A 57,671-nucleotide genomic window follows, 5' to 3' on the forward strand; every position below is an offset into this window, starting at 1 on the left:
GAATAAAGAAATAATTAATGAATTAAAGGATGTAAAGAGAGAAATAAAGATTCAAGGTCTTAGTTTTATAATATTCGTAAAAGAAGTCTATTCAATAAGAGAAACTCAATATCTTATTATTTTTCGAGATATAACTACATATAGAAGAGTTGAAAGCAAAATTAAATGTAGTCAAAAGGATTTGAACAATTCCAATAAAGAGCTCAAAAAGGCAATTAGTACATTGAAAGAGACATCTAAGATCGGTGCGAGAAATTATGTAGCAAGAGAATTGCATGATATCATAGGGCATTCTCTTGTAGTAGCTATAAAGCTTCTTGAAGTAGCAAAACTCTATTATAAAAAAGATAAAAATCAAAGTATAGTGGCATTGTATGATGCATCATCATCAATAGGGGCTGGTATAGAGAATATGAATACTATATCCCTAAAAGAAAGAATGGATGGTATCTATACAGGTGAACTACTTAAAAAAGATCTGAGGAAACTTTTTGAACGAATAAAAAATGCGGAGATAAAGACTAATCTACACTTCAAAGGTGTATATTATAAGATTGATGAAAAGGTTTTTGACATTATCAAAAAAGTGTGTACAGAGCTGATAACCAATTCATTGAAGCATAGTGGAGGAACGGAAATTTTTATTTCCGTTAATATAAAAAGAGAAAGTATAAATATTCTTGTCATTGATAACGGAAATGGCTGTGATAATCTAACTAAAGGTAATGGACTTAATGGAATTGAAGAACGTCTCAAACTTATTGATGGAGATGTGGATTTTATAAGTTCGAAGCATGAAGGATTTATGAGTAAGATAAGTATTAATACTTGAATGTTCAACCAATATTCAAGGTTATAAGAAAAAGTAAGTGACTTGCGTTTTGATACAGTGACGTAGGTCATTTTTTATGTACTAATATATGACTTTAGATAATCTGCTTATGACCCTTGCTGTATTGTAAGTAACGCATGTTTTTAATATTATAAAAGTAACAAATCGTAAGGAGGAATTTAACATGACAAAAGCACAAGAGCGTGACTTGAAATTGTCAATTTATTCAGGAGGGATGAGCAATGAATAAAACAAATAAATGGATAAGTGTTTTGGCATATATAGTGTTTTTTATACCTATCCTAGTGGATAGTAACAATGAGGAATATAAATTCCATACTAATCAAGGATTATCTCTATTTCTTCTTGCTGTAGCTATTAGTATGGTAGGTACTTTTGTTCCTGTTATCGGCTGGTTCATCATACTTCCACTAGGTGAAATTTTCTGCTTGGTACTTGCTATCATGGGAATTATTAATGCTTATAATGAGAAGATGAAAGAGCTTCCTATTATAGGTAAAATCAAGATTATTAAATAAAATAGATCCATTGAAAATTAAAATAGGGTAATGATAGTTTCAACCTCTCTAACAATATTATTGGTAGATAATATTGTTAGAGAGGTTGTTTTTTTGTTTTGCAGAGTATCTTGTATAAATGAATTGTAGTTATCAGGAAAGATTCAGAGTGAAATTTAGATACTAAAATTATTTAGTGTATAAAAAACAATAAAAAAAATGGTATAATATGAAATAGATTATAAATAAAAGTATATTTTCATACATAATACGAGTATATTAAGAACAATCAAAGAAATGAGGAAGTTGGATAATGAGAGACATCATATTACAGAAGTTAGAAGAAATAGAACGAGAACATGAAGTGAAAATCCTATATGCCGTTGAATCAGGAAGTAGGGGGTGGGGCTTTGAATCCAAGGATAGTGATTACGATGTAAGATTTATATACATCCACAAACCAGAATGGTATATGTCCATTAAGGAAAAAAGAGATGTCATAGAATTGCCTATAAACGATTTGCTTGATATAAATGGATGGGATTTAAGAAAAACATTGGTGTTATTTAAAAAATCAAATCCTACATTACTGGAATGGCTAAATTCTCCAATAATATATGGGGATAGAACTGATCTAGTTAGTAAACTAAAAGAACTACTCAAAGATTATTTTTCTTCAAAATCATGTATTTATCACTATTTGCATATGGCAGAAGGTAACTATAGGGAGTATTTAAAAGGTGAAGAAATAAAAATTAAAAAATACTTCTATGTACTTAGACCAATTATGGCATGTATGTGGACAGAAAAGTACGGAACTCAACCTCCAATGTTATTTGAAGAGCTTATGAATAATCTGGATTTGGATGAACAATTAATCGATGAAATTGACAAATTACTTGTCATTAAACGAAGTGGTAACGAAATAGACAAGCAAAAGAGAATAAACATCATCAATGTTTTTTTAGATGATAAAATAACTTATTACAAAGAATATGTAAGTAAATTAAACAATAAAAGTAATGATAATATAGAAAAGTTGGATAAACTATTTATAAATACAATATCAGAAGTTTGGGGAGCATAGTTATGCATATTAGATATGCATAAGAAGTCTCTTGTTAAATGTTATTTAGCTTTATGTTGAAAAAGAAGGATAAGTATGATAGATTTAATTTGTATTAAATGAAAAGAATAGAGAATTCAAGGGTGTCTTTTATAATAAAATACTTGATTTAAATAACTTAGGAGGGTTACAAATGGATAATAATGACAGATTAATTAGATTGAGATATGCGCTAGATATTAAAAATTCAGAAATGATAAAGATATTTAAGCTTGGAGGGATAGAAGTAACAAGAGAAAAAGTTCAGAAGATGCTTACCAAATCAAAGAATTCTTACAATGATGAAGTTGACGATGATGAGGTAGAAGAAAAAGAAGAGAATATCAAGTGTAATAATAATACGTTAGAATCATTTTTAAATGGTTTCATCATATTTAAAAGAGGAAGACAAGAGCCAAAATCAGGGCAATCTGAAAGAGCAGCACTAACAATAAAGGATAGTGCAAGTGTTAATAATGTCTTAATTAAAAAAGTGAAAATAGCACTTTCATTAACAAGCGACGATGTTCTTGATATATTTAATGAAGCAGGAGTGGTTGTAACAAAAGGTGAACTAAGTGCGATACTTCGAAAAGAAGGTCATAAGAATTATAAAGAGTGCGGGGATAAATACGCTAGGAATTTTTTGAAAGGGTTAGCTATAAGATATAGAAGGTAGGCCTAGGAAAGTAGATATGTTTAAAATAAACAACTTGCCATAGAAACTGTCAAATAATAACATGATATATGTGATGTAAACACTAAAAAAAATTTAAATATATTAAAACATATAATTTATTAATATTTTTTTTATTAATAAATTATTTTTATTTCAAAAATTACACATTATATTGTATATATATGATATGCTTAATAAAGGTTCAATGCTATTATTCCTTTATTTTCAACGATAGGGGATCACTTTCTACAGTGGGCATACTATTAAATTCTATAATAATTGAAATATATTATTTTGTTCTGTTAGTATTTTACTTTATAAATTCACTCGATAATTTAAACTTAATTGAAATAAATTTTGGCTATCAAACATTAAATAAGATATATTCAAAATTCCTATTGATACTGAATATTTTATTGTTTTGCTGATAAACCTAAATGTATTATGATATGCCTAGGAAGTGATAATTACACTCTTAGAATTATTATTTTAATACAAAATTTAAAATTTTAACAAATTAAATTGGATAAAAAATATATTAATAAATATTATAAAAAACAGATTAGGAGAAAACATATGAATATAACAATTGTTGGTGCAGGTAATGGTGGTACTGCTCTTGCGGCAGATTTAAGTTTAAAAGACCATAAAATAACATTACTTAAAACATCAAATAAAGGGCATAATGAACATTTCAAAAATTTGATTAATAATTTTGGTAAGGTAGTTTATGAAGATTCTGATGGTAAACATATTACTAAAATTCACAAAGTGACAACATCATTTGAGGAGGCTTTAGTACCTGAATCAGAATTAATTATTTTGTTTATACAAACCAATTATCATGAAAATGTTATAAAAAAAATGATACCCTATTTAAAAGATAATCAAGTGATATTAATTGAACCTGGTTATTTAAGTACATCATATTTTATGAAGCATTGCGGGGATTTGAATCTAATTATAGTAGAAGCAGAAAGTTCACCATTAGATTGTAGAATAGTTGAAGCTGGAAAAATAAAAGTTTTGTTTAAGAATATTCGTAATCCCGTTGGAATATATCCGAATAGTTGTAAAACTAAAGCAATGAATATTTTAAATCAATTGGACTACAACTTTATTCCTTTAAAATCAGTAGTGGAGGCAGCACTTCATAATCCTAACCTTATAGTTCATACTATAGGTGCAATTATGAGTATACCTCGTATTGAACATTCAAAAAGTGACTATTGGATGTATCGTGAAGTGTTTACACCAAGTATTTGGAATCTTGTTGAGAAATTAGATTGTGAAAAAATGGAAGTTTTAAAATCATTAGGTATTGAGCCTTTGTCTTATGTAGAAGCATGTAAATTTAGAAACTCGGAAAATCTAGATTTAGATGCCAAAGAAGTATTTTTTGAGTATGCCCAAAATAGTTCAACATCAGGACCTACAGTAAGTAATTCAAGGTATATTACTGAGGATGTTCCAGAAGGACTTGTGTTATTAGAATCTTTAGGAGAATTGCTTAATGTTAGTACACCTATTTGTTCTTCACTTATTAACATTGCTTCAGCTTGTATGAAAACAAACTATAGAGAAGTAGGAAGGAATGTTGATAGATTACAATTAGAAAAAATAATAGGTACACTTAGTAATGAAAATTAAGTAGATATATATTTACCCCCATATTGCAAAAAACCTGTTTAAGTCAACAGGTTTTATTTTTTATTATAAATCTTATGTTGATGTAATAAATGTCAATATTTTGTTTGTTGACATACTGCAATTAGTTTATTATAATATATCTAATAGACATATGCCTAATAGAAGGGAGAGGTTTATTTGGAATTTATAATTTTAGGGCTTCTTTTCTTGAAGCCAACTACAAGCTATGAAATACGACGTTTTATCAAAACAAATCTATCAATGATTTGTTCAGACAGTGCAGGAAGTGTTCAGACTGCACTTAAAAAGTTATTATTACAAGAAAATATTAAATTTCAAGAGTACGTTGAGAATGGAAAAAATAAAAAAGTTTATACCGTTACATCAAAGGGGAAAAGCTATTTCATGAATTGGGTGCAAAGTCCAATGCAACCCCAAAAGACAAAAAATATGGAATTGTCAAAATTATTTTTTCTTGGAATAGCACCTGAAAATTCACGTAAAGAGATGATTGATAAATACATTTTAGAATTAGTTACAATGAAAAGCACACTACTTTCATTAAAGAACGAGTTTGATAAAGTTAAGAATGATACCTTGGCAAAAACAAGTGAGCAAAATATAAAGGATATTTTAGAATATCAGACATACACTTTAGATTATGGTATAGCGGCAATAGAATTCGAGATGGATTGGTACAAAAAATTATTAAAAAGAATTGAGGGGTAGATTATGAAGATAGTAGTTATAAATGGTAGTCCAAAAGGCAAGTATAGTACAACACTTCAAACAATACTATTTTTACAAAAGAAGAACCCTAAACATGATTTTAATATACTGAATGTTGGCCAAAGGATAAAACAATATGAAAAAGATTTTACTGATGCAAAGCAAGCATTAGAAAATACAGAGCTAATTCTATTTGCTTACCCAGTATATACTTTTATCGCACCATATCAGATACACCGTTTTATGGAACTTATGAAAGAAAACAATATTGATTTCAAAAATAAAATAGCAACACAGTTTTCCACATCAAAACATTTTTACGATGTTACAGCACACAAGTACATTGAGGAAAACTGTAATGATCTGGGAGTTAAATATATCCGTGGACTTTCAGCTGATATGGATGATTTACTTTCCAAACAAGGACAGCAAGATGCAGAAAACTTTTTCAATCATCTTATGTATTGTGTGAATAACGATATATGCACTTATCCCACAAAACCATTGCCTAAAAAAGAACGTACTCCATATAAATCAGTACTTGAACAAGTACCTAAGAAAAAAGATACTGACGTAGTAATAGTGACAAATTGCGCCCAAGATGATGAGAATCTAAAAAATATGATAGCTGATTTTCGTGCCGATTTGCCCTATCCTTCGAGAGAAGTCAATGTACGTGAATTTAAGTTTTCTGGCGGATGTTTAGGTTGTTTTAGCTGTGCTGTCAGCGGAAAATGTATTTATAAAGATGGTTTTGATGATTTCTTAAGAAAAGAAATTCAATCAGCAGATGCTATTATATATGCTTTTACTATAAAGGATCACTATACTCATTCAAGTTTTAAATTATATGATGATCGCCAATTTTGCAATGGGCATAGAGCTGTTACAATGGGGATGCCAAGTGCATATCTAATTAGCGGTGACTATAAGAATGAAGGGAATGTGCAAACTATCATTGAAGCTCGTAGTGAGGTTGGCGGAAATTTTCTTGTAGGAGTTGCAACAGATGAGGGTGATACTACAACTGAGATAAAACAGCTTTCAAAAAATTTTGTATACGCTTTTGAGAACAAATTAACTCGTCCAAAAAACTTTTATGGTGTTGGCGGAACAAAAATTTTTCGTGACTTGATTTATTTGATGCGTGGAATGATGAAAGCAGACCATAAATTCTATAAGAAGCATAAAATTTATGATTTTCCTCAAAAACAGATTGGTACAATACTGAAAATGAAATTATTTGGAACATTGATGTCATTACCATCGGTTCAGAAGAAAACCAAGGGGAAAATGAATGAGATAATTATTTCTCCATACCAAAAAGTAATTGAAGCAGCAACGTCACAAGAAGAAAAGTAGGACCTTATTTTCTATTTTATTACATTCTAAAAACTAAATAGATTCATGTCGAATATTATCATAGTATAAATTTTTTGTAATGTAATAATATTCTAAGCCACTAATTCTAAGGTATAGACGTTAAAAGTCTGTATCTTAGAATTTTTTTAACTTATAGGTACTTCTTTTGTTCCTGTGAAATCTATTACTATAATTAGATCAAAACAAGAGATATAATATAATAATTAAATTGTAGAAGTAATAAAATGTATTATAATTATAAAGCTAAGTATTGATATTAATTTAAATATATAATAAATTTAGTGAAATACTAGTAATAATAAATTAAGTAAGATATTAATAACAATAAAGTTTGAAATACTATATTAATATATATAGTTTAATTAATATTTAAAAGCAGAAAAAACAGTTAATAAGACATATAATTGAAAAACAATAACAAAAACATTGAAAAATGTACAAAAAAGTGGTATTATTAAAATAAGATGAAAATTATAACAATACATTTCTAATTGCAATAATGTTTCTATATGTTACTTACAAATGGGAACAGTAGTTACTTATTTATTAAACTAACTTAAATACATAAATTGATGGTTTATATACAAACTATTCGAAAAAGTTATAAAAGTAATATTTCCCCTATTTTCTATATGAGTACAATTAAATGCCGAATCTCTAGCTTTGAAAAACATTTCAGTTTATTACATAGATGGAAATGATATCATTTGGACAAATATAAGCAGATGGTGAGGTACATAATTAAAAGAGTGGTATGCCAAGATTAAATGCAATCAAGTGTAAGTACATTACCAAAACAGCAAGGAGGGATACTATGGATTTCTTAATTTCTAAAGAACAAATGATGTTAAAGAACGAAATCATTGACTTTGCAAAAAATCATCTTAATGACAACAAGTACATAGAAACATTTTCAAGTAAAATGTGGAAAGAAGTTTCTGATTTCGGGTTATTAGGAATTACTGTATCAGAACAATATGGTGGTCTTGGAGAAAGCTATCTAACAGCAGCTTTAATGTTTGAAGCATTAGGGTATGCCTGTAAAAATAATGGATTTATTTTTGTAATCAATAATCATATCTGGGTTAGTCAAAACCTTATTTATCTCTATGGTAGTCAAAAGTTAAAAGAAAAATATTTGGATATGATGGTAGCAGGAGAAAAAATCGGTGCAATTGCTATTACAGAAGCAGAAGCTGGATCGGACGCTATGAGTATGGTTACTCATGCAGAAGATAAAGGGGATCATTATGTCCTGAATGGTACTAAGATGTTTATTTCTAATGGACCTATTGCAGATATCTTCATCGTTTTCGCAGTAACAAGTGAAGGAGCCTTTAAACGTTATACTGCTTTTATTGTAGAGAAAAGCTTTGAAGGATTTGGGGTATGCGAAGACATAAAGAAGATGGGGCTAGGAGCATGCCCCACATCAGAAATTGTACTTGATAATTGTATCGTGCCTAAGGAAAATGTTCTGGGTACATTCAATATGGGAGCTAACATAATGACGGCTGCACTTGAATGGGAGCGTTGCTATGAATTTGCCCCTCATGTAGGTGTCATGCAGAGAGTAATGGAAAAGTGTTTAGAGCATGTAAACAATCGAAAGCAATTTAATAGATTAATAGGTGAAAATCAAGCAATTTCTCATAAAATAGCTGATATGCAAATGAGTATAGAAATGTCGCGATTAATGTTATATAAAATAGCATGGCTAAAAGATCAAGGTAAAAGTGCTTTTATGGAATCTTCTATCTTTAAACTTTATGTCAGCGAAAATTACATTAAGACATGTCGAGATGCCCTTCAGATATTTGGAGCTTATGGGTATACAATAGATTATGAAATTGAACGAGAATTAAGGGATGCCCTTGCGTGCAGTATCTATTCGGGGACTAATGAAATGCAGAAAAACACCATCTATAACATGATTCGAAGTAGAGTGGTATAGGTTATAAATGGGGTTAATATGATTTTGCTTATGAAAGGAAATGATTTACTTGAGAATAGTAATGTGTATAAAACCTGTAAAAAAAGAACTTGTATATAAAGAAGATGATTATCGAGAAAATCTAGTAATAAATCCATATGATCTGTTTGCATTACAAAACATCATTGAGATGAAAAAAGAGGGTACAGAGATAATTTGTATAAGTATGGGTCCAGAGGCGGCTAAAGAAACATTAAGACGTTGTATTGCACTTGGAGTGGATGAGGTTATACATTTAAAAGATAAGCATTTTGCAGGTGCAGATACTATAGCAACTTCCTATGTACTAAAAAAAGCAATTAAAAAAATAGGTGATGTAGATCTTATATGCTGTGGACAAAAAACAGTAGATGGGGAAACAGGACAAGTTGTATATGCTCTTTCTGAACAACTTGATATACCTTGCATAGCTCAGGTAGAGACCATAACGAACCTGAACGCGGATAATGCGTCTATTGAAAGAGAGAATGGTGAATATTTTGAAAAGATACGGGTAGGATTACCTGCGGTCATTTCATATAGAAATTGCACAACAATATATAATAAAATTAACTTATTGAGGTTGAAGCGTGCAAAGAACCATAAAGTAGTTGTTTGGAATATGAGTGATCTACAGATTGACAGATCCAAGTGTGGATTAAAAGGGTCAAAGACCATCGTTCAAGATGTAAATAAAATCAATCCTATCATAAAAAAAGAACAGACCATATTGGATGGGGATGTTAAAGATACAGCGACTATCCTCAAAAATATAATTCTAGGAAAAAACAATGGAGTATGTACATATGGGAAATAAAAAGATATGGATTATAAGTGATGAAAATGTACAATATGCAACAGAACATGTTTTACAGATTCTACATAAAGGGATTGAATTAAAGAGAAATGACAAGGATGAGGTATCTGTTATCTGTGTGGGAGTGAGTCGGGAAGACCAATTTCAGAAATTATTTCAATATGGAGCAGATAGAGTTATCCTATGTGAACATGAAGAAAAATACAGCATTTCATTTTACGTGAAATGTATAGCAGCAATGCTACAAGACAAGCTACCTGATATCATATTATTTCCAGCCTCTATAGCGGGTAGGCAGACTGCTGCAATATTAGCGGTTCGATATGGTGCTGGACTAACTGCTTGCTGTACTGATGTGCAGTATGATGGCGAAATGGATAGATATGTATTCATTAGACCTGCCATGAGTGAATCTGTATTAGCAAAGATAACATGTATTAATGAGAAGCTTCAGATGTGTACAATCAAAGAAAATATATTTGAATCAGCCTTTGTGACAAGTGATACAAGATTCAATATGGAGTATTATTCGTATACAGAAAGTGAATCAGAAAGAGATATTGAGATCTTGGAACGTAAGGAATTAGATCTTAGGGAGCAAGTGGATATTAAATCTGCCAAGGTTATCTTTATCGTTGGAAGAGGAATGAAGCACTCTATGGACTTATGCAAAACAGTTGCGAGAGAATATGGTGCGGTCATTGTAGGAACTAAGGCAGCGGTAGAAGAAAAGATGATTCAAGAGAATAGGCAGATTGGTCAGTCAGGTATGAGTATCAGTCCTGATATTTGTGTTGCGTTTGGAGTATCGGGAGCAACTCAACATATGGTTGGTATCAAGGGTGCACAGCTTATTATTGCGGTTAATACTGATAAAAACGCCCCCATTTTTGAATACTCCGATTACGTTATAGTAGACAAAGGGGAGAATGTATTAACTGAACTTGCAAAATAAGAAATAGGAGAAGTACTAAGGGAGGTAGAATTGACTATGAAAGATGGATTTTATGTCTCTGCTTATATCAATATTTCTAAGTTAGGCAATCTGTATAATGCAGGGCATAGACATGATGAAAGTATTGCTTTGTGGGAAAAAAAAGGACGAAGCGTTTCTTTAATTCATTACTGGGAATTAGAAAGATTAACAGGTATTAAGCAACAGAGGTTACCATTTTTTGATGTTAAGCAGTGTAAAGATATCATTAACGAATTATTAAAGGAATATGATATTGCATTAGATGATGTTGTAGAGATATGGGGTGTGCCAGAGCTACAAGAGGATGATAGTTATTTATCAAAGTACTTGTTTCCTGAATACACACTGCACGGTATCGCTCATTTAGCAACCAATTTGTTTATGGATATGGATATGTTTCGGAGAGAAAATATTCTTTCATTCGCTGTAGACGGTGGTTCGGATTCTATTATTGATGCGTATGATAGAGAATCAATAAGTGAATTCGATCGACATTTTTATATAGGATGTTATTCAGAAGCAGGAAATAATAAGTTGAATTTATTCCCGGTTGTATCTCCAGCTGAATTATGGGGATGGGCTTTGATGCGCTATAACATAAGAGAAGGTACTCTAATGGCATTAGCTTCGGCAAGTGAAAGTGAAGCTTATTATAATGTAGAAGATTTATTACCCTTTGATGAATGTAAGATGGGGGAAAACAGTCGCAATAAAATATTTGAAATGATGAATGAGATTGATCACTATACCAAAGAGGATATAGGGATAAAATTCAATCATTTTGATGAAAGATTCAGCGAGAAGGAAAATCGTATCAGCATGATTATGAAAATCATACAACAAGTGTCATACAGAATTATGGAAAATAGCATTGAAGAAGCTATTGAAAAATTTGGATTACGTCCAGAAGATACTTATCTTGCTATGTCAGGTGGATTTGCTTTGAATTGTCCATGTAACACCTATTTAATGAATAAATACCATTTTAAAGGATTTATAGCACCACCTTGTGTAAGTGATTCCGGCATGGCTATGGGAATTGGATTATCTTCTTTTTATGTAAGAACATCAGGTGATTTCGATTTTAAATTGAATCATGCTTATTATGGTGATAGTTACAATGTAAAAGAGTTCCTGGAAACAGGAGAATTCAGTGATTTCATAGAAAGTGTTGAAGAATTTGATGCAGCTAGGGTAGTAAAAGATATGGAAGAAGACATTGTTGTATGGTTTGAAGGGAGTGCTGAGATTGGACCAAGAGCTCTAGGTGCAAGAAGTTTAATCGGTGATCCTAGATTAAAGGCAACAAAAGATCGATTGAATGAAGTGAAAAAAAGGCAATGGTGGCGACCTGTAGCACCTATTGTTTTAAAAGAAAAAGTTGGTGAATGGTTTTTTAATGATTATGAGTCGCCATTTATGTTACATGCCCTTGAGCTATTAGATGATAAAAAACAACAAGTGCCTGCAATTGTTCATGAAGATGGTTCATCAAGGTTGCAAACTATTGATGAAGAAAGTCCACAAATATATCTCTATAAGGTGATGAAAGAATTTGAAAGATTGTCAGGAGTACCTATTATCTGTAATACCTCTTTGAATGATAAGGGAGAGCCTATAATAAATAAAATTGAAGAAGCATGTAATTTTGCTTTGCGTAAAAATATTAAAGTGGGTTACTTTAATGGCTATAGATTCTCATTTAAAAACCATGAACAATATAATAAACAAGAAGTATTAGAGCGAAATCTTCAAATGGAAGTATGGAAGGATGAGTTGGAAAAACAAGAACTCATTAAACGATATAATCCATATAACATTTCTCAAAAAGAAATCTTTGTATATACATTTACCAACTTATATAAAGGTATCGAATTATTCGAATTAGATTATGAAAAACAAAAGGAAGTTGCAAATAAAATAAAAACGCTTTGTAAACAAAAGCCATTATTCAATAAACAAATTCTCCTTACAAGAATGATGAATGCTAACGTAAATAGGAAAAAAACTATAGAAGGAAAGGAGGAAGCGTAATGAAAAATGGATATTATTTATCAGCATATCTAGAAATTGCTCAAGTGAGAAATATTTTTACTATAGGTTATAGACATGATAATTGTGTCGCTCTATGGGAAAAAAATGATTATGATGTAAAACTCATACGTTACTGGGAACTTGAACGATTAACTGGATATAAGCAGAATAGTTTTGCCTTATATGACAAAGAACACTGTGAAGATATTCTAAGAGGTCTTCTGAAAAAAGAAGGATTGACCTTAGAAGATATTATAGAAATCTGGGGTGTTCCAGAATTGTTAGCAGATGATAGCTATTTATCAAAACATCATTATCCTGAGTATACATACCACTGTATGTCACATTTATCTTCTTGTATGTTAATAGATACAAAACTATCTAAACAAGAAAATATTCTTGGATTCAATTTAGATGGAGGTTCAGACTGTGTTGTTGATGCATACAACAAAGAGGGTGAAGTCGGTGAGATAGAAAAATATCCATTTGCTGGGGCTTATTCTAGTGCGGGAAGTACAGATATTATGATATCTCCAGCCTATTCTCCAGGTGCCTTTTGGCTTTATGTAGCTATTCACTATAATATGCGAGAGGGAAGTCTAATGGCTCTTGCTTCTGCAAGTGAGAGTAAGGCATATTTAGAAGTTGAGGATATTCTTGTTAATAGGTCTTATCAAATAGATAGTCCAGACCATGCTGAAAATAAAATCCTCGACCTAGTTAGAGAAATTGATTCCTATACCAAAGAGGATTCAGGTATCAAGTTCAATTATTTTGATAGTAGATTCAGTGAAGAAGAAAATAAGATAAGTATGGTCATGAAGATCATACAAAATATGTCCTATAGGATTATGGAAAAAAATATTGAAAATGCTATTAAAGATTTTGGCATAGTTCCAGAGGAAACTTATTTAGCTATGTCAGGTGGATTTGCTTTGAACTGTCCATGTAATACACATTTAATGAACAAATATCATTTCAAAGGTTTTGTTGCACCGCCTTGTGTAAGTGATTGTGGTATGGCTTTAGGTATTGGACTTTTTACATTTTATGATAAGACAGAAGGGAAATTTGATTTTAAGCTAGAATCAGCATATTGCGGGGAAAGTGATAGCTTAGAAGTGTTTCTTGAAAATAATGAATTTGAAGGATTTATCCATTCTATTGAAGAATTTGAACCAAGTAGGGCTGCTGAAGATTTAATAAATGAGCCGATTGTATGGTTTGATGGTCATACAGAAATTGGTCCACGTGCCTTAGGAGGAAGAAGTATATTGGGTGATCCACGGAAACAAGCAACAAAAGATGTCCTAAATACTATAAAAAAAAGGCAATGGTGGAGACCAGTTGCGCCAATTGTATTAAAGGAATGCGTTGGAGACTGGTTTGAAAACAATTACGAGTCACCATATATGCTACATACAATCAAAATAAAGGATGAAAAAGTGGACCAAGTCATAGCCATTGCACATTCTAATGGAACAGCAAGATTACAAACAATTGATAAGGATACTAAGCAAAAAAGATTGTATCAATTAATGGAAGCATTTTATTCAATGACTGGAGTACCCATAATATGTAATACATCTCTAAATGATAAGAGTGAGCCGATTATTAATTGTATTGATGAAGCCTTTAATTTTGCCTTAAGAAAGAAAATAAATTTAATGTATGTTAATGGACATAGAATAAGATTAAGAAATCATGAAAATTATACAGAACTACAACCGTTACGTAGAAAATTAACTTTGGGCAAGTGGAAGAGTAACGAAGAGTACCTGCAATTATATAACAAATTCAATCCCTATAATATTAACGATGAATTAATTATGACTAAAATAATGTGGGGAATACCAGTTGATAGGATCAGTGATCATGATAATAAGCGTAGTGCATTGAAAAGTGCTGTGGAAACAAAGATGTTTATGACTAAAGTAGGCATTCTACGGAGAAAAAGAACTACTTTACTATATGATATCTTTAGTCAAATAAAAGAAAAGGAATTAGATTTTGATGAAGTAGAAGAATCTATATAAGTCAAATTTATAAACAAGGTAATATATTGAACTTATTAAAATAGTTTTTAGATGTTTAAGTTCAATGTATATATATAATGGTGAAAAGAGAGAAGGGTTAAATTATGAAAAAAGAATTAAAAGATGGCTATTATTTATCTGCATATGTTGAAATTGATCCTCTAGGTAATATATATAAGTTTGCTCATAGACATGATCAAAACATAGCATTATGGCAGGTAGAGCAAAAAGAAGTAAAGTTAATGCATTATTGGGAGTTAGAAAGACTAAGTGGTATGAAGAAGCATCAATCTTGTTTTTTTGATAAGAACCAATTCTATGATTTGATGAATGATTTATTAGTAGCTTATGGGTTGAGTATGGAAGATATCATAGAAGTATATGGAACACCTGAACTAGGAGATAAGGATGAATATATGTCTATCCAGCGTTATCCTGAATTTACCTATCATTCAATGTGTCACCTATCTTCTTGCCTTTTTATGGACACAGAAATCTATCATAATGAAAAGGTATTGGTACTTTCAGTTGATGGAGGTTCAGACATTGTATCTGATACAGTAGCCTTCACCCGTTCTCCATTTATAGGATGTTATTCTGACTATAAAAAAGGTCAGTTTGAATTGAAATCAGTATGCTCCCCTGGTATTTTGTGGGGATTTATAAGCTGTCATTATTCCATGAGAGAAGGAAGTTTGATGGCACTAGCCAGTGCAAGCAAAAGTGTTGCCTACTATGACATGGAAGATATACTGTTATACAGCAATATAGAAGTACCAAAAGATGTATGTGATAATATCAATGTTTTATTAGATTTCGTGGATAATTTAACCGAAGAAGATGCAGGCAATAAGTTTAATTATTTTGACCCAAGATTTAGTGAGAAGGAAAATAAAATAAGTATGGTAATGAAAATAATTGAAGAAATGTCCTATCATATTATGGAACACAATATAGGGCTGTTTATAGAAGAATATGGAATTGATACAAAAGAGGTTTATCTAGCTGTAGCTGGAGGATTTGCTTTGAACTGTCCTTGTAACACTTATTTGATGAACAAGTATCATTTCAAAGGATTTATGGCACCACCATGTGTAAGTGATAGTGGTATGGCATTAGGAATTGGATTATATGCATTCTATGATAGATCAAATGGATCGTTCAACTTTAAATTGCAAGACGCCTATTTGGGAGACCGAAGTGATTTAAATGAATTTCATTTAGATGATTATAGCCAGTTCATAAAAAGTATGAGTGACTTTGATCCAAAACAGGCAGCTATGGATATAATAGAATACCCCCTTGTATGGATTGAAAATGGTGCTGAAATAGGACCTAGAGCACTTGGCTCAAGAAGTATACTAGGTGACCCTAGAAAGCAGGAAACCAAGGATATACTCAATCATATCAAGAAAAGACAGTGGTGGCGCCCAGTTGCCCCTATTGTTATAAAAGATAAGATTCACGAATGGTTCGAGAATGATTTCGAATCACCTTATATGCTACATGCATCAAAAATTCGGGAAGATAAGGATGAGGAAGTCATTGCCATTGTACATGAAAATAGAACTGCGAGACTTCAAAGTATAGATAAAACCAGTAGACAGAAGAAAATATATCAAGTGATGGAAAACTTCAATGAAATCACAGGAGTTCCTATTATATGCAATACATCCTTAAATGATAAAGGTGAGCCTATAATTAATAACATTGAACAAGCCTTTAATTTTGCATTAAGAAAGGATATCAAAGTTATGTATATTGATGGGAAACGGGTTGAACTTATGAACCACCAATGTTATAACGAAAAGGTTCCAGCAAAGAGAAATGTTAGTTTGAATATGTGGAGTAATAAAGAAGAGTATGAACATTTAGTCAAGGATTATAATCCACATGAAATTTCTCTAGGAGCTATATTCTACTATATTCACCTGAAAATAAATGATACAGAGCTGTTACAAGATAAGAGAGAGTGTAAGAAATTGGAAATTAAATCAAAGATGTATTTTAGTACGTTACCACCTTTCTTAAAAGTTGAATTGGACAAAATGATTAGTGAAAATAAATATTATGAAAAATTTAAGGAGGCAATCAACCTATGAACATAGGCATAATAGGAGCAGGAGTCATGGGCAGAGGTGTCGCATTAGCTTATGCTCAATATGGTCATAACATCGTGTTGGTAGATAGAGAAACAGACGTATTGGAACAAGCTATGAAACAGATAAAAACAGATTATCGTTTTCAAGGTATGTATGGGAAAAAGTGTGAGGACACAATAGATAATATTCTTGGGCGTATAACATTCACAACTAAGCTTGAGGATGTTGAAATCTGTGAATATATTATTGAGAATGTTACTGAGAACTGGGAGATAAAAAAGAATGTATATTTGCAATTAAACAAAATATGTAAGGAAGACACAATCTATGCAGTTAATACCTCATGTTTTTCCATTACACAAGTAGGCGCACTTATGCATAAACCAGAAAATATCATAGGATCTCACTATATGAATCCAGCGCATATCAAGTCAACTGTTGAAGTAATAAAGGGATACCACACATCAGATAAGACAATAGAAGCAACACTTAATTTATTAAAAACAATTGAAAAAGAAGGCGTTGTAGTCAATGATCTTCCAGGTTTCGTATCCAATCGTGTATTGATGCTAACAGTTAATGAAGCTATATTTTTGGTACACGAGGGAGTAGCAGAACCAAAAGATGTGGATAAAATCTTCAAACAATGCTTTGGACACAAAATGGGTCCATTGGAGACGGCGGATTTAATTGGTCTTGATACGATTTTGTTTTCTGTAGAGGTACTTTACGAAAGCTACTGTGACAGTAAATATAGACCTTGTCCTTTATTAAAGAAAATGGTTAATGCCGGATTGCTTGGTAGAAAAAGCGGCAAGGGTTTCTATGTCTATAATTATTGAGAAGGAGAATGAAGATGAATAGAGAAAATATTAGTATAAAATTAAAAACGTTTTTAGGAAAGTTCTTTGGGAAAAAAAATGTAGAGACATTAGGAGATGATGATGATTTCTTTGATTTAGGTTTCGTTAATTCTTTGTTTGCTATGCAACTCATTACATTCATTGAAACGGAATTTGATGTAGCTATAGATGTAGTGGAATTGAATATGGATAATTTTAATACTCTAAATAAGATTATGGATATTATTGAAAAGAAGATGAACTAACTTAGTAGGAGGGAGTCATGTTAGATGTCCAATAAAAATAATAAAATAAAATGTGTTGTATGGGATCTAGATAATACTTTATGGGAAGGAGTTCTTATTGAAGATAAAGAAGTAATATTGAAAAGCCATGTTCTCTGCATAATCAAAGAACTTGACCATAGAGGTATTCTTCAGTCTATATCAAGTAAAAACAACTATGAAGATGCTATGGCTAAATTAGATGAACTTGGCATAAAAGAATATTTTTTATACCCTCAGATTAGCTGGAGTAGTAAGTCTCAAGCTGTAAAAGAAATTATTCGTTGTTTGAATATTGGTGCGAATACAATTGCCTTCATCGATGATCAGAATTTTGAACGAGATGAGGTAAAGACTTCTATACCAGAAGTTACGTGTATTGATGCAGATGAATTGACAGATATACTGGATATGGATATGTTCATTCCTGATTTCATTACAAAGGATTCAATGAAAAGAAGAGAGATGTACATAGCTGATTATCACCGAAAGAAAGTTGAAGAGACATATCAAGGACCACAAGAAGATTTTTTGGCATCCTTAGATATGAAGATTAGTATCCAAAATGCAAAAGATGAGGATTTGGATAGGGTAATCGAACTAACAGAGAGAACAAATCAATTAAACACAACAGGGTATACCTATTCCTATGAAGAATTAAAACTTATGCAGAATTCGGATGAACACAAATTATTGATTGTAGGATTAGATGATAAGTACGGAACTTATGGAAAAATAGGCATTATCTTAATCGACACAAGTAATGAACGATGGGTACTGGAATTGTTTATCATGTCATGTAGAGTCATGTCCAGAGGTATAGGAACCATTTTGCTTAATTATATCATGAATATGGCTCAGACAGCTGATAGAGAATTGTATGCTAAGTTCATTACAACTCAGAAGAATAAGATGATGCAGCTCACATACAATTTGGCAGGGTTCAAAGTTTTTGAAAACAAAGAGGATTATACTCTTATGAAAAATGACTTGAGTAGAATACAAAAGATGCCTGAATATGTCACATTGATTACAGATCTTCCTGAATATGAAGAGGATGAGATAAGGAGGATATATGGATAAGATAGCTATGGTATTTCCAGGTCAAGGAGCCCAATATGTGGGAATGGGAGAATCTTTTTATAATAATTATTTGATATGTAGGCAGACCTATGAGGAAGCAAGTGATATATCAGGAGTAGATGTAGCTAACTTATGCTTTAAAAGTAGCCTTGGGACCCTGAGCAAAATGAAGAATATGCAATTGGCAGTAACAACCACTTGTGTCGCTATTGCCCGTGCTTATTTCTATGAATATGGAATGACTCCACAATTCTGTGCAGGACATAGCGTAGGTGAAATAGCAGCATTCATTACCTCAGGTGCTGTTCGCTTTTCAGATGGTATCAAGATACTTATGAGGCGAGGAGAATTACTAGAAGATGTCTATAAACAACATCTAGGAACTATGTTGATTGCTGAAGAAGTGGGTTTTGATACGGTGGAACAATTAATTGAGGATTCCAAGTTGAATAAAGACGTATATATTTCCTGTGAGAGTTCCAATAATCAAATACTCATTAGCGGAACAGATGAAGGTATTGATACAATGCAAGAGAAGCTTCTTGATAGTGATGCAAGGATAACACCACTCATCACAAGTACACCTATGCATTGTCCTTTAATGGGAAGTATCGAGAAAATATTTTATGACTACCTTTGTGGATTTGAGTTTTATCCTTTTAGAATACCTGTAATCACTAATTTACAGGGTAAACCTTTTAGTGATAAAGAACTCATTCCAGAAGTGATGTCAAAGCATCTTACACATCCTGTTCAGTGGAAGAGAATAATTGAATGTATGAAGAAATATGGTGTATCCGTTGCTTTAGAAATGGGACCTAAGAATTTAGTAACAAGCCTTATCGAAAACATAGCCCCAGGGATGACTGCCTATTGTTTTGGTAAGAAAATGGATAGAAAATATTTTCATGAGAATTTTCTTGCAGATGAAAATTACAAGAAGGATATTCCGGATTTCATGAGTCGTTGCCTTGGTATTGCAGTAGCTACTAAGAATGATAATGTATCCAGTGAGGATTATCAAAAAGGTGTAGTCGATAATTATAACTGTATCAAAAAACTACATAAAGATATTGAAGATAGTCATAGAAAGGTTGTAAAAACTGATTTGGAAATGGCACTACAATATTTTGAGAATATCATGAAGGCAAAAAGAGTACCAGATGAAGAACGAAGAAGCTGGATAAAACAATTGCTGGATGAAACAAGTAATTATTATCTGTTAGAAGAATATTATTCTCAAAAGGCATGATTATAGTAACGAACACTTTATTTATTGTGGGAAAGGATTGGTTGGTATGATACTATACTGCGTTCCACATGCTGGAAGTTCAGCACTCAACTATTATCAATGGAAGATACATATGACAGATAATATTAGAATTGTTCCTCTAGAATTGGCAGGGAGAGGAGCTAAGTCTGATCAAGCCTTATATAGTTGCTTTGATGAAGCAGTAGATGATCTGGTGGAGGATATAATTAACTATCAATCAGATGATGAAGAATATGCTTTATTTGGGCATAGCCTAGGCTGCTGGTTAGTTTATCATGTGTACTTTAGATTGATAAAGAAGGGGATGAAGCCACCAGTGCATATATTTTTTTCTGGTAGATGGTCTCCATTAACTGAGAAAGAAGAGCTGAATTATAGAGATATGACAGATCAAGAATTTATGAATAGAATTAAGGAAATCGGTGGTACTAGCGAGAAAATAATAAATTCTACCGAATTTTTGGATAAGTATCTAAAAATATTCAGAAGCGATTTTGCCATTATTGAGGAATATCAAAATCCTACAGAAAATGAATTGATTGAAAGTGATATAACAATATTAAGTGGCACAGAAGACAGTTCTATCAAAAATTCGGAACTTCTTGAGTGGCGTAAGACTACTAGTGGAATGTGTACTATATGTAAGATTAATGGAGGACATTTCTTTCACCTTGAGAATATGAAAGACACTATTAACGTTATAGTAAATAAATTAGAAGGTTGAGTTAATAGCAATTATTAAAATTAAAAAAGGGAAGGGGGAAATAAAAAAATATGGAAAAAGTGAAAGAGTTACTCTATAACCTTAGAGAAGAAAAGGAAAAGGGAGCATACTTTGTTCATTCCCATGAAAATATAAACTTTACCTGTTATCGTGATTTATTTAGACAAAGTCTGTGGATGAAGAATTATCTATATGAAAGAGGTATTAGGCCAAAAGATGAAGTCATTATATCCATGGATAATTCAGAGTGGTTCTATATAACACTTTGGGCATGTATATTAGGGGATTTTATTGCTGCCCCAGTAAGTATTAAAAGAGATGATATAGATAAGCTAAGTTGTGTCCTGGAGGTTTGTCATAATGCTTTCATTGTCACAGATGATGAAGCCCTAAGCCAAGAAATTAATCAAGGAGAATTATCTCTCAAAGATTGTATATGTTGGAATACAGAAATGACAGATGGACTTGAGAGTGGGTTAAAAGAAACAACATACACAAATATAGAGGATGCCATTTTAGGTGATGAAGAGTGTGATTCTGATATAGTCTATATTCAACTTTCCTCAGGATCAACAAGTGATATTAAAGGAGTGGGAATAACCAATCTAGGAATCATACAAAATGTTGATAATATTTATTCAAGTAGACACTTGTATGGAGAAGAAGTATTTGTTACGTGGATTCCTTTATATCATAATTTTGGCTTGTTCCTTAATATGTTTATACCTATTAGACATCAGCATAATGCTCACATTATTGATACACAATATGTGGTAAAAGATCCTGTATTCTATTTGGATTATTGCAATAGGGTTAAAGGAACCATTGCATCTGGAACTAATTTCTACCTTAATTTTATTATTAAGCTACTACAGGAAAAAGGAGTAAAGAGGGAGTGGGACTTTTCCTTTTTACACACAATGTTCTTAGGAGCAGAACCTATATCCATTAACTTATGCAATCAATTTGCTGAGTACATGAAAGAAAGTAAGTTCCAGCGATTTGCATTATCACCAGCTTATGGATTAACGGAAGGTACTTTGGCTGTTTCAGTTACGACAGATGAGGACTGCATTAAGAAAATATCTGTTAGTAAAGAGAGCATGAGTATTGGTAATACCATAGAGATTATTTCAGATGATAATCCTCTGGCTTCAGAAATAATTAGCGTAGGAAAGCCTCTTCCTGCTTTCAAGTTGAAGGTCGTTGACTTGGATGGAAATACATTAGAGGATGGTCGCGTTGGTTTAATATTTATTGCAGGAAATTGTGTACTAAATAATTATTACAATCGTGAACGGGATGAAAATTTTATAGGTGAATGGTTCAATACAGGTGATATCGGATTTATCTATGATGGGAATCTACATATTACAGCACGCTATAAAGAGATGTTCATATATAACGGTAAAAATTATTACGACAATGATATTGAAAAATATATTCAGAAGCTAGATATTTTTAAGGAGGAGAGAATTATCATTCATGGATACCGTAAGAATGTGGATGATGTCAATGATAATGTGATCTGTTTCATACAAGGAAACACTCCTATGGAAATACTGGTTAGTAAAATAAAAAGTGTATTATCTCATATGAACAATATGTTAGGAATATATATTGACGATTTTGTATTGGTGGATAATATCCCTATGACTGTTAGTGGGAAAGTGCAACGTTATAAGTTAATAAAGAATTATATAAGAGGTGATTACAACAATCAAATAGGTACATTGGCTAAGGTAATGGAAGAAGCTAATAATATTATTGAGTGTGATGTATCTGCTATTGAAGATTTTATTGCAGAAACCTTAGAAGACGTTGTAGATCATCAACTTGATTATAGTGGTTCATTTATGTCTATGGGACTTGACTCTCTTCAAATAGCTAAATTACATATGGCTATTAATATAAAATATGGTGATTGTATTTCCATCGCTGAGCTTTTTGAATACACAACCATTGAGACATTGGCAGAATATATTGTGGAGAGGGTACATGTTAGAAAAGAAATGGGAACTCTAATTGGCTAGGGGAGAGATAAGCATGGAAAACAAGAAGAAAGAACAAAGGATAGAGCAAAAAAAAGACATTGCTGTTATTGGCATAGGATTGAAATTATCCTGTGCCAGGGATTTAGAACAGTACTGGGAGATTATCAAGAACAAAATCGGCTGTTCTGAGGACTTCCCAGAGTATAGGGCAAAAGATGCTGAAGGATTAGTCAACCTTTTTCACGATAGTGATAAAGAACCTCAGTTCTATCAAGGTTCCTATATTGGAAGAATAGATGAATTTGACAACGAGTTTTTTCAGCTATCTCCTAGAGAAGCTTCATTAATGGATCCGGCTCAACGTATTTTCCTTGAAACCATCAGGAGCGCATTTGATGATGCAGGTTATACCGCCGGGCGACTTAAACAGTCAAAGACAGGAGTATTCCTAGGCTATACATCAGCTTCCTTCAAGGATAATTATATTGTGGATATTGCATTGAATCATCCAGATTTATTACCTTATTCTATGACTGGTAATATGGCGCCATTGATTCCAGCAAGGATAGCACATTTGCTTGATTTAACAGGTCCTACTATGGTTATGGATACAGCATGTTCTTCGGGTCTTGTTGCTGTTCATGAAGCATGCGAGCATATTATTTCAGGCAATTGCCAAATGGCTGTTGCAGGAGGTCTTAAGCTTAATGTTATGCCTCTAATCATGGACAATATGAAAATAGGAATAGAGGCTCTAGATGGTAAGACAAGAACCTTTGACTCAGGTGCAGATGGATCTTCTATTGCAGAAGGGTGTTGTACCATTCTTTTGAAGTCACTAGACCAAGCAGAACAAGATGGAGACATCATATATGCGGTTATCAAAGGAACTTCAATTAATCACGATGGTACAGCTTCAGGATTAACAGCACCTAATCCAGTAGCACAGTCTAAGGTATTGGTGGATGCGTGGAACAAGGCAAATATTGATCCAGAAGACATACAATATATTGAGGCTCATGGTACAGCTACAAGATTAGGGGATCCTATAGAAATACAAGGTATCAATAAAGCATTTGGTGAATTTACAGATAGAAAACAATTTTGTGCCATTGGGGCATCGAAAAGTAATTTAGGACATATGTATGAGTGCTCAGGATTAGCTGCGTTACTAAAAGTAGTAGCATCCATGAGACATAATACGATTCCTCCCACAATTAATTTCTTGACACCTAATAAAAATATTGATTTTATTAACTCGGCTGTCTATGTAAATACTGAATCACGTAGCTACATAGATAATGGGAAAAAATATATTGCTGGAGTTAGTGCTTTTGGTCTAAGTGGGACCAATTGCCACGTTGTATTGGAAGCCTATAATCCTAATAAGGAAGAGAAAATAATACCAGTTAATAAGCCAACACTCGTAAGTATCTCTGCAAAATCGGAGTACAGTCTTAAGGGTAAGATTGAGCAATATTTGGATTATATAAGAGAAAACAATGATCAGTTGGATTATTATAATTTCTGTTATAACGTCAATCTATATAATGATATTTATGATAAAAGAATAGCATTTGTCGTAGCAGATAAGGAAGAATTATTAAGCAAATTAAAATACATTAATAAAAATGGTTTGAGTGAATATCCAAATGAAAAAATATATTATCATACCATAGTAAGAGATAATAGTGACTATAAAAGCCGCAAAGCCAGGTTAAAGCAGATTAATGAATTAACAAGCAAGCTTAATGGAATTCTAGAATCAGAGATTTTGGAAAATAGGGATTTGGAAGACGTATGTCAGTCCTTCACCATGGGAGCTAATCCACAATGGGAAAAGATGTACAGGGAATATAAAGGTGTTCACAAGCCTTTGCCAGTATACCCATTCCAACGAACAAGATTATGGTTGCCTAAGAAGGTTTACAAAAATAAGAAAAAATTATATTATACAAAAGATTTTAAAATGGATAATATTATAAATATAAACAATGCTCCAGAAAATACTTTAGTCATAGCTTGGGATAAAAGTCAGTTAAAGGAAATAAAGCAAGCAGTTAAGAAGAAAAAAAGCAATTGTGAAACTGTTTTGTTAAGAGATGTTCATGAATTAGAGCAACAGAAGGAAGAAGTTCAGGAGAAATTGAAAAAAGCTTCTCACGTAATATATTCATTATATGAATGTGAATCAGATGACATCGAGAAGCTTATGAAAATGCAGGAGAATAATCTTCATACTTTACTATGGTTGACTAGGCTTATTTATAATAATGAGAATCAATCAAATGTAAAATTAGTAGTTCTATCAAAGAATGGAATTAGTATTACTGGTGATGAAGAAAGCCTCAATCCTCAGAATACGACAGCCTTAGGATTAGGTAAATGTATCAGTAAAGAATTGAAGAAGATTAAGTTTTGTTTTCTGGATTATGAAAAAGAGACAACATTTGATTATCTTATTGGGGAGATTAACTCCAAGAATAAAGAAGAGGTTGTAGTCTATAGAAACAACGTAAGATATGTTGAAAGGTTAAAAGAAATCGTACCAACAGGTCAAGATAGTAGCGAATTATTAGTTGATACAGGCGTTTATATTGTTACTGGTGGATTAGGTGGAATTGGATATGAAACGGCCAAGAAAATCTGTGAAATTACAAAAGAAGCCACAATAATTATTATTGGTAGAAGTGAACTTCCTATTAATGGTGACATTGATCCTAGTCAGAAAAAAATGATAGAAAAGTATAATAGATATACTACCTTGGCTCACTTGGCAAGAAACATTGAATATTACAAAGGGGACATATCTAGTTATAATAGAATGGAAGAGATATTAACCAATGTTAGAAAGAAATATGGAAAAATCAATGGTGTCATTCATGCAGCTGGAATTGGTGGTGGAAAGTTAATTGAAAGTACCACTGTAGAAGATATTGATGCAATGCTTAAACCAAAAGTATATGGCGCTTGGAATTTGGATCAATTGACTAAGGAAGATAAATTAGATTTCTTTGTTCTATATTCTTCTATTGCTACTATTTTCACTAGTATTGAATTATCCGCTTATACAGCGGCAAATACCTATCTTGATTATTTCAGTCAATATAGAAAGGCTAATAGATGTGGTAAAACATATACCATCAATTGGGCAACATGGTCTGAAATAGGTATGTCAGTGGAGCATAATTTTTCCATTGATACATTATTCAAAACAATTACAACCAAAGACGGAATAAAAGGGTTTCTAGATGTTTTGGGATGCAATTGCACCAATGTAATAGTTGGTGAATTGAACTTTGACAGTCAAATAGCTTTGATGATGAACAATTATCCCATTAAGTATTCTGATTATATTACAGAGCAGTTAACCGCTTTAAAGGATAAGAACAAGAAAAAAGCGGGTACTGATAGACCAAAGATGATATCAGGTACTGAGGATTCCAAGTACAAAGACATTGAAGTGAAGATTGCCTATGCATGTCAAGAAGTATTGGGATATGAAGAAATTGATATCCATGATAATTTCTTTGAAATGGGAGCAGATTCCATTTTGATGGGACATATATTTAAGATTATCAATGAGTATTATCCAGAAAAGCTACAATTAACGGATTTATTTGCTTATCCCAATGTAAGACAATTATCAGAGTATGTAGATTCCAAACAAGATATAACCTCTAGAAGAGATGAGGAATCCAAGAAGAGAGTGAATAATGTACCACTACACTACGGCGAAAAGGATGTTGCAGTAATTGGTATAGGAATTGATCTCCCTTGTTCAAAAAATATTGATGAATATTGGGAAATGATTATCAATGGAGTCAGTGTAGTCAGGGAAATACCAGAAGAAAGGGCAAAAGATCTAAGAAAACATTTTCGCTATATGGGGATGGATAAAGAAGATATCAGATTCAACAAATGTGCCTATCTAGAAGAAATTGATAAATTTGATTACGAACTCTTTAATATGTCACCAAGAGAAGCAAAATTAATTGACCCTATCAATAGACTTTTCTTGCAGTGTTGTAACAGTGCAATTGAAGATGCAGGATATGGGGGAGTGACAATAAGGGGAAGTAATACAGGTGTTTTTCTTGGATATACAGCCAATCTAGGTAATATGTATAGTCGTATTCTGTATGAATTGGATTCAGAATTATTTGGAGAGTCACTACCAGTTAATCAAGTAAGTATGGCAGCAAGCAGGATAGCTTATGTGAATGATTTGAAGGGACCAACAATGGTTATTGATACAGCTTGTTCCTCTTCGTTAGTAGCCATGCATACAGCATGTCAACAAATTAGGAGTGGAGAATGTGATATGGCTTTGGTCGGAGGCGCATCCATAACAATGTCTCCACTAGCTGGCGGATTCACAGTTGGATTTGAATCTAGTGAAGAAAAGACAAGATCTTTTTCAGAAGGGGCTATGGGTACTGCTGTTGGAGAAGGTGTTGGTGCTATTTTATTAAAACCTCTATCAAAAGCTATAGAGGATAAAGACAGTATATATGGTGTAATTAAGGGAAGTTCATCTAATCAGGATGGAAGTTCATTTGGTATAGCTGCTCCTAATTATCTTGCCCAATCAGAGGTCATACAAAAGGCTTGGCTTCAATCGGGTATAGAACCAGAAACAATCAGTTACATTGAAGCTCATGGTACTGGTACTGCTTTAGGAGATCCTATTGAGGTTAAAGGTATTACCCATGCTTTTCAAGCTTTCACTGACAGAAAACAATTTTGTGCATTAGGAACAATTAAGCCAAATATTGGACACCTCAACGAAGCATCGGGTATTAGTGGCATCATTAAAGTATTATTAATGATGAAGTATGGTGAGTTACCTCCTACAGTATTTTTCCAAGAGCCTAATAAGAACATAGATTTCATTAATTCACCTTTATATATGAGTGCCTCAAAAAGAGAGTGGAAAAGGGCGGATACACCTAGGCGAGCTGGAATTACAGGCTTAGGAATGAGCGGAACCAATTGTCATATTGTTCTTGAGGAAGCTCCAGAGGTTGATTATGAAGAAGTAATAGAAGAGAGTCCTACTATCTTTGTTATTTCAGCGAAATACCAAGAGGGATTGAGAACAATAGCAGAGAATTTAATACAATGGCTTTGTCTCAATGAAGATCAACATACCTATGATGTACTATATACCCTTGCTACAGGAAGAGGTCACTATAATTATCGAGTAGGATTTAGTGTTAGTAGTATGAGTGAACTTATTTCTTCATTAAGAGCATATCTAGATGGGGATGATAATCATCATAGAATTCATCAAGGAAAGTATGCCATTGTATCTGAGAATAAAAAAAGCAGAGAAGATTTTGAGTTTACAGTGGAAGAACATAAGACGTTAAATCATAGAGCTTCAGAACTGTTAGAAGCTGTTATACATAATAAGGATACTGTAACTATGGAAAAATTATTAGAAGCTTATACAAAAGGCGCTGATATTGAATGGATCAAACTGTTCAAGAAAGAGGGGCATCATCTCCACTTACCAACTTATCCTTATAAGAAAGAGCATTGTTGGTTTGCACCTCCTGCTGATCCGGATGAAATAGATAGTGTGAATTTTGATAGTTTCTATTACACCATGAAGTGGACGAAAGAAGACTATCAGGAAAGTAACATAGATGATAGCCAGATGGGGAAAACCTATTTACTCTTCCACAGTAATTATTCAGCTATGCAAAATATAGCAGAGATTCTAACTAAAAGAGGTATTCATGTGATTCAGGTATTCCTTGGAGAAGCCTATGAGAAAATAGATGATGCAATCTATAGAGTAAATACTTCCATAGAATCCTGTGTACAATTATTTGAGGACATTCATTCTTATAATATAGATAAGATCATTCATCTCGCATCCATTAGTGAGGGAAATAATAAGAGCGACAATACTAAAATAAAGGATGACAAGTTGTATGAACAGATTGAAGAAAGCTTAGAGAATGGTTTTTATCATATTATTAATATAATTAAAGCCATGATTAATACTCATTATAGCAGGAATCTTGAATTAATTATTTTATCACAAGACGCTTATAGTATTTCTAAGAATGAAAAAACATTATATCCTGAAAACGCTGTAGTACTAAGCATTGGTAAGGTTATTGAACAAGAATATCCAAATATTGAGTGTAGAGCAATAGACATTCAAAATTCTGAAGATATGCCATGTGTAGTAGATGAAATCCTCAATAAGGATAAGAAACTTTATTTAGTTGGATTTAGAGAAGGTACACGATATGTGGAATACTTCACTGAAGAAACAGTCAATCCTCAGGGAGATATCATTAGAGAGGATGGCAACTACATCATCACAGGTGGTTTAGGTGACATAGGTATTGAAACCGCAAAATACTTATCTGAAAAAGGATGTAGAAGTGTTACCTTACTTGGACGGAATGGTTTCCATCCTAGAGAAGAATGGAATTCCAATGACCTAAGTGATGAGCATAAAAAGAAGGTAGCTATTCTAAAAGAAATAGAAGAAAATGGTGTCAGAGTACTCATTTATGCTGTAGATGTTTCGGACTATGAAGGCATGAAACAGGTATATCAACAGATAAAAGGAGAAGTAGATAGGGTTCATGGTATTTTCCATTCAGCTGGAATTGCAGGTGCTGGATATATAATGAGAAAAGAGAAAGAGGAATTTGCAAGGGTATTAGCTCCTAAGATAAGGGGAACATGGATAATTGACCAATTAACCAAGGATGAAAAATTAGATTTTATGATGCTTTATTCTTCAGCAGTAACTTTTTCAGGAGAAGCGGGTCAAAGCGATTATGTAGGTGCTAACTCTTATTTAGATGCCTTTGTTGATTATCGAAATACTAGAGGTGACAGAACTTATGTCATTAATTGGGTTTCATGGAAGGAAACTGGTATGTCTGTAAGATTTGGTATTAATGTTGATACCATTACAAAAGCCATTACCACTTCACAGGCCATCTATTATCTTGACCGATTGTTACAAAGTGCTGTAAGAAAAGTAATCATTGGTCAGTATAATATTAATGAGAATCTATTAGCTATCAGTGATTATAGTAGAAATAGAATCTCAGAGGATATTCAGGAGAAGATGAATAAACTAAAGAGAATCTATAAAAATAGCCACAAAGGAGATCGTATACTGACAGAAGATGGATTCGAAGTAGCTCAGGTGAAAAAAGGGAAGTTGCTGATTCTACCACATAGTGAAAAAGCTAATAATATAGATAAGCAAGATGAGTTAGACCTTGAAAATAGAGTTGTTTCTAACAACCTTGAAGATATTCAAGATAACTTATGTAAGATATATTCAAAAATTCTAGGGTATGATGATATAGATATTTATGATAATTTCTTTGAAATGGGTGGCGATTCTATACTATTAACTAGGATGCATGGATATATTGATAGCCTCTACTCTGATATGGTAAATGTAGCTAATCTATTTGAATATACATCCATCTATACTTTATCGGAGTTCATTCATAATAAATTAGTGGAAAAATTACCTCTGAATGAAGAAAAGGGTATCCTAAGTAAATATTTAGATTCCAAGTGGTCAGGTGAATTAAGCCATGCTCAAAAGAGAATGTATGTAGTTTATAAAACAAGTAAGAATAAAAAAATATACAATATTCCTTTTGCTTATAAACTAGATCAAATGGAAACCAAAGAGGATATTTATAATTGTATCAAGACACTTATGAATCGACATGATGTCCTTAGAACAAGTTTCTATTTTGATGGAAAATCCATAAGTCAAAGAGTAGAAGAGGATATAGAACCGGATATATCTTATTATCATAAAGAGGATATGAATGATATTGACTATACTGAATTAATAACAAAATTTGATTTAGGTAAGGCTCCACTCTTTAAAGTATCGGTTATTGAACTAGGATGTGGTGGTTGTGTATTGTTTTTTGATATGCATCATATCATCATTGACGGCTATTCATCAAGTATCATCAATAGAGAGTTGAATGCTATCATAACTCAATCACCCTTAGCAGATGTTAAATATCAGTATAGGCACTATATTGCTTATGAGAATGATTTTGCCCAGTCAGCAGAATATAAGAAGATGGAAGCGTATTGGGATGAACGATTGAAAGATTATGTACGAGAGGATTATTTACAAGATTTTATAGCAGATGATGTAAAAGGTCATGCTGGAAGCTTTAATATGACATTGGATCATGAACTTATACATAATCTTGAAATGGCTGCTAAAAAGAATAATGCATCATTATTTTGTATGTTGCTAACGGGAATTAATCTAACAATACATATGTTTGATTCAAGTGAAGATGTAATCCTAGGTGTTCCATGTATAGGGAGAGTACACGAAGATGCTATGAATATCGTGGGAATGTTTACAAATACTCTTCCAATGAGAAATTATCCAATGGCAGACAAGTCATTAAGTGATTTTATTATTGAGATTAAACAAAATATGAATAAGGATTTAGCCAATCAATGCTATCCATATGATAGGATAGTGGAGAAATATAGAAAAAACCATAAAGATAGTAGTTCCAAACTATTTAACGTTATGTTTGATTATGAAAGCTCCAATATGGATATTGTAGAAGGAAAAAGAAGAAGCTCTGAAGATATTATTCTTCCTGTTAGCTTTGCTAAATACGATATTGATATACAAATCACCAATAAGAATTTTTCCTTAGTCATGAAAGTTGATTATACCAATGAATTTAGAGAAGAAAAGGTTCGTGATTTCATTGATAAATATCTAGCCCTATTAGGACGTATTACCAAAATAACAGGACAAGAAAAAATAGGTGATATTGTATCAGATGTATTAAAAGGAAGATCTACTATCACAGCTTAGTGAGGAGAATGAATATGAATAAAGATGAGATTAGAGTAAAATTAATAGAGTATATTAAAGAAAAGTTACAAGCAGATGAGATTACAGAAACAACCCAGCTAGAATCCTTTGATGAATTTAGTTCCATTTTTGTTGTTGAGCTTATATTATTCATTGAAGAAAGTTTTAATATTGAGGTATCTTACGAAGACTATGGTATGGAAAATTATTCAGATGTAGCAAGTATTGTAGATTTAGTTATAAGAAATAAAAATAGTTAATAAGAATTATTAAATTGTCTCTAATAACATAGCTGTGTTCCTTCATGTGTATAGGTTGATTATTATAGAAGGAACACAGCTTACTAACAAAAATAGGTTAGAGGGGTGTGTATGAGAAAAAGAGTAAGTCATAATATAGCCAAAATATACGGTAAAAGCTATAAATTTATGTTGTTAGTGATTTTTATAGGGGCATTTATTGCAGCTTTGGCACAGCTTTTTTATACCTATGAGATAGGTGTTGTTATTGATTTATCCAGTCATGAGAAAATCATACGAAATACCATATTTATTGCTGTTGCAGTTGTTATTCAAGTTTTGACAAGCTTCATAAATAAGAGGATCTCCTTTGGAGTGCAGAACAGATTTTTGTATCGACTAAGGAAAATGGTTACAGAAAAAATATGCTATTCTGATTATAAAGAACTTGAAGCAAGGGATGATAAGAAAATATTGTCCATTATGTCTACTGATGTTGAAGGGTTCAAAAAATGGTTTGATACCCTATTTCTATTAGGAGAATTACCTGTAAAAATGGGGCTGTGTCTTGCATACATTATCTATATGTTTTATGAAAGTTGGAGTCTGATTGATTTAGCAGCTATTATAGGCATATTGTTTTTAACGCTACTATTAAATAAAATTTGGGCAAAAAGACTTTATTCCCTCACCATGAAGGAAAGAGAAAACAAGGGACAAGTTATAAACTATTTTATTAATTCCCTGAACTTCAGAATGATGATTAAGGCATACAATATGGAAAAAAAGTTTTTGGATGATAATAGAAACAAATTACGTGATTTAAAGAAATCAGAGCGTAAATCGTATGTTTTTAGTAGGATAATGAATTATTATGCAGCTATGAATGGTTATTTTGTATTTCTATTTGTATTAGGAATCGGAGCTAAGAATATCATTAACGGTACATTGCAGCTAGGACAGTTGGTATCCATGATTTTCTTGATTGATATAGTTGGACAGGGAATAACTATAATTCAATCCATACCCGTCAATTATCAAAATGTTAAAGCATCAGTTGATCGTATAAATAGTATATTAGATTTAAAGGATAATAAAGATCAAGAGGAATTGGAAGAACATGTAAGTAAACACAATGATAGTACTATTGTGTATGATATAAAAAATTTAACTTTTTCGTATACCGATAGTTATGTACTAAAAAATATTAACTTCAAGATAAACAAAGGTGAAAAAATCGCAATTGTTGGTAAAAGTGGATGCGGTAAGTCCACGTTGTTAAAGTTATTATGTAATCTCTATGAACCACAAGAAGGCTCCATAGAATTTATGGGAGAAGCTATTAATAAAATGAGTAAGAAGAGGTATTATGAGCAGATAGCTGTAGTTACTCAGGAAAACTTTATTATAGATGATACCATTGATAATAATATCAGAATAGTGGATGAAAACAAAAAAATAGAAGATGTAAAAAAAGCTGTAGCCAAGGCACAGTTGAATGACTATATTGCATCGTTGGAAGATGGATTGGATACGGTTCTTGGTAGCGGTAAACATATGTTATCCAATGGTCAAAATCAAAGGGTCAATATAGCAAGGACATTTTTGAATGATAGTGATGTTTATATATGTGATGAACCAACATCAGCTTTAGACGAAGACAATACTAATAGGATTATGGATGTTTTCTTCAATGAGCTAAAGGAAAGGACTTTTATTGTAATCTGTCATAGTGGAATTGATTTTAAGAGATTTGATAGAGTTTTATATATAAAGGATAATGGAATTGCTGGTTATGCACCACATATGGAACTCATGGAAAAGAATGAAGACTATGGTAAAATGTTTGCACAAATGTGACCTAGGGTTTCTAACATGAATATAAGAGAGGTATATGTATATGAAAGCTACTAAGAAAATGATAAGAATTATTAAAAAACGTCCAATATTATGGGTTGTTGGTATATTGGGTTATCCAGTGACGACTTTAGTTGCTCGCTTAATTTATGCCTATGGATATGAACTATATGTTGAGAAACTTCAGGATACAAGTATTACCGTAAAAGATATTATTTTAATCCTAGGATTCATTTTTGTCTGTTTATTAATAGCCAATCTACTTGAATATATAACAGCTTTTTTGATAAAATTATTCAAATTATCTGCACGAACCAATATACAGCAAGAAATCTATAATAAAATACAGAATGGTTCAATAACAAAAACTGCAATCTATGATAATGGAGAAGCTTTGACAAGATATAACACAGATTCAGACCTAGCAGCGGCTATGGTAACAGATGACGTTGTCCTATCCATTTATCCCATTATCGTTGGATTAGGATATATCACGTCAATTATTTTAGTAAACATTTATATTGGTGTAATGGTTTTAGTTATTGGTATTTTAATTATTTTCTTCAATAAATTTTTTGTTAAATATCATAAAAAACTTAATCGTATGCACCTAGAAGCCGAATCGGGTTTCATGAATCTATATCAAAATACATTACGAGGGAAAATAAGTATACGCCTAATTAATGCTGAGAAAAAAATAAGTTCCAAGTTACAAGGCAAGGCAGAACAACTCAAATCAGTTGAAGATAAAATAGGGAGAATGGAATCATATAAAATAATTACATTAGACTTGTTTACTAATATATGTTCCACCCTTATGATACCTGTAGCATGCTTGTTTAGTGTAAGGGGATATATGTCTATTCCAGAAGTGATTTTGGTCACTCAGTTATGTAGAGATATTGTAGGGCATATATCAGGATTTGGTAGAGCTGTATCAAACTTCAAATCACATGAAATATCCTTGGATCGTGTCTTGGAGATTATGGATATTGATGATGAGAACAATGGAATTGCTCTTACTTACGATGATAAAAATGAACCTTTGTTAAAGTATGAAAATGTAAGAGTACTCTATGGGGAAAAATCCATATTAGATAATATTACTCTAGAATTCTCGAAAGGTGAAATTGTAATGGTCTCAGGGCAAAGTGGTTGTGGTAAGTCCAGTCTTATCAAGGCATTGCTTGGTTTTGTAGAGTATAACGGCAAGATATTATATAAGGGTGTTGATATAAGAGATTTCTCTATTGAGGAGTTGCGAAAGGAAGTTTCATACGTGTCAGAAAAGGCTGATATGTTTGAAGGGACAGTGCTTGATAATATTAGGTATGGAGATTTTGATGCTACGAGGGAGCAAATCATGGATGCCTTATCAAAAGCAGCCATCCACGAAGAGCTAGATATCAATTATGACGTTGGGACAGAAGGGATAAATCTCTCAGGTGGACAGAAGCAGAGAATTGCCATTGCCAGAAGTCTATTAAAAGAAGCATCGGTCATTATATTGGATGAACCTACTGCTGCATTAGATAGTACATCGGAAAAAATTATATTGGAGACATTAAAAGAATTGAAGGATCAAGGAAAATGCATTATAGCCATTACACATAGGGAATCCACGTTGGCAATAGCTGATCGGATCATATATATATAAGCCGTAAATGTCTGTAGAGAGGAAGCGAGTCGTATGAATAACAATTATAGTATATTATACAATGAATACTTTTGTGTGGATGAGAATGATTGTCGCCATATTGAAGAGTTAGATAATGATATATGCGAGTTCTTAAAGATATTCAATGCAAAAAATATCATAATACCTTCTTTTATAAGAAGGGACATACTTGAGAAGAGTGGGTATTTTGGAAAGAATAGACATCAATTGACCGCAGTTGCAGTTGCTCATCCAGACCACTATGAACAAATTGAAGCAGAGAAAGAGATAACAGATGAAACGGCACAACTAAGCGGGTTATATTTGACCCCTGCTGCTTGTCTTCATGTTTACCCCATGTTTGAAAATCAGGTCATATCAGAAGATATGTGTCTTACGGCGAAAGGTAAAGTGTATCGATATGAAGGGGGACAACATGATGGGTTGCAGCATTTCTGGGAGTTCAATGTAAGAGAATGTATCTTTATTGGATCAGAAACATACGTTAAAGAATCACTAAAGCAATTTGAAGAGTGGTTGTATCAGTATGTATTGACCATTGATAAGAATGCAATTGTACAACCAGCCTTTGATCATTTTTTTGGTTCATCAAACCAGGTGAAAGCATGGAAAAAATTCCAACTAATGAATCAAATGAAACGTGAATTAATTGTACATATTGATGGAAAAGAAATTGCCCTTGCTTCATTTAATTATCATGGTACTAAGTTCAGCAAGACGTACAATTTTGATAATGATAATGAGACCGTGTCAGGGTGTGTAGGAGTTGGACATGAAAGATGGTTAAAATTAATTAAGTGTATGAAGGAAAAGTAATTTTGCAGAGGATTGATCGAAAGGGGAGAAGATATGGAAATAAAACTGCCTTTAGCAATACCACCTTTAACAGGTCGGATGCATATAGCTTTTCCATTAGCAATAATGTTAACAAAAGAACCCAATAAGGCATGGTTCTATAATCACTATATCCAGATGATGTGTTCAAATAATTATGATGAATATGGGGTTCTGGATTATTCATTCTATGTGGGGAATATCTGCAATGGTTGGTGGAATAACCCCTTATTGGAAATGCAATACTTCAAAACAGATATAGTTTTTAATTCGAAAAAGGATATTCTAGATTTTATTATTAATATGTTGAAGGATAATTATTATATACTGACTCAGGATCTGGATTATTTTAGGAAGAAGTTTCTAAAGAAACCCCGTACATCCTATCATTATATTTACGGGTGTAATACCAATGAAAAAATGTTGTATACAGTGGGGCATCAAAGTGGGCATTACGGAAGCAATCGATTATCTTTTCGTGATTTTGTCGATGATATGAAAACATATACCAACCAAGAAATTGTTCTCTTGAAAGTAAAAGAATCTCCAATGGAAATAGATTTGCCCTATATCAGAAAACAAATCAAGGATTATGTTTATTCTCGAAATTCATCAGAGGATTTGAGGGTTTATCAAACTCTCAACACATCATTTAACTATGGATTTAAGACCTACGATAATATATTCAACTATTTTAATCAGTTACTTAATGGGAAAGTTGAAAATGATATTAGAATACCTTATATTCTATGGGAGCATAAGAATTGCATGCATCTAAGACTAAACTATATTGACTCTAATGTATTTAAGATAGATAAAGATTTACTAAAATACTCCAAAGAACTAGCTAATAAAGCTTCTATGATCAAGAATTATATAATTAGGTCAATAATGGAAAATAATCCTAAATATATAAAAAAGCCACTCAGTGAACTTGAGAAATTGAAACGAGAAGAATTCGAGCTTATGACAGAATTGTTAGCTGTATTACCAAAGGAGGGGGTCAAATGATGAATATAGTTATTGAGGAGAATCCAGCATATGATTGTTTGGATATGTTGATAGCTGCTATAGCTAAATATCATAATAATGATTATAGGTTGATGTTTAGAGATGCATGGCGATTTATATACTATGAGAATAAGATATGGGGAAGTCTTGGAGATAAAATAGAAATGCACTCTTTAAAATGGGCATATTTAGCCAAGTATCACGGTATGGAATCAAACATTGTCACTAAAGATACATTAACAGAAAAAATAAAATTTTTACGTGAACAAATAAAACTAGAAAATCCTCTTATTATAAAAATGGATGTGTTTAATTGCCACTGGATTATAAGAAGCTACAAAGCAAAACATTCAAATCACTTTTGTATTGTAACTGACATAGATGATGAGAATATATATTGTATAGATTCATATGTTGTCAATAAAAAAGTGGCTTTGCCTTATAAAGATTTTGAAGAAGGGAACTCAGTATTTATAACTTTTGATTTTAAACAACATGATAAGGAAGTAGATTGGAGAGATTTAATAGAAAAAGAATTAAGCTGTATAAAAAAATATAACATGATTGATTCTATTATAAAATTTTCAAAAGATGTACAACAGTATTTTGATGTGGAAAAAGAGATCGAACCTTATAAAGAGAAAATATCTGATTCTCCAACAATCACAAAGCTTGCTGAGGTATATCGAAATAGGCGACGATTTGCTATGTCACTAACGTATTTGATGGAACAATATGATATTAATGATTTAAAAGTTATTATCGATAGATTATTATACGTTTCTAATGTATGGAGTATGGTCTATGGAATGTTAATAAAGGCTAATTATATTGAAAATTCATCAGAGTACATTGAAAAAGTAACCAAGAAGTTAGAAGAAGTAGCTAGTTTTGAAGAAGAAATTATTAGTGAGTTATATAGGCTTGTTAATAATGAATCTGTAAAACCGTTTACTCCATTTACCCAGTATACAAATTGCGAATTCAGTAAGTATCAATATGTGGATATAACATCACATTTTAATAATAATGCTATCGGAGATAAAGAAAATAATCAAAAATCTTATCCTAATATATTGGGGGACAATAGATTTTTGGTGTTAAATGAGAACTTAAAGATGGATTTCTTAGAAATAGAAAACATGAAATTTAGATTGGCTGATTATTTGAATCATACATACGATAATATTGAATGTTTCTCTCAAATAATAAATATAGAACAAATAGATGGGACGAACTATGATAATATCTGTATTTTAGGATGTTGTGATATTGGTAGTCATTCAAATGACATCATAATTAATTACAATGATGGTACTAAAGAAAAGAAAGTATTATATTTGACTTCATGGCTCGGTGAGTCACCTAGATTTAATGATATAATAGCATGGATAGGAGAGGGTGCTGTCATTAAAGAAAAGGAAATAAAGTGTTATGATTTTGATGTTCACTTATATGCTAATATTATAGCAGTTGATTCTAGTAAAACCATTAAAAGTATTGAGTTACCTTATTGTCCTAACATACATATTTTTTCAATGACATTAGCAAAAAAGGACGATTGATATAGTAATAACAATGATTATTATAAAAATATCGGAAGTAGAGGGACTGCGGATTATTCGACAGCCCCTTTGATTTTATAGTATTAGGCTTTTTCTAAACGTTCTATTTCTGTAATTAGTCTAGGTATGATTTTTTGTTCTCTAACACAAACATCTTCTAATAAAGGTATGATTTTATTTATAATTTCACTATGTTTTGTTATATTATATTTTAAGAATAAATTACGTATTGAAAAGCAAATCTGTTGAATAGTTAGATATTCGTTATGAATTGCTTCTAAATCACATAAAGTTCTTTTGAATTTATTCATGATATATTCTATTCTTAGTACCATACATTTTTTATGTTCCCATAATATATGGAAAGGTCTAATATCATTTACTACCACATTATTATGCAATAATTTGAGATATTTTATTAATTGCTCATATATATCAATTCCATATACAAAGTCTGTGGTAGGGTTTCTTAGTATAGTATAGCTACTGCTAGAGTTCTTTCCATTAAGGTAATCAAGTAATGAATTTCTTATGCAATTCAAATCTAGATCATATGAAAAATCGTCTTTAATATGTAAAAGTTTTATGTCATGATTTTTTGAAGCTAGATCACTTGAAGCTTGTTCAAAATCATCATAACTTATTTTGCTACTATTAAAAAGACCTTTCTTATCAAAGCCTAATATATCATATTCTTTCTTATCATTATCAAAACCATAAATCATATTTTCATGGAAATAGTGCTCTTTCTGGTATGCATATCTGTTTGGAACATAGAATTCATCAAGATGACAAACTATATAGTTATCTCTCATCAATGAATTAATAATCGATAGGTTTATATTTATATTGCAGTCGATTAATGTGTAATTATCTATTGAATGAGTATTAAGCCATGGGATACCAGGATATATAGAACCAATCCATGGAATTTCTGTTGCAGTGCATAAAGAAAAAAAGTCGAAAAAATTATTTTTTAGCTTAGTATTACATATCAATTGAATATAGTTGCAAGAGAACCAAGGCATACACTTATCATAATTAAAAATTATTGATAACGGGAAGGCATGAACTACATAGCCAATAATTGGTGTCCTAGTAATTGGTAGTTTTTTGCTATTCATATAAATTTAAATCCTCCTTGATTAAATAAATAAGAAACATTTTGTAAAAATATTACATTAATTATAGTTGTATTAATGCAATATACTAAAATGTTATAAATATTTCTAATATTAATATGATTGTATCAGTAATAATTATTTGTGTCAATATACATTAAGGAGTATTAATCCTCTTCTATGGAAGGGACGGAACTTATTGGGTTTTGCATTAATGGAAGTAAGCGATCAACTTATTTAATTCAGCAGTTTTATCACATACTTCTAACTACTCCAATTTCTTAGGTTTTTTATTATAAACAGGTATAAAAATCCCCCTCTTAGTGATATAATATAATTAAGATTATAATAATTGTAATTATAAAGGGGTGATAATAATGAAGAGCTTTATAGGCAGGAAATCAGAATTACAAAAGTTAAGTAGTGAGTATAACAGAGAGAGTAGCTTCGTTGTTATATACGGTAGACGTAGAGTTGGTAAAACCAAACTCATTAAAGAATTTATTAATGATAAGAAGGCACTCTATTTTCTATCTACATCTGAACTTGAAGTAAAAAATAAAAATAGATTCATAACATCTGTAGCTGAATTTACTGATATGCCTTATCTTAAAAATAGCAACTTTGATAATTGGTATGATATCTTTGAGTTAATTGTTAACTATAAACCAGAAGATAAGAAAATCATTGTCATTGATGAATTTCAATACCTTGTTAACGCCAATCCATCTTTTACTTCGATATTCCAAAGAATATGGGATGATATATTAAAGAATAAAAATATTATGGTTATATTATGTGGTTCTTATATTAGTATGATGACAACTCAAGTTCTTCATTATTCTAGTCCGTTATATGGTAGAAGAACATGTCAAATGAAGCTTAAGCCCCTTAAATTTACTGAAATACAAGAGGGTTTTAGTAATTTAAGTTTTAGTGAATTGGTAAGCCTATATGCAGTAACAGGTGGTGTGCCTAAATATCTAGAGTTTTTTGATAATGATTTTGGTTTTTTAGAGAATATCAAAAATGAGATACTGGATAAGAACGGATTTTTATACGAAGAACCAACGTTTTTATTAGAAAAAGAAGTTAGAGAGACTATGACATACTTCTCTATGATACAGACTATTGCTGATAATAATCATAAGCTATCCAAGATAGCATCATCACTAGAAGTTCCGTCTACGAAGCTTACGCCTTATATAAAAACGCTAATAGACTTAAGCCTAGTGGAAAGACGTGTTCCGGTAACAGAAAAAAATCCAAGTAAGAGTAAGAAGGGATTGTATTATATAGAGGATAACTTTATAGAATTTTGGTTTAGATTCGTTTATCCTTATAAAAGTGAGCTAGAGATGGAAAACACGCAGTATGTTCTTGATAAAATTAAGAATAACCTCATAGATAATCATGTGAGCTTTGTATATGAAGATATATGTAGGGAGCAGTTGGTTAGTCAATCAGGGAAATTGGGATTTATGATAAGTAAGATAGGAAGTTATTGGGATTCCAAAGTAGAGATAGATATTGTTGCTATAGATAATGATAATAAGAAGCTTATAGTTGGTGAATGTAAGTATTTAAATAAACCTATGAAAGACAGTGTATTCTATAATTTGATTGAAAAAGCTGATAGCATAAAAGGTTATGATGATTATGATAAGATATATGTATTGTTCTCTCTAAATGGTTTTGAGGATAGGATTAAGAATCTAAATAAAGGGCGTAACGATTTGATTTTATTTGATAGTAGCAAATAACATGCAACACATTTATACAATATTTAATAATAAAGTCCTAAGAAGTAGATGAAGGAGGGAGACGAAGATAATGAAAAAAGAATATAGTGTTACACATGAAAATGTTTATGATAACAACATATTTTTATGGAATAAGGACTATAGACTAAAATATAATCTTGAACAAATACAGAAGGATTTCAGCAAAGGCAAAAAGTTAAATACATTTTTTCTGGGGGAATACCACACAAGGATATGTAAATATAGAGCTTAATAAATAAGCAATTATAAATAAATACAATGCAATAAAAACTTCAGCCACACCAAGCTGAAGTTTTTTTACGCCCAAAATCTGATGTCATATTAAGCAGAGAATTGCGAACAGTAAAAAAAATCAACTAATTATAAGAGCAATTTTTTTAGCATTTATATATAGATAGCTAGGTAAAGTCAGGTATCAAGGTCAAAATACAAAGTAAGATTAATAAAAGTCGGCATGTTATTACATAATTCACTACCTCATATTACATATAAATATAATAAGAACATTATAGATGTATAATAAGTATGTAAAAAACATTAATTAATAGTATTATAAGCTATAATGTCTGAAAGCAAAGGATTATAGTTTGGAATTATAATAAACAAATTATTTATTAGAAGAATTCAAAAAGATTACCTATAAGAAATGCTTGTCACATATTTCACAAATTATATATTAATAATATCCACATAAGTAAGGAAAAAACGAATATTCAAGCAATTAAAAATGGAACAGAAATAAAATTATTAAAAAAGGAGATTAGCTAATGTTAGAACAAGTCCCATGGAGAAAACATATCAATCTTAGTCCAGATAATTTATTGAGAGATGTGTTGAAAGTTGTATTTGATGAAGATGGTGGAAGTGAATTCTGGCTGAAATACCAAAAAAATCACAATCTAAATTGTATTAGAGACATTCATACCGAAGAAGATCTGAAAATGTTAGGGGACCCTGAATATGTGACTAATCAGATCACTATAGCGTTACGAGATTATCCAGTAGAATATTATGTACCAAAAAGTCTTATCAAAAATAAGTCAAAATTAATGTTATCTGTAACTGGTGGAACGACTGGTAAAGAGAAGACAGCAATATTTAATACCAAGGGCTTATTTGAAGATTATGGTTTTATGGGGTATCATTTCATAACAAAACATGGCTTTTCATATACTGGAGAAGGGTATAGCTTATTATATGCAGGACCAACTGGTAATCATTATGTAGGGAAGTCTATTAAGCGTATGGCAGAAAACACAAATGCTCTATTTTATACAATAGATATGGATACGCGAATATTCAAGAAATTTGTTATTGCCCAAAAGTATGATGCAGTTAATCTGTATATGGAACATATAATGGAGCAAATAGTGGATATTCTAAAGACAAAGAAAATTGATTGCTTAGTTACAACATCTAAAATACTGACTGAATTATATAAGTATATTGATGTTGATGCCTTAGATTTAAAGATGATAATGAATTCTGGAACTGCTACATCACCAGATACATTGAAAATATTCACTAATGAAATATATAAGAATGCCATATTTATGGGGGCCTATGGAAATGCATTATTCGGTCCATCTTTTGAGATACCACGTAAAGAGAATGATTATAATATGAGATATTATTCTAATTATCCTTATATCCAGATAGATGTCGTATCTAAAGATGATTTGTTTTCTAAGGTTAACTATGGAGAGACAGGTAGGGTATTAATGAGAAGATATACTCCAGAATGCTTTATTCCTTACTATGTAGAGCGTGATATTGCTGAACGAATAAAGCCTTCACAGGAAAATGGTATATTTTGGGATGGAATCATGAATCCTAGACTTAACCAAGATATGGCTGGAAAAATTGTAGAAGGGGTTTATTAATTATGATTAGTATTCCATTAAAGATAGGTAATGAAGATTATTATACCATAGAAAAAAATACAGTAACAGATTTATCAGGTAAAGCAATTGCTGAATGCTCTATGGCTCCATCAATAAAAGTAGACCAAGCCAAAGATCTGTTTGATGCAAATAAAACATCCTGTAGAGACATAGATATTCATCAACTAATAGAAATATTTAATCGAGCAGCTGATATTTTTAAGGGTAATGTACTGATGGGAAATAAAGTACTTTCTTTTGATGAGTATATTAATATCGTTGTAGAATCAACAGGATTGCCGGTACGATATGTCAAAGAAGGACAAGCCGTTATATTTTATTATCTGAAAAATATAGGTAATATACTAAAGTCACAATCACCTGATACATCTTTAGACATATATAATGAACATATGTATATGAAGGGGAATAAGCCTATTGGTTGGATAAAGGATGGTATAGATGTAGGAGTAATTTCTCCAAGTAACAACTCAACAGTACATACAGTATGGATGATGGCATTGGCAATGAAATCACAGATTATGATTAAACCATCTTTAGATGAAGTTTTTACACCATTAAGGATTATTCAATCCCTTTTAGATGCTGGGTTACCAAAGGAATTTGTATGTTTCTTGCCTGGGAATCATAAAATAACAAATAAAATTTTGTCTACAACATCAAAAGGACTATTATTTGGAAGTAGCGATGTCATAGATAGATATAAGAAGGGCTTTCCTAATATAAAATATTATGGTCCTGGATCATCAAAGTTATTTGTTGATGAAGATAGTGGTGTAGATTTCGACAAAGTAGTGACACATGCCATTGATGGAATTATGAGTTATGGAGGAAAAGGGTGTATTTCAATTTCTTCTATTATATGTACAGAAGATGGAAGAAAGTATTCAGATTCCATAGCAGAGAAATTAAGCCATATTCATATATATAATCCCTTGGATCCTAAAGCAATGATTCCAGCAGTAAAAGATACGAATTTGTGTGTAGCTCTAAATAAATATATACAAATAATGGTTGATTTAGGAGCAGAAAACATCTCACAAAAATATATAGGGTCTGACCCATATGTAGTATCAGAAAACTGCAATTATCTATTACCAACAGTATTATATATGGAGCCTACACATCCTATGTTTGGAATAGAATTACCATTCCCATTTGTTACGGTAACGAGCGCGAGTGGAAGTAAGGCTAAGAACCTATTAAGAAAGTCTTTGGCTGTATCTATAATAAGTAATGATAATGCGATATATCAAGAACTTTTGCAAGATGAAAGTATTCAAATGATTCATCAGGGATTGTTAAAAAATGTATATGATGTAGATCCTGAAAAACCATTTGAGGGATTTATGAGTGACTATTTGTTTAAAGTTAAAACAATATAAGTGAGGGATATGATGATAGTAAAAGCGCCTGTTAATAGTCTAAGATCAGCAGAATTACAATGTAAATATGGAGCAAAAGAGATATATATAGGATTAAGAAGTGATAAACTGAATCGGCTTTCTTTCTCAGGAAGAGGCAGTATAAAAGTTGATAAAAAGGGTTCTAATAGTAATATCGAGAGTATTGAAGAATTAAATAAAATAATTAGCCATTGCCATAATAAAGGAGTAAGGGTTGCATTGGCAGCTAATTGTCCTTCATTACCAGATGCTATGAAAGATGATTATGAAGAATATATTAACGAAGTCATTAAATTAGATGTAGATTCGATTATTGTTGGTGATTTGGCGTCATTGATTCTAGTAAGAAAGATTGTACCAAAAGATTTCTATGTTACGGCTTCAGTTTTCTTAGAATCGTACAATATTGGTGTTGTTCAGATGCTAAAACACTTGGGAGCAAATGAAGTATATATTCCCCATCATCTCAAGTATGATGAAATTGAAAAGATATGTAATGAGGGATTGAATATAGGTGTATTTGCTAATTATGGTTGCTCCTTTAGTAATGGACGTTGTGGACTTATACATAGATGGGGTGAAGAAGTAGATATGGGAATACCTTGTCGAGCAAAATTCAATGTAAGTAGTAAGAATGAAAGTATTAAAGAGGCATACCCTATATTGGATTTTGGTTTGGATTGCTGTTTATGTACAATTAAAAAATTAATGGATTTTAATATCTATTCTTTAAAGTTAATTGATAGAGCAACCCCTGTAGAGCAAGTATTACCTTTTACCAGAGTATATTCAACTGCAATTGAGATGCTTCAAGAAGGTAAAAATTTAGATGAAATAAAGGCTATGGCATTTAAAACGGTGCCTTGGTGGGAAAGTCAGTTTTGTGCAACTAAAAATTGTAGATATATGGATAATTGCTATAGCAGTTATTATATTTAACTTTTGGAGGTTAATATGAATATTGAAATCAGAGTCAGTACCATGGAAGAAGCTTATACATTGATGGAATCTCAGGTAAATATAATAGCAGTTGGTGATGAGAATTGTGTATATAAAGTACCAAAATATGATGAAATAAGGGATTTAGTCAATGTGGCACATGATAACAATAAAAAAATAAGGGTTGTATTTCCAAAAACACCAAATATACATTTTGATAATATGCTTATGCTGTTAAAAGAAATAGCAAACCTTGATGTTTTAGTAACTATAAATGATTATGGATTAATGTTTAAAGCTAAAGATATAAAATTGATGAATGGTTTTGCAATCGGTAGAGTTTTGGCATTCTCTCTACTTACATCTAGTCCTTGGTACGATCTTCTTGTAGAGGGTGAGAACCAAGAAACAAAAAAAGCGCTTGCAACGAGTAATATGGATAGTACATATAAATTAGACTTTGTAAAAACACTTGGTGCTAATGAAATTGAAATAGAATATTTGAAAGAAGTCTGTGAGAATACTGAAAGAATATTAGAAAAAGCATTTAAAGTATCAGCCCATTATGAATCTTGTTTGGTTGGTTATAGTAGGTGTTGTCCAGTTAAAAAAATGCTTCAGGAAGAAACAAGTACTTGTGCTGAAGAGATTGCATGTAGTGAACCATACTATATAGATTTCAGAGAAAAATTTAATACTATACCTGTTCAGAATAAAAAGAACTATAATTCAATGACACATTACGTTGAAGATGAACTGATTAAGAAGATTTTCACACCACTCATGGTTGTTGGAAATGGACTATATAAGAAAAATGAAAATAATAATTTTGAGTATAAAGATGTTTCCACTATGATTATCAATAGTGTTTTCTATGATAATAAGGAACATTTAGAATATATATTCGAATTATTAAAAATAAAAAAGGAGAAAAGCGAATGTTCAATAGTAAAGAAACGGATAGGATAAAAAACTTGGTAGAAAGTTATCTAGAAAAAAATGATAATATCGACCAATGGGACAAAGATCTAAGAGACCAATATCACCTTGATGCTATTAACTTAATCCTAGATCTAGCTAAGGACAATGAACACTACAAAGGAAAAATGCACAAATTAGATGATACTAAGATTAACAACTTAGAAGAGTTTAAGAAAATTGAGTTTACAACAAAAGATGAATTAAGAGGAAAACCGTATAAGACTGTATGCGTGGATAAAAGCAAATTAGCACAATTAAATATTTCAACAGGGACAACAGGTGGAGACAACATTTTCTGCTTTTATACAATGAATGATTTATATTGTAGCGAAATCCAAACTAAATACCCAGAGCTTATTCCAGTAAAAGAAACAGATATTATTGTTAATGCTCTACCATATGAGATGAGCTCAGCTGGAATATCTCTACAAAGAGTTTTCCAAGTAGGTGAAAGGGCTATTGTTCTTCCAGCAGGTAAAGGGGGAGTGTATTCTACGCCTAAGAAAACTGTGGAGCTTATGCATAAATTACAAACAGAAGTTTTAATGACATCTCCATCCTATGCAGCAACTTTATATGAATATGCACTTGAGAGCGATTTAGATCCTATAAAAGACTTTAATCTAAATAGGATTTGGCTTACTGGTGAAGGCTGTAGTGATACATATAGAAAAAGAATTGAGAAAATATGGGGGGCTCCAGCATACTTCTACTATGGTTCACTTGAATGTGGTTCTCTAGGAATGGAATGTCGATATAGAAATGGCTATCACATTCCAGAAGCTCATGTCTATATAGAAATTATTAATACTGAAACTGGTGAGACATGTGAAGAAGGAGAAATTGGTGAAATAGTAACGACAACTTTAGTTAGGGAAGGTCAGCCATTTATAAGATATAGAACTGGTGACTTAGGAACTATTGAAACAGTTGAATGTGAATGTGGTATCAAAGAAAGAAAGATAGCTGTTAGAGGTAGAGTATGCGATCAATTAAAGTTAGATGGTAGAGTATTTTCACCATTTTATTATGAAGATTATCTAATGAAAGTAGAAGAAGTCGGGTTATGGTATCACTTAATTGTTAAAAGTGATGGATTGACAATTAGAGTTGAAAAGAATTATGGTACTGATATTAGCGATGATGAATTAAAAGAAAAAGTTGTGAAAGTGATAAAAGAGGGTACTGGAACCATTCCAATGGTAGAAGTTGTTGATAAAATACCAAGAGTTTTAACAAAAGCAGTAAGAGTAATAAAAGAGGGTTAAAAGGAGGTTTATATGTTAGCTATTGAGGTAGAAAACTTAACAAAACAATATGGCAAACATTTTAAAGCGGTTGAAAAGGCAAGTTTCTCTGTTAAAACCGGAGAGATATTAGCACTACTTGGACCCAATGGTGCTGGTAAAACAACATTATTTAAAATGATGACATCATTAAGCAAGATTACGGAAGGTAAAGTAAAGATCTTAGGATATGATTTGCACAAAGATGAGTATAAAGTTAAAAGCTTAATCGGTTATTCATGTCAAGAAATTGGGCTTGATCCAGAATCTTCCGTTCTTTTCAATATGCGATTATTCGGTAAGTATCAACATATATATAGAGATAAACTGAAAAAAAGAATAGACTTTTTGCTTGAATTATTTGAGCTAAGAGAAGTGAAGAATAAAAACATTAAATTGTTATCAGGTGGAATGAAAAAGAAAGTAGAAATTGCAACGAGTTTAATAGCAGAACCAAAAATATTATTCTTGGATGAACCGACACTTGGATTAGATATAGAGTCTAGAAAAAAATTATGGGGATATATTGAGCAATTAAACGAAGAAAAAGAAATGACAATAATTCTTACTACCCATTATTTGGAAGAAGCAGAGAAATTATGCGATAAATTAGTTATTCTAGAATCAGGTAAAATCATAAAACAAGGGTATATCAATGATTTGAAAGAGGAAGTTGCTAATGATCTAATAAAGATTAATTTTTCTAAATATGAAGAACATGAAGCTATTGAATATGCTTATAGCAAACTTGTTAACTTATCATTTGTTAAAGAAGTAAAAAAAGTTAAGCAAGAATTAATTGTATCAGTGTCAAATGGAAGAAGTTATATTACAGATATCTTAGATGAGACGAAGAACTGGAAATATAATATTAAGAGCATTATGGTAACAGAAGCTTCATTAGAGGATATATATCTGGAACATACAGGTAACTATATTAGAGAGGTGTAATTTATGAATTTTGTTAATGATATTTTTACAACAACTCAAAGATATCTGAAATCACAAGTGCAAACACCGTACTTTTTAGTTTTCAGTATAGCGCAACCTATATTTTGGCTTATAATTTTTGGACAATTATTTCAAGGCGTATTTACGACAGGAGACTATAGCTATATTCAGTTTATAACGCCTGGTATAGTAGTAATGAATGTTTTATATGATGCGGGTTATTCAGGAATGAGTGTTATAGAAGATATTCAACATGGTGTTTTCTATAAGATACTAGCATCACCTACTAATAAATTAGCTATTGTCATTGGTAATTTATTAGCTTCCTTTGTAAGTATTTTTATTCAGGTGACAATTGTAATTCTTATTGCTTTAATGCTTGGATTTAGCTTTTATGGTAATTTATTAGATTTATTTATCATGATTATAGCAATTGGTTTATTAGGCTTTGGTGTTTCAGGCTGTTCTAAGGCATTAGCATTTTTCACAAGGAAAGATGATCCAGTGGTTATTATAGTTAATTTCATTACTATGCCTCTTATCTTTCTATCCAGTATTTTATTACCAGCAGAAAGCATGCCAAATTGGGCTGGAAAACTTATCCTATTTAACCCATTGGAATATGCAGTTAGAATAGTAAGACAATGCTGTTACGGAACTGTTAAAGATGCAAACGTTGGTTACTATTTGCTTATTCTACTTTGCTTTGCATTAATAGGAGTCATTTTATCTACATTAGGAATTAAGAGGACAACTGATTAGAATAGGAGGAAAGATAATGATTATTGATGCTCATACACATATATCAGATACAGAATATGGAAATATAGACATTTACGAGAAGGAAAGTGCTGCAGCTGGTATAACGAAATCGATTTTATTTCCAGGTGGAAGTATAGATGTTCGTAAAATGACAAGATATATTACAATGAAAGACGCTCCACCCAAAGTTCCATTTAATAATAAGCTTATAGGAGATATTGTAAAAAGAAATCATGATAAGTATAAGGCTTTTATGGGGATAAATCCAAAAGCGTTTAATACAAATGATACACTTGATATTCTTGAAAAAGGAGTTAAAGAAGAGGGTTTTGTAGGATTGAAGCTGTCACCTACCTCTCACCAATTTTCATTTTTTGATGCTACAGTGCAAGAGCTTTTCAAGCTATCTGGTGAACTAGGGATACCTGTTTATGCACACACTGGTTTTGGTATGGGGATTTCAACCGATGACTTTGCAGCTTGTGCTAAGGATTTTCCTAATACTAATTTTATTTTGGGGCATATGGGATTTGGTCCTGCAGATATTGATGCTGTCATGCATGTTAAGGAATTGGATAATTTATTTATTGAGACTTCTGGAGGGAGTAGCATCATTATTAAGCAAGCCTTTAAAATACTAGGCGACAATAAAATGATATTCGGTTCTGAATATCCAATGCATTCTATAAAAAGTGAGCTTACAAAGGTAGAAGAATTAGAAGTATATGGAAACCTTGACAATATACTATATAAAAACATACAAAATCTTGTTAAGCTATCATGAATGAAGGATCAATTTTAATAACAGGAGCGACTGATGGCATTGGATTTGAATTAGCAAAAAAACTGTCCAGCAATTCTAATAAGATTCTTTTACACGGTAGAAATATAGAAAAATGTGAGAGAGCGATAGAAAAAATTAAATTATCTACAGGCAATGACAATCTAATACCACTTCCATTTGACTTAGAAAGTATTGATGAAATACATAAAGGTGTTACTGAAATTGCAAATCAACATATAGATCTAAAAATAATAATCAACAATGCAGGTATATTCACAAAAAATTATAATGTAACAAAAGATAATATTGAAAAAATGTTTATGGTTAATCATTTTTCTCAATTTATCTTAATTCAAGAATTGCTTAAAGTAGAGAAGTTAGATTTAAAAAGAATCGTTAATACTGGTTCACTAGCACATTTACATGTTAAATTTGATGTCAGCCATATAGTTGATAGTACTAATTTTAATCCATATAAAGTATATGGCGCGTCTAAATTATATTGTTTAATGCATGCCAATCTTCTGAGTGAGAAGTTAAAACACAGAGGTATTGATGTTAATTGTTATGATCCTGAATTCATCAACACAAAATTAAGTAGAGAAGGTTGGGAAATACCTCCCAATGGCACCTTGAAAAATGCAATTAATACTGTTATATCTATTTTAAATAATAACTTTGAGACCGGAAAATACATTAGTAATGAAAAGGTTATTGATGGAGCTAAGGGTTCAAGTAACGACCATTATATACAAGAATTATGGAACTACAATTGCTTACTCTACGAAAGAAAAATAAATGAAAGGAAATAAAACGTGAATCATTATTATGAAGATTATCTAAAAATTAATTTACCATTCTGCGATTATGAAACAAGTACTGAAAAGACATATAATGAATATAGCTACTATTTTAACGAAGATGCTATGTCAAAAATAATAGCTATAGGGAGAGAACATAACCAAGATATATATACGGTAGCCGTTTCATTATTAATACAAAACTACATTGATTATGATGATTTAGTATTATCAATTCTTACTAATGAAAAATCATTAGTAAGAGTGGATAATAGAGATGATACAACAATAATGGAACTGATAAACCGAATGAACCAAACAAAGATTATTTTTAATAAGGAGAACATTGATTTAAAAGATGTAGATATTCTAATTGCTTATAACGCATATAATTGTAATCTGGAATCATTAGCACCATATGAACTTATATTTGACTTTAGTAATATTAAGAATAAAGAACTTTTAATTCGATACAACGCTTCTATTATTAATCCTAATTATATTGATTTACTAGCGAATAACTTAGAGATGACATTATTATCTTTATGTGAAGATTTAAATGCCAAGACGAGCAAGATAGACTATATTTCTCATTATGAGTGTAAAATGCTCTGTGAATTTAATGATACTGACAAAAGATACAACAACAATCAGACAATATATGATTTGTTCACAACACAAGTAGCATTGACACCTGATCAAATAGCATTAAAGTTTGGAAATCGTGCTGTAACATATTCTGAACTCTTTAAAGCATCAAGTGAATTGGCCAGAGAACTAGAAAGCATATTATCGCATCGAAGAGAACCAATAGGTGTCTATATTAATAGAAGCATTGAGATGATTGTAGCTATGTTTGGGATCATGAAAGTCGGGTGTCCATATGTCCCATTAGATCCCAAATACCCAGATGAAAGAATAGATTACATTATTTCTCGATGTCAGATGAATTATGTATTAACCCATAACAAGACTAGTGGAAAAGAGTTAAATAACGTAACAAAGTTAAATATTGAAAATCTTTCCTTGCATAATAGAAGAAAATTAGAAACAACTGTCATACCGAAAGACGTTGCTTATATTATTTTTACATCGGGTAGCACAGGTAACCCCAAAGGAGTTCTAATTGAACATAGGCAGATTGTCAATACATTACAGTGGCGTAAAGAATATTATAGATTTTCAACAGCGGATTCTGTGTTGCAATTACCTTCTTTTTCTTTTGATAGTTCAGTAGAAGATATATTTACTCCTTTGATTAGTGGTGCAACCTTAGTTCTCATTAACGATGAAGAGAGGTTCAATATAAGTTCACTTCAGTATTATATTGAAGAATTCAACATAACACATCTAATGATGTTACCTAGCTACTATAGAGTTATATTATCCGATATTTATACAAGTTTAGAAGGCATAAGGAGTATAACTTTAGCAGGTGAAGCAATTAATAAAAGTCTTGTGGAAGACCACTTCAATCGATTACCAAATGTCAAAGTGTATTCGGAATGTGGGCCAACAGAGGCAAGCGTTTGTGCTAATGTCTATGAATTTAATAGTGACAATATACGAGTATTCTTAGGTCCTCCAATACACAATGTAAAATGTCATGTAGTCAATAGAATGAAAAAATTGGCACCGATTGGAGGTATTGGAGAGTGTTGGATTGAATCACCAGGAGTAGCTAGAGGATATTTGGGACAGACATATAACGAAAGATTTATAGAAAAAGATGAGTACGAATTTAATAAATCTTATCGAATGTATAAATCTGGTGATGTTGTAAAGTGGACTTATGATGGAAATATTGAGTTTTTAGGAAGAAGAGATAATCAAGTTAAGATAAGAGGTTTTAGAATTGAAATAGGGGAAGTTGAAAAACACATATTGGATACCAAATGTGTGGAAGATGTAGGTATTGTTGTCAATGAAGATTCTATTGGTGAGCGATTTCTAGAAGCGTTTGTAGTATTCAAAAAAAATAATAACGTCAATGACCTTAGAATAGAACTTGCTAAAAAAGTACCTAATCATTTAATTCCAACTTACATTATTAGTATTGATAAAATTAAAAGATTACCAAATGGCAAACTTGATAGGGCAAATATTAAAAAGAATAATACAAATAATTTGATAGATCATGAAGAGAAATATACTCCTATGGAGGACACACTACACAAAATAGTGGGTAATATCATCAATAGAAAAATATATAGTAGCGAAGAGCCTTTAGAATACTATGGTATTACTTCTCTTCAAATTATTAAGATTATATATGATATTGAAAAAAATACTGGCTGCAAACTCACTTTAACCGATATATACCAGTTAAATTCAATCAATAATATTGTCAAGTTTATAGAATCACAAAACCAAGGTAATTATATAACAGATATTGACAAAGCTGTAACAGAGATAAATTCGAATTTTTGCATAGGCAGTCAATATAAGTATGATGATATGACTCAAGGGAAGTACAGATTAATTCTAGAGAACAAAGACCGTGAAAAAGAAGAGCAGGTTATCCAGTTTATTGATAAGTATTTTGATAAGACTATCTATCCTACTAAGATTATATATGAACCAGATGCAAAATCCAATATGGACTCAGAAACATTAGATCATGAGAGTAATAAAAAGGTTCATGAACTATATTCTAAGCTTAGTGATGACATTAAAAGATTTAATAATGAGTTGCTCTGTAATGAAGAAGAAAAGAAGTTTACTTTTAACGGTATGCAGAGTGGACATGTAATGATACCCAATAGATATACAGGTGATATATTTATAATCGATAATACTGTATCCTTTGAGAAGATACACACAACAATTATTGATATGATAAAATCCCAAATGCTCCTTAGAAGTAGAGCAGTCTACTTAAATGGAGAATGGTATTGGGAAGAACATAGAATGCCTGAAACAGTAGATGTTCCATATATAGATATAACAGATTATTCCTTATCAATGCAAAAAGAGATTATTAAGAAGCTATATGAACAGAATTACTTTGTTGATTATAATAAGAAATACAGAGAAGATGGATGTTTATCTTACACGATTATATTAGTGAAGAGAGCGCTTGGTGATTATATACTGTTATTTTTTACAGATCATATCATATATGATCAAGTGAGTTTTGAAATCATAAAAAAGACATTTGAAACTTTTCAGGTGAATCCATTGAAAAAAGATTTTTCTTATTATGTTTCGATTCTAGAGGACTCACTATCAAGTAATGGTGGAAAGCAAGACGAATTGATTGAAAAATTAAATATGACACAATTTAGTCAATCCATTATCAAATGTTATGAAAAAATGTCCATGTTTCCAAAAGGACAACCAACAAAATACAGTATACGTTTTAAATACAGAGATGATGATATGGATGTATTTAAAAACGCGCTTCGTATGTATAGTCATATTATTGCAGGATTAACCGGAAGTAATAAATTACCAGTATGCATGCTTAACTATGGCAGGAAGTACGGTAATGAAAGTTTTCATGATTCTATAGGAGAATTTGTTGATATACTTCCAATTTTAGTTGATGTGGAAAATATATGTAGTACTTTAAAAAAGCTTGATGAACAAATTGATTATCTAAATAATAACTCCATAAGTATATCTACAATTATTTTTAATAAAAAAATTCGACCATTATACAAACAGTTTCTAAAATTATTTATGCCAGTATCGGATATATATGTACCCAACTTTCTAAAGTTTAATTTTGTAGGATTTACAGATATGGAATCTGATAAGCTCATAAAAGATATTTTAGATAATGAAGAGGAACTGAATCATACTCAACGCAGCGGTGGTATTGTTTGTGAAGTTTTTTGTTTGAAGAATAATGAATTTCTTATGGAGATTGATACAGATTATTATATTGAAATAGATGATATTAAAGGGTATATCCATAATGTATGCAAGAAGGAGGAGATTTATATTATGGAGGTGAGAACATGTTAGGAGAATATTATTTCAGGTTATCAGATTTTAATGAAGAAGAATTAGAGAATGAAATTGATATTATTGCAATTGGTCATATGGGATGCTGTAGAGCACTACCAGATTGTAATGAAATAGTTGAAGTCTTTAATACCTGCAAAAAACATGATAAAAAATTAAGATTATATACACCAAGGGTTCCTCAAGAACATTTTCAATTTATGATGGAATATCTTCAAGAAATCAGTATGCTATTTGAGAGTAATTCTTTTCAATTAGTCATTAATGATATTGGTTTACTACTTTGGATGAAAGAGAACGGTTATAAACCAAAACAACTGATACTAGGGGCAACTTATTCATGGAGTGCAATGCAAAACAGTCTATATGAAAATATTATACGTGATGAAGAAGAGGCCATTAAGCGAATGTATGATCAGGTTAATAATAATAATGACATTCGACTTTCCTTCTTGAAGGAATTAAATATTACTGAAATTGAGGTCCCTTATATAAGAGGAGTTTTAGAACAGGTTGATAGAATTAGAGATAATGGATTTGCGATTAGTGTATTTGAAAAGTTTTTTTTAGCTGGTTTTTCTCGCTCTTGTGTACATTGTAAGATTAAAAATATTAAAGCCTCTGATTGTAACAAAGAATGTGAAGAAGTATTTAAATTAGACATGGATCAGATGTGGGATTATTTAACAGGTTCATTCCCATATTTTATTAATAATCCAGAGATTAATACTTATTATAGCTCATTGTTTGTACATGGAAATATGCAATATAGAGAAATACAGAATAGTATAAAAGGAGATGAAAATCAACTTAATCCAATAAAAGATACTATTATTAAATGTTCTGGATTAGATAAGTTGGATAAAGACTATGAGTATGAAAATAAAATGTCCGGTCAATTCATTAAAAGTAGCTAAGACACAAATAGCATTAGGAGCGACAGAATTATATTTAGGGGGCTCGACTAATGAGCTAGTAAATACAACGTTTGGCGGTAGAGGCAAAACAACTTGGAGTGGTAATAACTGTACTGTTAATGACGAAGAACTAAAAGAAATTGTTAGTTATGCTCATTCTCAAGGTGTAGAGGTTTCCTATACGGTAAATATGCCTATTATGTATCAAGAGATAGTTGATAAATATTTAAAATATGTTGAAGAAGGAATTAATGCTGGTGTTGATTCAATTATTATTGGATCAATTGAAAGTCTATTATTGCTTAATAAGTATAAATACCCTGTAAAATATATTGCTAGTGTTTTTACAGAATGCTATAATGAGAAATTTTTAAAGTGGTTAGAAGAAATGAATGTTAGTGAAGTGTATTTACCACATCACCTCAAATTAAAGGAAATAAAAGAACTTTCAAAGAGTACCTCTATGGATATTGGAGTATTTGCACATTTTGGTTGTTCAAATAGTAATGGCGCTTGCTTTTTATATCATGAAGCAGGAGAAAATATAAATGTAGGATTACCATGCCGAGGAAGCTATGCTGGTTACTCATCATTATCAAAATTAAAAGCATCTAATTATTTAGATGCAGGTACAGACTGTTCGGTATGTTCAATTAAGCAATTATATGATGCAGGAGTTAAGTCATTAAAGATTGTTGGAAGAGGAAAAGATATTACGCTATTAGGTGCATTGACAAAGATTTATAAAATGGCGGTAGACTCTCTCGATAATTTTGATCCTGATGCCATTAAGCAAGAAGCAATACGATTAATGCCTATGATAAAAACTGATAATTGCGATTTGCAAAGATGTAAATATTTGTCAGGAACACCGATATTGAATTCATTTGTTTAAGGAAGGGAGTGATCATATGTATGGAAAAATAAAAAGGCTAGATAAAATATTTGATGCCAAAAGTAACCATACAATTATTGTAC

42 protein-coding genes (1 of these 42 running past the window's edge) are annotated in these 57,671 nt (G+C 31.5%); 41 read left to right on the forward strand and 1 reads right to left on the reverse strand.

Annotation, left to right across the window (positions count from 1 at the left end; all coding sequences use genetic code 11):
* From ACX6CF_RS05020 to ACX6CF_RS05145, 26 genes are all read left to right on the forward strand, one after another.
* Positions 1-832 (forward strand): sensor histidine kinase (locus ACX6CF_RS05020; protein WP_458784208.1); only part of this gene is annotated, 832 nt, incomplete at its 5' end.
* Positions 833-1,074: 242 nt separating this feature from the next.
* Complete coding sequence (locus ACX6CF_RS05025; RefSeq protein ID WP_458784209.1) at positions 1,075-1,371, forward strand: hypothetical protein; 297 nt, start codon at positions 1,075-1,077, stop codon at positions 1,369-1,371.
* A 292-nt stretch (positions 1,372-1,663) separates the two neighbouring features.
* Positions 1,664-2,437 carry a nucleotidyltransferase domain-containing protein gene (locus tag ACX6CF_RS05030; RefSeq protein ID WP_458784210.1) on the forward strand — a complete coding sequence of 258 codons (774 nt, stop codon included), beginning with the start codon at positions 1,664-1,666 and terminating at the stop codon, positions 2,435-2,437.
* A 172-nt stretch (positions 2,438-2,609) separates the two neighbouring features.
* On the forward strand, positions 2,610-3,134 hold the full coding sequence (locus ACX6CF_RS05035; RefSeq protein WP_458784211.1) for a YehS family protein: 525 nt from the start codon (positions 2,610-2,612) through the stop codon (positions 3,132-3,134).
* 576 nt (positions 3,135-3,710) lie between these two features.
* Complete coding sequence (locus ACX6CF_RS05040; RefSeq protein ID WP_458784212.1) at positions 3,711-4,784, forward strand: NAD/NADP octopine/nopaline dehydrogenase family protein; 1,074 nt, start codon at positions 3,711-3,713, stop codon at positions 4,782-4,784.
* A 177-nt stretch (positions 4,785-4,961) separates the two neighbouring features.
* Positions 4,962-5,513, forward strand: coding sequence for a PadR family transcriptional regulator (locus tag ACX6CF_RS05045; RefSeq protein ID WP_458784213.1), 552 nt, complete (start codon positions 4,962-4,964; stop codon positions 5,511-5,513).
* A 3-nt stretch (positions 5,514-5,516) separates the two neighbouring features.
* A complete protein-coding gene (locus ACX6CF_RS05050; protein WP_458784214.1) occupies positions 5,517-6,875 on the forward strand; it encodes an NAD(P)H-dependent oxidoreductase in 1,359 nt (452 codons plus the stop codon).
* Between the two features lie 835 nt (positions 6,876-7,710).
* Positions 7,711-8,850 carry an acyl-CoA dehydrogenase family protein gene (locus tag ACX6CF_RS05055; protein ID WP_458784215.1) on the forward strand — a complete coding sequence of 380 codons (1,140 nt, stop codon included), beginning with the start codon at positions 7,711-7,713 and terminating at the stop codon, positions 8,848-8,850.
* Positions 8,851-8,899: 49 nt separating this feature from the next.
* Positions 8,900-9,685, forward strand: coding sequence for an electron transfer flavoprotein subunit beta/FixA family protein (locus tag ACX6CF_RS05060; RefSeq protein WP_458784216.1), 786 nt, complete (start codon positions 8,900-8,902; stop codon positions 9,683-9,685).
* Complete coding sequence (locus tag ACX6CF_RS05065) at positions 9,675-10,640, forward strand: electron transfer flavoprotein subunit alpha/FixB family protein (RefSeq protein WP_458784217.1); 966 nt, start codon at positions 9,675-9,677, stop codon at positions 10,638-10,640. Before ACX6CF_RS05060 ends, ACX6CF_RS05065 begins: the two co-directional genes overlap by 11 nt.
* Before the next feature lie 36 nt (positions 10,641-10,676).
* Positions 10,677-12,695 (forward strand): carbamoyltransferase C-terminal domain-containing protein, encoded by a 2,019-nt coding sequence (locus ACX6CF_RS05070; RefSeq protein WP_458784218.1) that lies wholly within the window; start codon positions 10,677-10,679, stop codon positions 12,693-12,695.
* The gene (locus ACX6CF_RS05075; RefSeq protein ID WP_458784219.1) at positions 12,695-14,731 is read left to right on the forward strand and encodes a carbamoyltransferase C-terminal domain-containing protein; all 2,037 of its coding nucleotides are present in this window, start codon (positions 12,695-12,697) and stop codon (positions 14,729-14,731) included. The genes ACX6CF_RS05070 and ACX6CF_RS05075 overlap by 1 nt, the downstream gene beginning before the upstream one ends.
* Positions 14,732-14,835: 104 nt before the next feature.
* Positions 14,836-16,833, forward strand: coding sequence for a carbamoyltransferase C-terminal domain-containing protein (locus ACX6CF_RS05080; RefSeq protein ID WP_458784220.1), 1,998 nt, complete (start codon positions 14,836-14,838; stop codon positions 16,831-16,833).
* Positions 16,830-17,675 (forward strand): 3-hydroxyacyl-CoA dehydrogenase family protein, encoded by an 846-nt coding sequence (locus ACX6CF_RS05085; RefSeq protein ID WP_458784221.1) that lies wholly within the window; start codon positions 16,830-16,832, stop codon positions 17,673-17,675. Before ACX6CF_RS05080 ends, ACX6CF_RS05085 begins: the two co-directional genes overlap by 4 nt.
* Before the next feature lie 14 nt (positions 17,676-17,689).
* Positions 17,690-17,941, forward strand: a complete 252-nt coding sequence (locus ACX6CF_RS05090; RefSeq protein WP_458784222.1) for a phosphopantetheine-binding protein — start codon at positions 17,690-17,692, stop codon at positions 17,939-17,941.
* A gap of 24 nt (positions 17,942-17,965) precedes the next feature.
* A complete protein-coding gene (locus ACX6CF_RS05095; RefSeq protein ID WP_458784223.1) occupies positions 17,966-19,042 on the forward strand; it encodes an HAD-IIIC family phosphatase in 1,077 nt (358 codons plus the stop codon).
* Positions 19,035-20,294, forward strand: a complete 1,260-nt coding sequence (locus ACX6CF_RS05100; RefSeq protein ID WP_458784224.1) for an ACP S-malonyltransferase — start codon at positions 19,035-19,037, stop codon at positions 20,292-20,294. The genes ACX6CF_RS05095 and ACX6CF_RS05100 overlap by 8 nt, the downstream gene beginning before the upstream one ends.
* Positions 20,295-20,340: 46 nt before the next feature.
* Positions 20,341-21,039, forward strand: a complete 699-nt coding sequence (locus ACX6CF_RS05105; RefSeq protein WP_458784225.1) for a thioesterase II family protein — start codon at positions 20,341-20,343, stop codon at positions 21,037-21,039.
* Between the two features lie 50 nt (positions 21,040-21,089).
* Positions 21,090-23,072 (forward strand): non-ribosomal peptide synthetase, encoded by a 1,983-nt coding sequence (locus ACX6CF_RS05110; RefSeq protein ID WP_458784226.1) that lies wholly within the window; start codon positions 21,090-21,092, stop codon positions 23,070-23,072.
* A 13-nt stretch (positions 23,073-23,085) separates the two neighbouring features.
* Positions 23,086-31,902 (forward strand): SDR family NAD(P)-dependent oxidoreductase, encoded by an 8,817-nt coding sequence (locus tag ACX6CF_RS05115; RefSeq protein WP_458784227.1) that lies wholly within the window; start codon positions 23,086-23,088, stop codon positions 31,900-31,902.
* Positions 31,903-31,916: 14 nt separating this feature from the next.
* Complete coding sequence (locus ACX6CF_RS05120) at positions 31,917-32,162, forward strand: acyl carrier protein (protein WP_458784228.1); 246 nt, start codon at positions 31,917-31,919, stop codon at positions 32,160-32,162.
* A 111-nt stretch (positions 32,163-32,273) separates the two neighbouring features.
* Complete coding sequence (locus ACX6CF_RS05125) at positions 32,274-34,001, forward strand: ABC transporter ATP-binding protein (RefSeq protein ID WP_458784229.1); 1,728 nt, start codon at positions 32,274-32,276, stop codon at positions 33,999-34,001.
* Positions 34,002-34,041: 40 nt separating this feature from the next.
* The gene (locus ACX6CF_RS05130; protein WP_458784230.1) at positions 34,042-35,655 is read left to right on the forward strand and encodes an ABC transporter ATP-binding protein; all 1,614 of its coding nucleotides are present in this window, start codon (positions 34,042-34,044) and stop codon (positions 35,653-35,655) included.
* Between the two features lie 33 nt (positions 35,656-35,688).
* Entirely contained in the window at positions 35,689-36,492 is an 804-nt protein-coding gene (locus tag ACX6CF_RS05135) for a class-II aminoacyl-tRNA synthetase family protein (protein WP_458784231.1), read from the forward strand.
* Between the two features lie 33 nt (positions 36,493-36,525).
* Positions 36,526-37,521, forward strand: coding sequence for a hypothetical protein (locus ACX6CF_RS05140; RefSeq protein WP_458784232.1), 996 nt, complete (start codon positions 36,526-36,528; stop codon positions 37,519-37,521).
* The gene (locus ACX6CF_RS05145) at positions 37,518-39,086 is read left to right on the forward strand and encodes a hypothetical protein (RefSeq protein WP_458784233.1); all 1,569 of its coding nucleotides are present in this window, start codon (positions 37,518-37,520) and stop codon (positions 39,084-39,086) included. The genes ACX6CF_RS05140 and ACX6CF_RS05145 overlap by 4 nt, the downstream gene beginning before the upstream one ends.
* Before the next feature lie 83 nt (positions 39,087-39,169).
* Here the strand turns inward: ACX6CF_RS05145 and ACX6CF_RS05150 are convergent, their stop codons facing one another.
* Positions 39,170-40,210, reverse strand: coding sequence for a hypothetical protein (locus ACX6CF_RS05150; RefSeq protein WP_458784234.1), 1,041 nt, complete (start codon positions 40,208-40,210; stop codon positions 39,170-39,172).
* 374 nt (positions 40,211-40,584) lie between these two features.
* Between ACX6CF_RS05150 and ACX6CF_RS05155 the strand changes: the two genes are divergently transcribed.
* The 15 genes from ACX6CF_RS05155 to ACX6CF_RS05225 all read left to right on the forward strand — a co-directional run.
* Positions 40,585-41,970, forward strand: a complete 1,386-nt coding sequence (locus ACX6CF_RS05155) for an ATP-binding protein (protein WP_458784235.1) — start codon at positions 40,585-40,587, stop codon at positions 41,968-41,970.
* Positions 41,971-42,040: 70 nt separating this feature from the next.
* On the forward strand, positions 42,041-42,223 hold the full coding sequence (locus ACX6CF_RS05160; protein WP_458784236.1) for a hypothetical protein: 183 nt from the start codon (positions 42,041-42,043) through the stop codon (positions 42,221-42,223).
* Positions 42,224-42,758: 535 nt separating this feature from the next.
* Positions 42,759-43,874, forward strand: a complete 1,116-nt coding sequence (locus ACX6CF_RS05165; RefSeq protein WP_458784237.1) for a hypothetical protein — start codon at positions 42,759-42,761, stop codon at positions 43,872-43,874.
* A 2-nt stretch (positions 43,875-43,876) separates the two neighbouring features.
* Complete coding sequence (locus tag ACX6CF_RS05170; protein WP_458784238.1) at positions 43,877-45,280, forward strand: aldehyde dehydrogenase family protein; 1,404 nt, start codon at positions 43,877-43,879, stop codon at positions 45,278-45,280.
* A 12-nt stretch (positions 45,281-45,292) separates the two neighbouring features.
* Positions 45,293-46,240, forward strand: coding sequence for a peptidase U32 family protein (locus tag ACX6CF_RS05175; RefSeq protein ID WP_458784239.1), 948 nt, complete (start codon positions 45,293-45,295; stop codon positions 46,238-46,240).
* A gap of 15 nt (positions 46,241-46,255) precedes the next feature.
* Positions 46,256-47,209 (forward strand): hypothetical protein, encoded by a 954-nt coding sequence (locus ACX6CF_RS05180; RefSeq protein WP_458784240.1) that lies wholly within the window; start codon positions 46,256-46,258, stop codon positions 47,207-47,209.
* The gene (locus ACX6CF_RS05185) at positions 47,179-48,489 is read left to right on the forward strand and encodes a phenylacetate--CoA ligase family protein (RefSeq protein ID WP_458784241.1); all 1,311 of its coding nucleotides are present in this window, start codon (positions 47,179-47,181) and stop codon (positions 48,487-48,489) included. Before ACX6CF_RS05180 ends, ACX6CF_RS05185 begins: the two co-directional genes overlap by 31 nt.
* A 12-nt stretch (positions 48,490-48,501) precedes the next feature.
* Positions 48,502-49,458 carry an ABC transporter ATP-binding protein gene (locus ACX6CF_RS05190; protein WP_458784242.1) on the forward strand — a complete coding sequence of 319 codons (957 nt, stop codon included), beginning with the start codon at positions 48,502-48,504 and terminating at the stop codon, positions 49,456-49,458.
* A gap of 3 nt (positions 49,459-49,461) precedes the next feature.
* On the forward strand, positions 49,462-50,220 hold the full coding sequence (locus ACX6CF_RS05195) for an ABC transporter permease (protein ID WP_458784243.1): 759 nt from the start codon (positions 49,462-49,464) through the stop codon (positions 50,218-50,220).
* A 16-nt stretch (positions 50,221-50,236) separates the two neighbouring features.
* Positions 50,237-51,004 carry an amidohydrolase family protein gene (locus tag ACX6CF_RS05200; protein WP_458784244.1) on the forward strand — a complete coding sequence of 256 codons (768 nt, stop codon included), beginning with the start codon at positions 50,237-50,239 and terminating at the stop codon, positions 51,002-51,004.
* A complete protein-coding gene (locus tag ACX6CF_RS05205) occupies positions 51,001-51,816 on the forward strand; it encodes an SDR family NAD(P)-dependent oxidoreductase (protein WP_458784245.1) in 816 nt (271 codons plus the stop codon). The genes ACX6CF_RS05200 and ACX6CF_RS05205 overlap by 4 nt, the downstream gene beginning before the upstream one ends.
* A gap of 3 nt (positions 51,817-51,819) precedes the next feature.
* Positions 51,820-55,776: an amino acid adenylation domain-containing protein gene (locus tag ACX6CF_RS05210; RefSeq protein ID WP_458784246.1), complete on the forward strand. Its 3,957-nt coding sequence runs from the start codon at positions 51,820-51,822 to the stop codon at positions 55,774-55,776.
* Positions 55,770-56,693, forward strand: coding sequence for a hypothetical protein (locus tag ACX6CF_RS05215; RefSeq protein ID WP_458784247.1), 924 nt, complete (start codon positions 55,770-55,772; stop codon positions 56,691-56,693). The genes ACX6CF_RS05210 and ACX6CF_RS05215 overlap by 7 nt, the downstream gene beginning before the upstream one ends.
* Positions 56,647-57,588 (forward strand): peptidase U32 family protein, encoded by a 942-nt coding sequence (locus ACX6CF_RS05220; protein ID WP_458784248.1) that lies wholly within the window; start codon positions 56,647-56,649, stop codon positions 57,586-57,588. The genes ACX6CF_RS05215 and ACX6CF_RS05220 overlap by 47 nt, the downstream gene beginning before the upstream one ends.
* 16 nt (positions 57,589-57,604) lie before the next feature.
* Positions 57,605-57,671, forward strand: partial view of a 2-amino-3,7-dideoxy-D-threo-hept-6-ulosonate synthase gene (locus tag ACX6CF_RS05225; protein WP_458784249.1) — the 5' end (the start) only. 773 nt of this gene lie beyond the right edge of the window; 67 of the gene's 840 nt are visible here — the first part of the coding sequence; the start codon lies at positions 57,605-57,607; the stop codon falls past the right edge of the window.

The sequence above is a fragment of the Vallitalea sediminicola genome (genome assembly GCF_054408565.1).

Coding starts and splice junctions, on each gene's coding strand:
- ACX6CF_RS05150 (WP_458784234.1), bottom strand. CDS start 40,210: ATGAATAGCAAAAAACTACCAATTACTAGGACACCAATTATTGGCTAT.
- ACX6CF_RS05180 (WP_458784240.1), top strand. CDS start 46,256: ATGAATATTGAAATCAGAGTCAGTACCATGGAAGAAGCTTATACATTG.
- ACX6CF_RS05050 (WP_458784214.1), top strand. CDS start 5,517: ATGAAGATAGTAGTTATAAATGGTAGTCCAAAAGGCAAGTATAGTACA.
- ACX6CF_RS05165 (WP_458784237.1), top strand. CDS start 42,759: ATGTTAGAACAAGTCCCATGGAGAAAACATATCAATCTTAGTCCAGAT.
- ACX6CF_RS05130 (WP_458784230.1), top strand. CDS start 34,042: ATGAAAGCTACTAAGAAAATGATAAGAATTATTAAAAAACGTCCAATA.
- ACX6CF_RS05100 (WP_458784224.1), top strand. CDS start 19,035: ATGGATAAGATAGCTATGGTATTTCCAGGTCAAGGAGCCCAATATGTG.
- ACX6CF_RS05040 (WP_458784212.1), top strand. CDS start 3,711: ATGAATATAACAATTGTTGGTGCAGGTAATGGTGGTACTGCTCTTGCG.
- ACX6CF_RS05160 (WP_458784236.1), top strand. CDS start 42,041: ATGAAAAAAGAATATAGTGTTACACATGAAAATGTTTATGATAACAAC.
- ACX6CF_RS05110 (WP_458784226.1), top strand. CDS start 21,090: ATGGAAAAAGTGAAAGAGTTACTCTATAACCTTAGAGAAGAAAAGGAA.
- ACX6CF_RS05125 (WP_458784229.1), top strand. CDS start 32,274: ATGAGAAAAAGAGTAAGTCATAATATAGCCAAAATATACGGTAAAAGC.
- ACX6CF_RS05135 (WP_458784231.1), top strand. CDS start 35,689: ATGAATAACAATTATAGTATATTATACAATGAATACTTTTGTGTGGAT.
- ACX6CF_RS05145 (WP_458784233.1), top strand. CDS start 37,518: ATGATGAATATAGTTATTGAGGAGAATCCAGCATATGATTGTTTGGAT.
- ACX6CF_RS05095 (WP_458784223.1), top strand. CDS start 17,966: ATGTCCAATAAAAATAATAAAATAAAATGTGTTGTATGGGATCTAGAT.
- ACX6CF_RS05055 (WP_458784215.1), top strand. CDS start 7,711: ATGGATTTCTTAATTTCTAAAGAACAAATGATGTTAAAGAACGAAATC.
- ACX6CF_RS05115 (WP_458784227.1), top strand. CDS start 23,086: ATGGAAAACAAGAAGAAAGAACAAAGGATAGAGCAAAAAAAAGACATT.
- ACX6CF_RS05175 (WP_458784239.1), top strand. CDS start 45,293: ATGATAGTAAAAGCGCCTGTTAATAGTCTAAGATCAGCAGAATTACAA.
- ACX6CF_RS05220 (WP_458784248.1), top strand. CDS start 56,647: ATGAGTATGAAAATAAAATGTCCGGTCAATTCATTAAAAGTAGCTAAG.
- ACX6CF_RS05205 (WP_458784245.1), top strand. CDS start 51,001: ATGAATGAAGGATCAATTTTAATAACAGGAGCGACTGATGGCATTGGA.
- ACX6CF_RS05170 (WP_458784238.1), top strand. CDS start 43,877: ATGATTAGTATTCCATTAAAGATAGGTAATGAAGATTATTATACCATA.
- ACX6CF_RS05035 (WP_458784211.1), top strand. CDS start 2,610: ATGGATAATAATGACAGATTAATTAGATTGAGATATGCGCTAGATATT.
- ACX6CF_RS05140 (WP_458784232.1), top strand. CDS start 36,526: ATGGAAATAAAACTGCCTTTAGCAATACCACCTTTAACAGGTCGGATG.
- ACX6CF_RS05185 (WP_458784241.1), top strand. CDS start 47,179: ATGTTCAATAGTAAAGAAACGGATAGGATAAAAAACTTGGTAGAAAGT.
- ACX6CF_RS05065 (WP_458784217.1), top strand. CDS start 9,675: ATGGGAAATAAAAAGATATGGATTATAAGTGATGAAAATGTACAATAT.
- ACX6CF_RS05215 (WP_458784247.1), top strand. CDS start 55,770: ATGTTAGGAGAATATTATTTCAGGTTATCAGATTTTAATGAAGAAGAA.
- ACX6CF_RS05120 (WP_458784228.1), top strand. CDS start 31,917: ATGAATAAAGATGAGATTAGAGTAAAATTAATAGAGTATATTAAAGAA.
- ACX6CF_RS05075 (WP_458784219.1), top strand. CDS start 12,695: ATGAAAAATGGATATTATTTATCAGCATATCTAGAAATTGCTCAAGTG.
- ACX6CF_RS05080 (WP_458784220.1), top strand. CDS start 14,836: ATGAAAAAAGAATTAAAAGATGGCTATTATTTATCTGCATATGTTGAA.
- ACX6CF_RS05030 (WP_458784210.1), top strand. CDS start 1,664: ATGAGAGACATCATATTACAGAAGTTAGAAGAAATAGAACGAGAACAT.
- ACX6CF_RS05195 (WP_458784243.1), top strand. CDS start 49,462: ATGAATTTTGTTAATGATATTTTTACAACAACTCAAAGATATCTGAAA.
- ACX6CF_RS05090 (WP_458784222.1), top strand. CDS start 17,690: ATGAATAGAGAAAATATTAGTATAAAATTAAAAACGTTTTTAGGAAAG.
- ACX6CF_RS05200 (WP_458784244.1), top strand. CDS start 50,237: ATGATTATTGATGCTCATACACATATATCAGATACAGAATATGGAAAT.
- ACX6CF_RS05085 (WP_458784221.1), top strand. CDS start 16,830: ATGAACATAGGCATAATAGGAGCAGGAGTCATGGGCAGAGGTGTCGCA.
- ACX6CF_RS05070 (WP_458784218.1), top strand. CDS start 10,677: ATGAAAGATGGATTTTATGTCTCTGCTTATATCAATATTTCTAAGTTA.
- ACX6CF_RS05105 (WP_458784225.1), top strand. CDS start 20,341: ATGATACTATACTGCGTTCCACATGCTGGAAGTTCAGCACTCAACTAT.
- ACX6CF_RS05025 (WP_458784209.1), top strand. CDS start 1,075: ATGAATAAAACAAATAAATGGATAAGTGTTTTGGCATATATAGTGTTT.
- ACX6CF_RS05190 (WP_458784242.1), top strand. CDS start 48,502: ATGTTAGCTATTGAGGTAGAAAACTTAACAAAACAATATGGCAAACAT.
- ACX6CF_RS05155 (WP_458784235.1), top strand. CDS start 40,585: ATGAAGAGCTTTATAGGCAGGAAATCAGAATTACAAAAGTTAAGTAGT.